Genomic DNA, 57,671 nt, shown 5'->3' with positions numbered 1-57,671 from the left:
ACAACCCGCTGCTGGTGGGGGAATCTGGCGTGGGTAAAACCGCGATTGCCGAAGGCCTTGCCTGGCGCATTGTGCAGGGCGACGTACCGGAAGTGATTGCCGACTGCACCATCTACTCGCTGGACATCGGCTCGCTGCTGGCGGGCACCAAATACCGTGGTGATTTTGAAAAACGCTTCAAGGCGCTGTTAAAACAGCTGGAGCAGGACACCAACAGTATCCTGTTTATCGATGAAATCCACACCATCATCGGCGCGGGTGCGGCCTCCGGTGGCCAGGTGGATGCGGCTAACCTGATCAAACCGCTGCTCTCCAGCGGCAAGATCCGCGTGATTGGCTCCACCACCTACCAGGAGTTCAGCAACATCTTTGAGAAAGACCGTGCGCTGGCGCGCCGCTTCCAGAAAATCGACGTGACCGAACCGTCCGTCGAGGAAACGGTGCAGATCATCAACGGCCTGAAGCCGAAGTACGAAGCGCACCACGACGTGCGTTACACCGCGAAAGCGGTGCGTGCGGCGGTGGAGTTGGCGGTGAAATACATCAACGACCGTCATCTGCCGGATAAGGCGATTGACGTGATTGATGAGGCAGGGGCGCGTGCGCGCCTGATGCCGGCCAGCAAGCGTAAGAAAACCGTTAACGTGGCGGATATTGAGTCCGTGGTGGCCCGCATCGCGCGTATCCCTGAGAAGAGCGTTTCTCAGAGCGACCGCGACACGCTGCGCACCCTCGGCAACCGCCTGAAAATGCTGGTCTTTGGTCAGGATAAAGCCATTGAGGCCTTAACCGAAGCGATCAAGATGGCCCGCGCAGGACTGGGGCATGAGCACAAGCCTGTCGGTTCCTTCCTGTTTGCCGGCCCGACCGGCGTGGGGAAAACCGAGGTAACGGTTCAGCTCTCCAAAGCGCTGGGCATTGAGCTGCTGCGCTTTGATATGTCCGAGTATATGGAGCGTCACACCGTCAGTCGTTTGATTGGTGCGCCTCCGGGCTACGTGGGCTTTGACCAGGGCGGCCTGCTCACCGACGCGGTGATCAAGCATCCGCACGCGGTCCTGCTGCTCGATGAAATCGAGAAAGCGCACCCGGACGTGTTCAACATCCTGCTGCAGGTGATGGACAACGGGACGCTGACCGACAACAACGGGCGCAAGGCGGACTTCCGCAACGTGGTGCTGGTGATGACCACCAACGCCGGGGTACGTGAAACCGAGCGTAAATCCATCGGCCTGATCCACCAGGACAACAGCACCGATGCGATGGAGGAGATCAAGAAGATCTTCACGCCGGAGTTCCGTAACCGTCTGGACAACATTATCTGGTTCGATCACCTCTCTACCGAGGTGATCCATCAGGTGGTGGACAAGTTCATCGTCGAGTTGCAGGTTCAGCTGGATCAGAAAGGCGTGTCGCTGGAAGTAAGCCAGGAGGCCCGCAACTGGCTGGCCGAGAAAGGCTACGACCGTGCGATGGGGGCCCGTCCGATGGCGCGCGTGATTCAGGACAACCTGAAGAAACCGCTGGCGAACGAGCTGCTGTTTGGCTCGCTGGTGGACGGCGGCCAGGTGACCGTGGCGCTGGACCAGGCGAAGAACGAACTGACGTACGATTTCCAGAGTGCAGCGAAGCACAAGCCGGAAGCGGCTCACTGATTTCTTACGTAGGTCTTAAAAACCGGGCAATAGCCCGGTTTTTTTATGCCTGCCTTTAGCCCTCTCCCTGTGGAAGAGGGCTGGGATGAGGCCACCAGGTTGCCAAAAAATACATCCCCCGGCATAGCCAAATTAAAGCCACAAATAAAAAAGGCCGGGTTTAACCCGACCTTTTAAATATTCATCTGCCATTACAGGCGAAAACAATTAGCGACTACGGAAGACAATGCGGCCTTTGCTCAGGTCGTACGGGGTCAGTTCAACAGTCACTTTGTCGCCCGTCAAAATGCGGATGTAGTTTTTGCGCATTTTACCGGAGATGTGCGCAGTTACCACGTGACCGTTTTCCAGCTCTACGCGAAACATGGTATTAGGTAACGTATCAAGTACGGTACCCTGCATTTCAATATTGTCTTCTTTGGCCATCTAATCCTCTGGGGTATCACTACCAAGTTTTGAACCGGCAAGATAATGCCGAAATTCATCAATTAAGTAAAGAATTGCGCGTTTGAAACGCAGCAAAACAGTTTCGGCGCATTGCCCAAGCGTCACGGTACAACCGAACAGGAAGCGCATTCGTAAAGGGGAGACAACAGGATAAACGTCAGGACGTTATCTGAAGCGAAGGTCCCAAACGGCGGCGGGGCAACAGGCAGAAGCTACTCTGCGGCATAATTATAACACCCTCACAAAAAATATGCGGAAAACATTTAGGCATTGGGCATAAAGAGCGTTCTCGGTATCCAGAAGTCGCGCGGGAGCTTTTCCTGACGACTGGCATCCAGATGCTCGATGTACTGGCGTCGCGGTATCTCAACGGCGCCGAGGGAAGCCGTGTGCTCATTGAGCACCTGACAATCGATCAGGCGTCCGCCGCGCTGGGCAAACGCCTGGCAGAAGACCAGCAGCGCCGTTTTCGAGGCGTTAACCGCGCGGGAGAACATCGACTCACCACAAAACAGCGTCCCCTGCGCCACGCCATACATGCCGCCGACCAGTGCTCCGCCGTCCCACACCTCAATGGAGTGCGCGTAGCCAAGCTCGTGAAGCTGGTGGTAAGCGGTAATGATATCGCGGGTTATCCATGTTCCCTCAAACCGGTCTTCGGCACAGCCTTCAATGACCTGACCAAAGGCGTGGTTCAGGGTGACGCGGTACGGTGATTTTGCATGGAAACGCTTCATGCTGCGGCTCAGGTGAAACTGCTCTGGCCACAGCACGGCACGCGGATCGGGAGACCACCATAAAATCGGGTCGCCGGGAGAAAACCAGGGGAAGATGCCGCGCTGGTACGCCATCAACAGCCGCGCAGGGCTGAGGTCACCACCAAGGGCCAGCAGCCCATTGGGTTCACGCAGCGCCCCTTCTGGAGAAGGGAACGCGATGTTATGACGAGAAAGCTGGACCAGGCGCATGACAGCAAAACTCCAGTACGCGAGTGAGGACGCTACAAATATAGTCTACAGACGCTGTTTAAACTGGAAGTAGCGACCCTGTTTCGCCAACAGCTCTGCGTGACTACCTTGCTCAATAATGTGTCCGTTGTCCATCACAATTATCCGATCAAAACTCGCCAGTCCGCGCAGGCGGTGCGTAACCATCAGGACGGTTTTACCGGTCATGACATTGGCCAGCAAATCAAGGATTTGGCTCTCGGTCGTGGCATCCAGCCCTTCGGTAGGTTCGTCAAGCAGCATCAGCGGCGCATCGTGCAGCAGCGCGCGCGCAATCGCCAGACGGCGCAGCTCTCCGCCGGAAAGCTGACGACCGCCTTCACCGAGCCAGCTGTTCAGTCCATCGCCCTCAAGCAGCTTATGCAGACCGACCTGTTCCAGCACGGCGCGAAGCGCATCATCAGAGGCCTCTGGCGCAGCCAGCAGCAGGTTATCGCGCAGGGTGGCGCTAAACAGATGCACCCGCTGCGGAACGACGCTGACGGTTTTGCGCAGGGCCTGCTCGCTGAAATCGGTCAGCAACGTATTATTAAAACAAATCTGACCGCGCTGCGGGTCCCAGGCGCGGGTCAACAGCTGCAGCAGCGTCGATTTACCGCAGCCGGTACGGCCGAGGATCGCAATCCGCTGGCCGGCATTCACAGAAAGGGTGATACCGTCCAGCGCGTTCTGCGCCTGTTTGTCATAGCTGAAGGTGACATCTTCAAGCGTCAGCGCAACCTGCTCAGGGACAACGGTCTGCCCGGCACTGAACGTGACTTCAGGCTCCTGCTCGGCAATCTGGGTGATGCGCAGGGCAGAGGCGATGACCTGTCCCAGATGCTGGAAGGCACCCGTCACCGGAGCCAGCGCTTCAAACGCGGCCAGCGCACAGAAAACGAAAAGGGCAATAAGCGGACCCGGCTGTGTGTTTCCCCCAATATCGCCGGAAGCCAGCCACAGCATGGCTATTACCGCCACGCCGCCGATCAGCATCATCAGCGCCTGAGAGAAGGCCGTCAGCTCCGACTGACGGCGCTGGGCCTCATGCCAGTTCAGCTCCGTACTTTCCATCCGCGCGCGGTAGCGCTTGCTGGCACCAAAAATGGTCAGCTCTGCCTGCCCCTGAAGCCAGGCGGTCAGCTGCTGGCGGTAGTCCCCGCGCAGACGCGTCAGGTTTTCCCCGGTGGATTTCCCGGCGCGGTAAAACAGCGGCGGCAGAACGATAAGCGTCAGCAGCATGATCCCGCCCAGCGTCAGCGCAACGGGAACATCCAGAACAGACAGCCCCAGCGTGACCACCACAATCACCACAAACGCGCCCACGATAGGGGAAATCACGCGCAGGTAAAGGTGATCCAGCGTGTCAACGTCCGCCACCACGCGGTTAAGCAACTCGCCCTGACGAAAACGCGCCAGCCCGGCAGGGGAGAGGGGCAGCAGTTTGCTGAAGGTATAGATACGCAGGTGCTGCAGCACGCGGAAAGTGGCGTCGTGGCTGACCAGCCGTTCGAAATAGCGTCCGGCAGTACGGGTGATGGCGGTACCGCGAACCCCGGCAGCCGGAAGCATATAGTTGAAGCTGTATAATCCGGCGAACCCCGCGACGGCCGAGGCCGACAGGAACCAGCCGGAAAGCGTGAGCAGGCCGATGCTGGCGAGCAGCGTGACAATCGCCAGCACAATCCCCAGCGTCAGCATCCATTTGTGGCGTTTATAAAGCGCAAGATAAGGCAGCAGAGCGCGCATCAGATATCCTCCTGACGGTTCGCCAGCAGGGTCGCAAATGGCCCCTGGGCGGCAACGAGAGAGGCGTAGTCGCCTTGCTCAACAATACGGCCGTTTTCCATGACCCAGATCTGGTCCCAGTCGGCAATCCCTTCCAGCTGGTGGGTGACCATCAGGGTGGTTTGCTGCAGGGCGGCGGCGTTAAGCGCTTCCATTACGCGCTGCTCGCTGTGTGCGTCAAGGCTGGCTGCGGGCTCGTCCAGCAGCATAAGCTGGCATGGGTTAAGCAGCGCGCGGGCAACGGCCACACGCTGCGCCTGCCCGACCGACAGCCCGGCGGACTGGTCGCCGACAACGGTATCCACTCCTTGCGGCAGCAGCGGCAGAAATTCGCTGACCCAGGCGCGGTCGAGAACCGATTGCAGCTCATCTTCTCGCGCGTCCGGGCGCGCCAGAAGCACGTTTTCACGCAGCGTCGCGGCGGGAAGCTGCGGGTTTTGGCCTACCCAACTGAGCTGTTTACGCCAGGCGTCAGGATCGAGGTTGCGCAGTTCGGTTTTGTTGATCCGCAGTGAACCCGTGTAGGCCATAAAACCGGATAGCGCGTTCAGCAGAGAACTTTTCCCGGAACCGCTGATGCCGACAAGCACCACGCGTTGTCCGGCAGGTAAGGTAAAGTTCAGCGGACCGGCGAGCACTTTGCCTTCGGGCGACAGAATGGAAAAGTCCTGTGCTTCAATGGTCACGGGGTCTTTAGCATTCAGCGTTACGTCACCGCGCTCCGGGTGGGCCAGCGGCGTTTCCAGGAACGTTTTCAGGCTATCGGCGGCGCCAACCGCCTGGGCTTTGGCGTGATAGAAGGTCCCCAGATCGCGAAGCGGCTGGAAAAACTCCGGCGCCAGGATCAGCGCCAGGAACCCGGCGGAAAGGGTCACCGCCGTGCCGTAATGGCCGAAATCCAGCGCGCCGAGGTAGGAGAAGCCGAAGTAGACCGCCACGAGGGCAATCGACAGTGAGGTGAAGAATTCCAGTACGCCGGAGGACAGGAAGGCGAGGCGTAACACTTCCATGGTGCGCTGACGGAAGTCCTGCGACGCCAGGCGAATATTTTCGGTTTCCGCTTCACCGCGGCCAAAAATGCGCAACGTCTCCATGCCGCGAAGGCGATCGAGGAAATGACCGCTCAAGCGACCCAATGCCAGGAAGTTTCGGCGGTTGGCATCCGCTGCCCCCATCCCGACCAGCGCCATAAAAAGCGGGATCAGCGGGGCGGTGCCCATAAGAATCAGCGCTGCCATCCAGTTCACCGGGAAAATGGCGATCACGATCAGCAGCGGAACGAAGACGGCAAGGGCCATCTGCGGCAGATAGCGCGCGTAGTAGTCATGCATATCGTCAATCTGCTCAAGGATCAGCGTCGCCCAGCTACCGGCCGGTTTACCCTGGATCCACGCGGGCCCGGCTTCCTGAAGCCTGTCGAGGACCTGACGGCGGATCTCATAGCGGATATGCTGCCCCGCGTGGAAGCCGACGCGCTCACGCAGCCACACCACCCAGGCGCGCAGGATAAAAATCAGGATCAGGACAATAAAGGGCAGCAGGAGCGCTTCGCGGGGAATGTTCTCCATGATCATGTGATTAAGAATGCGGGCCAGCAGCCATGCCTGGGCAACAATCAACAGACCGCTGATGAAACCCAAAATACGGGAAATCGTAAGCCAGCGGCGGGAAAGAACGCTTTGCTGTTTCAGCCAGCGTGTTAACTCTTGTTGACGGGTTTTTTCCATTGCGTACTTTGCAGGTGACGTTATTAGAAGTTGGGCAGCGCAATGTTACAACGGGGAGACAATAAAGGCGACTTATCGCCGCCTTTATTTACGTTTGTTACTGACTTGTAAAGATTATTTACCTTGTTCAGCCAGTCCATCGAGGTAGCGTTCAGCGTCCAGCGCGGCCATACAGCCGGTGCCCGCAGAGGTGATCGCCTGACGGTAAATGTGGTCCATTACGTCGCCGGCCGCGAATACGCCCGGGATGCTGGTTTGAGTCGCATTACCGTGAATGCCGGACTGCACTTTGATGTAGCCGTTTTCCAGCTCCAGCTGGCCTTCGAAGATCGCGGTGTTCGGGCTGTGGCCGATAGCCACGAACAGACCCGCCACTTCCAGCGTTTCGACGTTATCGGTGTTCTGGGTATCACGGATACGCAGACCGGCAACGCCCATCTGGTCGCCCGTCACCTCTTCCAGGGTGCGGTTGGTGTGCAGCACGATGTTGCCGCTTGCCACTTTGTCCATCAGGCGTTTGATCAGGATCTTCTCCGCGCGGAAGGTCTCGCGACGGTGGATCAGGTGCACTTCAGAGGCAATGTTGGCCAGATAAAGCGCTTCTTCCACCGCGGTGTTACCGCCGCCGATAACCGCGACTTTCTGGTTGCGATAGAAGAAACCGTCGCAGGTGGCGCAGGCAGAAACCCCGCGGCCTTTGAACGCTTCTTCGGATGGCAGACCGAGATAACGGGCAGAGGCGCCGGTAGCGATGATCAGCGCGTCACAGGTGTATTCACCGCTGTCACCCGTCAGGCGGAACGGACGGTTCTGCAGGTCGACCTTGTTGATGTGATCGAACAGAATTTCGGTTTCGAATTTAGCGGCATGCTCGTGCATGCGCTCCATCAGCAGCGGCCCGGTCAGGTCGTTCGGGTCCCCTGGCCAGTTTTCCACTTCGGTGGTGGTGGTCAGCTGACCGCCTTTTTCCATGCCGGTGATGAGTACCGGGTGCAGGTTAGCGCGTGCAGCGTAGACCGCCGCGGTATATCCCGCAGGTCCAGAACCAAGGATTAGCAGCTTACTGTGTTTGGCCGTGCCCATGAGATCCCCATTGTTGTTGGCAGACATTTGGCTGGATTGTAGGGAATTTGTTGCCGTAAAAAAAGAGCGCAGCAATTTTGATATCAATCTGTGTAATAGCCGTGGACGATGAATCGCGCGCGATAACATCACGCTTTCTTAAGAAAACCGGTCGTTTATAAGGCAATAAAATGAGGATTAATACCCTGTCGTGTTGAATATCCGGCATGTTGTACTAAAAAACGATGTTTTGCTTTGACAATCCCCTGCGCTTTTGCGAAAACATTCAAGGAAGAAAAAAAACCGCGTTAACCGTATGCCGCATAGGCATGCACGTAAATGCCATTTTTACCGGGTCAGTGAAATCTACGCATGGCGTGGACAGACGCCATACGTGATGTCGGTGACAGCCTTCGGGCAACGGTCTTCTTACCAACAGAACCCGAATCCGCATCGCGTCTAATACAAAACCAGGCGATGTGATGACTAACGGGTACAGGCTCTGAACAGTGATGTGCACAGGGTCCAGGCAGGAGTAGGGAAGGAATACAGAGAGACAATAATAATGGTAGATAGCAAGAAGCGCCCTGGCAAAGATCTCGACCGTATCGATCGTAACATTCTGAATGAATTGCAAAAGGATGGGCGTATTTCCAACGTCGAGCTTTCAAAACGTGTGGGACTTTCCCCGACGCCGTGCCTTGAGCGTGTGCGCCGACTGGAAAGACAGGGTTTTATTCAGGGCTATACGGCTCTGCTGAACCCGCATTATCTGGATGCCTCACTTCTGGTATTTGTTGAGATTACTCTGAATCGTGGTGCGCCGGATGTGTTTGAGCAATTTAACGCCGCTGTACAAAAACTTGAAGAAATTCAAGAGTGTCATCTGGTGTCCGGTGATTTCGACTACCTGTTGAAAACCCGTGTGCCTGATATGTCCGCCTACCGTAAGCTGCTGGGGGAAACCCTGTTGCGTCTGCCGGGCGTGAACGACACCCGTACTTATGTGGTAATGGAAGAGGTCAAACAGAGCAATCGTCTGGTTATTAAGACGCGCTAACACGGAACAGGTGCAAAATCAGCGTAGTTTGATTACACTCCTGTTAATCCATACAGCAACAGTGCCGGGGAGTCCCGGCGCTGTTGTCCGTTTTAGCAAACAGGCAGGATATGCCTGATACCTGGAGAGCCTTTCTTGAGCCAGGAATACACTGAAGACAAAGAAGTCACACTATCGAAGCTAAGCAGCGGACGTCGTCTCCTCGAGGCTTTGCTGATTGTTATTGCCCTTTTTGCCGTCTGGCTGATGGCAGCCTTACTCAGTTTCAACCCCTCTGATCCCAGCTGGTCACAAACTGCATGGCATGAGCCTATCCATAATTTAGGCGGTGTCCCCGGTGCCTGGCTTGCGGACACGCTGTTTTTCATTTTCGGTGTGATGGCCTACACCCTTCCCGTCATTATCATTGGCGGATGCTGGTTTGCGTGGCGTCATCGTCAGAACGATGATTACATCGACTATTTCGCCGTCTCGCTGCGCCTGATTGGCGCGCTGGCGCTGATCCTTACCTCCTGCGGGCTGGCAGCGATCAATGCGGATGATATCTGGTACTTCGCCTCTGGCGGGGTAATCGGCAGCTTATTAAGTTCCGCACTTCAGCCGATGCTGCACAGCAGCGGCGGCACGCTGGCGCTGCTGTGCATCTGGGCCGCCGGGCTGACGCTGTTTACCGGCTGGTCCTGGGTGAGCATTGCCGAGAAAATTGGCAGCTTTATCCTCACCATTCTGACCTTCGCCAGTAACCGTACCCGTCGTGACGATACGTGGGTGGATGAAGACGAATACGAAGATGAAGAGGAAGACGATGCGCCTGTGCAGCGTCGCGAGTCTCGTCGTGCCCGAATTCTGCGCGGTGCGCTGGCGCGTCGCCAGCGTGTGGCTGAGAAATTTGCCAACCCGCTGGGCCGTAAAACCGATGCGGCGCTCTTCTCCGGTAAACGCATGGATGAAGACGAGCAGGTTGAGTACCGTGCAGCAGGGACCGCCGTCGATCCTGATGATGTGCTTTTTTCCGGTAGCCGTGCCACGCCGGGTGACTTCGACGAATACGATCCACTGTTGAACGGCCACTCGGTTACCGAGCCGGTTGCGGCTGCCGCCGCCGCGACGACCGCTGCGCAGGCTTATGCCGCGCCTGTCGACGCCGTGATGCCATCCGCGCCGGTCCCGCCGCCGGAATCCGTTATTCAGCAACCTCAGGTTGACTGGCAGACTGCGCCGGGTGTTCACACGCCGGAGCCCGTTATTGCGCCTGAACCTGAAAGCTACATCCCCGTGCAGCAGGAACAGTGGCAGCAGCCTTATCAGCCGCCGCAGCCTGAGTATGCACCGCAGCAATATCAGCAGCCAGTGTCCCAGCCTTATCAGGAGTACGTGCCTGAACCCGTTGAACCTGTGCAGCCTTACGTGGCACCGCAGCCTGAACCTGAGCCTGAAATCGTGGAAGAGGTGAAGCCTGCGCGTCCACCGCTGTACTATTTCGAAGAAGTCGAAGAGCGCCGTGCGCGTGAACGCGAACAGCTGGCCGCCTGGTATCAGCCTGTGCCTGAACCGGTGCAGGAGCCAGTTACGAAGGCGCCTTCTGTTTCTGTTCCGCCGGTCGACCCGACGCCTGCTGTAGCACCCGTAGCGGAAGGCGTTAAGCAGGCTACTGCGGCCGCAGCAGCGGCGGCACCGGTCTTTAGCCTGGCAACAGGGGGCGCACCGCGTCCTCAGGTGAAAGAGGGGATTGGTCCGCAACTGCCTCGTCCTAACCGCGTCCGCGTGCCAACCCGCCGTGAGCTTGCTTCTTATGGCATCAAGCTGCCTTCCCAGCGCATGGCTGAAGAAAAAGCGCGCGAGTCTGAGTACGACGATGATGCTGATGAAATGCAGCAGGACGAGCTGGCCCGCCAGTTCGCTGCGCAGCAGAATCAGCGCTACGGTCAAGACTATCAGCACGACGAACCTGCGCTGGAAGACGAAGATGATGCGGCAGAAGCCGAATTAGCGCGCCAGTTTGCGGCAACGCAGCAGCAGCGTTACTCCGGTGAACAGCCGGCAGGGGCAAATCCGTTCTCGCTGTCGGACTTTGAATTCTCGCCGATGAAAGATCTGGTGGATGATGGCCCAAGCGAGCCTTTATTTACCCCGAGCGTGATGCCGGAAGCTGAGCCTGTGCGCCAGCCGTCACCATCGACCTACGCACAGCAACCTGTTCAACAGCCGTATGTGCAACCACAGCAGCCGCAGCAACAGCAGTTCCAGCAGCCTGCGCCACAGCCGCAGGAGAGCCTGATTCACCCGCTGCTGATGCGTAACGGTGACAGCCGTCCGCTGCAGCGTCCAAGCACGCCGCTGCCGTCGCTGGACCTGCTGACGCCGCCGCCAGCAGAAGTCGAGCCGGTTGATACGTTTGCGCTGGAGCAGATGGCCCGTCTGGTTGAAGCCCGTCTGGCTGACTTCCGTATCAAGGCGGACGTGGTGAACTACTCGCCGGGTCCTGTGATCACCCGTTTTGAACTGAACCTGGCGCCGGGCGTAAAAGCCGCGCGTATTTCCAACCTGTCCCGCGACCTGGCGCGTTCGCTGTCAACCGTTGCGGTGCGCGTGGTGGAAGTGATACCGGGCAAACCGTACGTTGGTCTTGAACTGCCGAACAAGAAACGTCAGACCGTCTACCTGCGTGAAGTGCTGGATAACACCAAGTTCCGTGATAATCCATCCCCACTGACCGTGGTGCTGGGTAAAGATATCGCTGGCGATCCGGTTGTGGCAGACCTCGCAAAAATGCCTCACCTGCTGGTCGCGGGTACCACCGGTTCCGGTAAGTCCGTCGGTGTGAACGCCATGATCCTCAGCATGCTCTATAAAGCGCAGCCGGAAGATGTGCGTTTCATCATGATCGACCCGAAAATGCTCGAACTGTCGGTCTATGAAGGTATCCCACATCTGCTGACTGAAGTGGTCACCGACATGAAGGACGCCGCCAACGCTCTGCGCTGGAGCGTGAATGAGATGGAACGCCGCTACAAGCTGATGTCTGCGCTGGGCGTGCGTAACCTGGCCGGCTATAACGAGAAAATCGCCGAAGCGGCGCGCATGGGCCGTCCGATTCCGGATCCGTACTGGAAGCCGGGTGACAGCATGGATGCCCAGCATCCGGTGCTGGAAAAACTGCCTTATATCGTGGTGCTGGTCGACGAATTCGCTGACCTGATGATGACCGTCGGTAAGAAAGTGGAAGAGCTGATTGCCCGTCTGGCGCAGAAAGCGCGTGCGGCCGGTATTCACCTTGTGCTGGCGACCCAGCGTCCTTCCGTGGACGTTATCACCGGTCTGATTAAAGCGAACATTCCGACGCGTATCGCCTTTACCGTATCAAGTAAAATTGACTCCCGTACCATTCTTGACCAGGGCGGTGCAGAGTCGCTGCTGGGAATGGGTGACATGCTCTATTCCGGGCCGAACTCCACCTCTCCGGTGCGTGTTCACGGCGCGTTCGTGCGCGACCAGGAAGTGCACGCGGTCGTGCAGGACTGGAAAGCGCGCGGTCGTCCGCAATACGTCGATGGCATCACCAGCGATACGGAAAGCGAAGGCGGCGGCGGTGGCTTTGACGGCGGTGAAGAGCTGGATCCGTTATTCGATCAGGCGGTGAATTTCGTTACCGAAAAACGTAAAGCGTCTATCTCTGGCGTACAGCGTCAGTTCCGCATCGGCTATAACCGCGCTGCGCGCATTATCGAGCAGATGGAAGCGCAGGGCATTGTGAGCGAGCAGGGGCATAACGGTAACCGCGAGGTGCTGGCTCCGCCACCGTTTGATTAACCTTCCGCGATTGCAAAGAAGGGTAAATCAGCCAAAATTAAGCATTTTCTTCTGTCGCCTGCCTCCGGGCAGGTCCAGAATAGAAGTCGGAAACCCCATATCGGGAAGACGTATTTTAAGGAATAACAATGAAAAAAATCGCCATCGCCTGTGCATTACTCACCAGTTTTGTTGCCAGCAGCGTCTGGGCGGATGCAGCCAGCGACCTTAAAAGCCGACTGGATAAAGTAAGCAGCTTCCACGCCAGCTTTACGCAGAAAGTGACGGACGGCAGCGGCAACGCGGTGCAGGAAGGTCAGGGGGACTTGTGGGTAAAACGGCCAAATCTGTTTAACTGGCACATGACCCAGCCGGATGAAAGCATCCTGGTGTCTGACGGCAAAACCTTATGGTTCTTCAACCCGTTCGTTGAGCAGGCTACTGCAACCTGGCTGAAGGATGCCACCAGCAACACGCCGTTTATGCTGATTGCCCGTAACCAGGCCAGCGACTGGCAGCAGTACAATATTAAACAGACGGGTGACGAGTTTGTCCTGACGCCGAAAGGCAGCAACGGCAACCTGAAGCAGTTCACCATCAATGTCAGCACCAACGGTACCATTAATCAGTTCGGCGCGGTTGAGCAGGACGATCAGCGCAGCAGCTATCAGCTCAAATCTCAGCAGAACGGCGCCGTTGATGCATCGAAGTTCACCTTTACCCCGCCGAAGGGCGTAACGGTGGACGACCAACGCAATAAGTAAGAGGCGTGAGTGGGCAATCTGTCGCTCGATTTTTCAGATAACGCGTTTCAACCTCTGGCCGCCCGTATGCGGCCAGAAAATTTAGCGCAGTACATCGGTCAGCAGCACCTGCTGGCTGCCGGTAAGCCCTTGCCGCGCGCCATTGAGGCGGGGCATTTGCACTCCATGATCCTCTGGGGCCCCCCAGGCACCGGCAAGACTACGCTTGCAGAAGTGATTGCCCGTTATGCCAACGCGGACGTTGAGCGTATCTCAGCGGTGACGTCCGGCGTGAAGGAGATCCGTGAGGCTATCGAGCGTGCGCGTCAGAACCGCAACGCCGGACGCCGCACCATTCTTTTTGTCGACGAAGTCCATCGCTTCAACAAGAGCCAGCAGGATGCCTTCCTGCCGCATATTGAAGACGGCACGATCTTCTTCATTGGGGCGACCACCGAAAACCCGTCGTTTGAGCTGAACTCGGCGCTGCTTTCCCGTGCGCGCGTTTATCTGCTCAAATCGCTGACGACCGAGGATATCGAAAAGGTTCTCACTCAGGCGATGGACGACAAATCGCGCGGCTACGGCGGACAGGATATCGTTCTGCCTGACGAGACGCGTCGTGCGATTGCCGAGCTGGTTAACGGCGATGCGCGTCGGGCGCTGAACACGCTGGAAATGATGGCCGACATGGCCGAGGTCGACGATGCCGGCAAGCGGGTGCTAAAACCGGAACTGCTCACCGAAATTGCCGGGGAACGCAGCGCGCGTTTCGATAATAAAGGCGACCGTTTTTACGATTTGATTTCGGCGCTGCATAAGTCCGTGCGCGGCAGCGCGCCGGATGCGGCGCTGTACTGGTATGCGCGTATTATCACTGCGGGCGGCGATCCGCTATACGTCGCGCGCCGCTGTCTGGCGATTGCCTCAGAAGATGTCGGCAATGCCGATCCTCGCGCTATGCAGGTCGCACTGTCGGCCTGGGACTGTTTCACCCGGGTTGGACCCGCAGAAGGTGAGCGCGCCATTGCGCAGGCGATTGTCTATCTGGCCTGTGCGCCGAAAAGCAATGCGGTTTATACCGCCTTCAAGGCAGCGATGTCTGATGCGCGTGAGCGTCCGGACTACGATGTGCCGGTTCACCTGCGTAACGCGCCGACCAAACTGATGAAAGAGATGGGGTATGGGCAGGAATACCGCTACGCTCATGATGAACCCAATGCCTACGCTGCCGGGGAGGAATATTTCCCGCAGGAGATGGCACAAACGCGCTATTATCACCCCACAAACAGAGGTCTTGAAGGCAAGATTGGTGAAAAGCTCACCTGGCTCGCCGGACAGGATCAAAATAGCCCTATAAAACGCTACCGTTAGTTCAATCGTTGCGGTAATGTTGGCAATTGTATCCTTGTGACCGCAGGCTGTGGTCACATTTCCTATTTTAATTCGATAAGCACAGGATAAGCATGCTCGATCCCAATCTGCTGCGTAATGAGCCAGACGCAGTCGCTGAAAAACTGGCACGCCGGGGCTTTAAGCTGGATGTAGATAAGCTGCGCGCTCTTGAAGAGCGTCGTAAAGTACTGCAGGTACAAACTGAAAATCTGCAGGCAGAGCGTAATTCTCGATCGAAATCCATCGGCCAGGCGAAAGCGCGCGGGGAAGATATTGAGCCATTACGCCTGGAAGTGAACAAGCTGGGTGAAGAACTGGATCAGGCGAAAGCTGAACTGGATGTTCTTCAGGCCGAAATTCGTGATATTGCCCTGGCTATCCCGAATATTCCTGACGACAGCGTGCCTGTCGGCAAAGATGAAAACGACAACGTTGAAGTGAAACGCTGGGGTACGCCTCGTGAGTTTGACTTCGAGGTGCGCGATCACGTGACGCTGGGCGAAATGCACGCGGGCCTGGATTTTGCGGCTGCTGTTAAGCTGACCGGCTCTCGCTTCGTGGTAATGAAAGGCCAGATTGCCCATCTGCACCGTGCGCTGGCGCAGTTCATGCTGGATCTGCACACCGAGCAGCATGGCTACAGCGAAACCTATGTGCCGTATCTGGTCAACCACGATACGCTGTACGGTACGGGCCAGCTGCCGAAATTTGCCGGCGACCTGTTCCATACCCGTCCGCTGGACGAGGAAGCAGACAGCAGCAACTACGCGCTGATCCCAACCGCGGAAGTGCCGCTGACTAACCTCGTGCGTGATGAGATCATTGACGAAGACGACCTGCCAATCAAACTGACGGCGCACTCTCCGTGCTTCCGTTCTGAAGCAGGATCTTACGGTCGCGACACGCGCGGTCTGATCCGTATGCACCAGTTCGACAAAGTTGAGATGGTGCAGATCGTCCGTCCTGAAGAATCCATGGACGCGCTGGAAGAGATGACCGGCCACGCTGAAAAAGTGCTGGAGCTGCTGGGTCTGCCATACCGTCGTATGGCGCTGTGCACCGGTGATATGGGCTTTGGTGCCTGCAAAACCTTCGATCTGGAAGTGTGGGTACCTGCGCAGAACACCTACCGTGAGATCTCCTCCTGCTCTAACGTCTGGGATTTCCAGGCGCGCCGCATGCAGGCACGTTGCCGCAGCAAATCTGATAAGAAAACCCGTCTGGTGCATACCCTGAACGGTTCTGGCCTGGCTGTGGGCCGTACCCTGGTTGCCGTGCTGGAAAACTATCAGCAGGCAGACGGTCGTATCGAGATCCCTGAAGTGCTGCGTCCATACATGAAAGGCCAGCAGTACATCGGCTAATAATTTGTCTTAAAACAAAAAAGCGCCTCAGGGCGCTTTTTTTATGCCTTTGGTTTGATACGACGCAATAACCTCTCCCTCTAAAGTAGTAATACTCCTTCGAATGAAAGCCAGCATAAAAAGCTGATAACGATAATATTCGTTATATATAAAACTACATAGCGGTTTGCGCCGCCTCTCTTTTTTTTGTGAGCAACCAAAGTGAGTCTCTATGAAAATCAACGCGCCTGAAGCATTAATGGCTGCCGAGGTCACTCGCCGTGGGTTGATGAAAACCACGGCAATAGGCGGCCTGGCGGTAGCCAGTAGTGCCTTCACGCTCCCTTTTACCCGACTGGCGTCGGCGGCAGATGCTCTGTCTCCGGCCACTTCGCCGGAAAAAGAGGTGTGGAGTGCCTGTACCGTTAACTGCGGTAGCCGTTGTCCGCTGCGTATGCATGTGGTGGATGGCGAAATTAAATATGTCGAAACCGACAATACCGGGGACGATAACTACGAAGGGTTACATCAGGTGCGTGCGTGTTTGCGTGGTCGCTCCATGCGTCGCCGCGTCTATAATCCGGACCGCCTGAAATATCCGATGAAGCGTGTCGGTAAGCGTGGGGAAGGGAAGTTCGAGCGGATTAGCTGGGATGAGGCCTACAACATCATCGCCACCAATATGCAGCGCCTTATTAAAGAGTACGGCAACGAATCCATCTACCTGAACTACGGTACAGGGACGCTCGGCGGCACGCTGACCCGCTCCTGGCCACCGGGAAAAACGCTGGTGGCGCGCCTGATGAACTGCTGCGGCGGTTATCTCAATCACTATGGTGACTACTCTTCTGCGCAGATCGCGGCTGGCCTGAACTACACCTACGGCGGCTGGGCGGACGGCAACAGCCCGTCAGATATCGAAAACAGTAAGCTGGTCGTGCTGTTCGGTAACAACCCGGGTGAAACCCGCATGAGCGGTGGTGGAGTAACCTACTACCTCGAACAGGCTCGCGCCAAATCCAATGCCCGCATGATCATCATCGATCCGCGCTATACCGACACCGGTGCCGGACGTGAAGACGAGTGGATTCCAATACGTCCGGGTACCGATGCGGCCCTGGTCTCAGCGCTGGCGTGGGTGATGATCACCGAGAACCTCGTCGATCAGCCTTTCCTGGATAAATACTGCGTCGGCTATGACGAGAAAACCCTGCCAGCCAGCGCACCGGCAAACGGACATTACAAAGCTTACATTCTCGGTCAGGGTAGCGACGGCGTGGCAAAAACGCCGGAGTGGGCGTCCACCATCACCGGCATCCCGGCAGAGCGTATCGTTCAGCTGGCGCGTGAGATTGGCTCTGCCAAACCAGCCTACATTAGCCAGGGCTGGGGCCCGCAGCGTCATGCGAACGGTGAAATTGCGACCCGTGCCATTTCCATGCTCTCCATTCTGACCGGCAACGTCGGTATTCACGGCGGTAACACCGGCGCGCGTGAAGGCTCATATGAAGTGCCGTTTGAACGTATGCCAACGCTGGATAACCCGGTTCAGACCAGCATCTCCATGTTTATGTGGACCGATGCGATTGAACGTGGCCCGGAAATGACCGCCCTGCGCGACGGCGTGCGCGGTAAGGACAAGCTGGACGTGCCGATCAAGATGATCTGGAACTATGCCGGTAACTGTCTCATCAACCAGCACTCTGAAATCAACCGCACCCATGAAATCCTGCAGGACGACAAGAAGTGCGAGATGATTGTGGTGATCGACTGCCACATGACCTCCTCGGCAAAATATGCCGATATCCTGCTGCCGGACTGCACCGCCTCTGAGCAGATGGATTTCGCGCTGGACGCCTCCTGCGGCAACATGTCCTACGTGATCTTTACCGACCAGGCGATTAAACCGCGCTTCGAGTGCAAAACCATTTATGAGATGACCTCTGAGCTGGCGAAACGTCTAGGCGTTGAGCAGCAGTTCACCGAGGGGCGTACTCAGGAAGGGTGGATGCGCCATCTGCATGAACTCTCCCGTAAGGCGATTCCTGACCTCCCTGACTTTGATACCTTCCGCAAGCAGGGGATGTACAAACAGCGCGATCCGGAAGGACACCACGTGGCGTACAAAGCGTTCCGTGAAGATCCGCAGGCGAACCCGCTGACCACGCCGTCGGGCAAAATCGAAATCTATTCCGAAGCGCTGGCAAACATCGCCTCCACCTGGGAGCTGCCGGAAGGGGATGTTATCGATCCGCTGCCGATCTACACGCCGGGCTTTGAAAACTATAACGATCCGCTGACGGCGAAATTCCCGCTGCAGCTGACCGGCTTCCACTACAAAGCGCGTGTTCACTCTACCTACGGTAACGTCGACGTGCTGAAGGCCGCCTGCCGCCAGGAGATGTGGATTAACCCGATGGACGCGAAAGCGCGCGGCATCAGCAATGGCGATCGCGTGCGCATCTTCAACGGTCGCGGCGAGGTGCATATTGAAGCCAAAGTCACCCCGCGCATGATGCCCGGCGTGGTGGCGTTAGGGGAAGGGGCCTGGTACAGCCCGGATGCCAACCGCATCGACCAGGCAGGCAGTATTAACGTACTGACCACACAGCGTCCGTCGCCGCTGGCGAAGGGTAACCCATCCCACACTAACCTTGTCCAGGTTGAAAAGGTTTAAGGAGTAACCGATGACAACTCAGTATGGATTTTTTATTGATTCCAGCCGTTGTACCGGGTGCAAAACCTGCGAGCTGGCCTGCAAAGATTACAAAGACCTGACGCCGGACGTGAGCTTCCGTCGCATCTACGAATACGCCGGGGGCGACTGGCAGGAAGATAACGGCGTCTGGCATCAGAACGTCTTTGCGTATTACCTGTCAATTGCCTGTAACCACTGTGAAGATCCCGCTTGTACAAAAGTCTGCCCGAGCGGGGCGATGCACAAGCGCGAAGACGGTTTTGTGGTGGTGGATGAAGATGTATGCATTGGCTGTCGCTACTGCCATATGGCCTGTCCGTACGGCGCGCCGCAGTACAACGCCGCTAAAGGCCACATGACCAAATGCGACGGCTGCCACACCCGCGTAGCGGATGGCAAAAAGCCGATTTGCGTTGAGTCCTGTCCGCTGCGCGCGCTGGACTTTGGCCCTATTGAAGAGCTGCGTCAAAAACACGGTCAGCTTGCCGCCGTGGCACCGCTGCCGTCTGCGCACTTCACGAAGCCGAGTATTGTGATTAAACCTAACGCCAACAGCCGTCCTACAGGTGACACCACCGGCTACCTGGCAAATCCGAAGGAGGTGTGAGATGGGAAGTGGATGGCATGAATGGCCGCTGATGATCTTCACGGTCTTTGGTCAGTGCGTAGCGGGCGGCTTCATTGTGCTCGCGCTGGCGTTGTTGAAAGGTCGTCTCAATGCTGAACAGCAGCAGCGCCTGGTGTTGAGTATGTTTGGCCTGTGGGTGCTGATGGGGATCGGCTTTATCGCCTCTACGCTGCACCTGGGTTCGCCGATGCGCGCGTTTAACTCCCTGAACCGCGTGGGTGCCTCATCCCTCAGTAACGAGATCGCCAGTGGCGCAATTTTCTTTGCCGTCGGTGGGCTGGGCTGGCTGCTGGCCGCTATGAAGAAGTTGCCTGCGGGTCTGCGCAGCCTGTGGCTGATTGTGACCATGGTGCTGGGCGTGGTGTTCGTGTGGATGATGATACGTGTCTATAACACCATCGATACCGTCCCCACCTGGTACAGCGTCTGGACGCCAATGAGCTTCTTCCTGACGATGTTTATTGGCGGGCCGCTGCTGGGCTACCTGCTGCTGCGCGTGGCGGGTGTCGACGGATGGGCAATGCGTCTGCTGCCCACTGTTTCGCTGCTGGCGCTGGTAGTGAGTGCGATAGTCGCCCTGATGCAGGGTTCTGAACTGGCAACCATTCACAGCTCTATTCAGCAGGCCTCTGCCCTGGTGCCGGACTACGGTGCGCTGATGGCCTGGCGTATCGTTCTGCTGGTCGCCGCGCTGGTATTCTGGATTGCCCCTCAGCTCAAAGGATATCAGCCGGCGCTGCCGCTGCTGTCACTGGCTTTTGTGCTGGTACTGGCGGGTGAACTGATTGGTCGCGGCGTGTTCTACGGGTTGCATATGACCGTTGGTATGGCTGTCGCCAGTTAACGTTGCATTTGGTTATATCAAGCCGGGCCAGAGTGCCCGGCTTTTTCTTTTTTCGATCATGAAATTTTTCGACTGTCGTTTTGTTTTAATTTTGCCCATTAATAAATGAAAACAGAGACATAATTAATATCTATAGCAGGCGTGGCATTAGCAGGATAAGTTTTTTAAATCGACAGGGAACATATTGTGCGAGGCGGCTAAATCAGTGGATTGACTTTGTTTTTGCCAGTGGCATGATGCGCACGAAATCTGAACTTCCTCGCGGTTTTTAATCCATGACCACCTATACCCGGCCAGTGCTGCTGTTGCTCTGTGGCCTGCTTTTGTTGACCCTGGCGATCGCAGTGTTAAATACGCTCGTCCCGCTGTGGCTCGCCCATGAAAACTTACCGACCTGGCAGGTGGGTATGGTCAGCTCATCCTTTTTTACCGGGAACCTGCTGGGTACGCTGGTGACCGGGAGCCTGATTAAGCGCTTTGGCTTTAACCGCAGCTATTATCTGGCCTCGCTGATTTTCGCCGCCGGATGTGCGGGGCTGGGCCTGATGGTCGGCTTCTGGAGCTGGATGGCATGGCGCTTTATCGCCGGTGTTGGCTGCGCGATGATTTGGGTGGTCGTTGAAAGTGCGCTGATGTGCAGCGGCACCTCCCGCAACCGCGGACGCCTGCTGGCTGCCTACATGATGATTTACTATGTCGGCACCGTGCTGGGACAACTGATGGTGAGCAAGCTGCCAACCGACCTGATGAGCGTTCTGCCGTGGGTAACGGGCATGGTGCTGGCCGCAATCCTGCCGCTGCTCTTTACGCGCATTGTGAACCAGAACAGTGAACACCAGGAAGCAACCCACGTCTGGCCCATGCTGAGGCTCCGTCAGGCGCGTCTGGGCGTTAACGGCTGCATTATCTCGGGGATTGTACTGGGCTCGCTCTATGGCCTGATGCCGCTCTATCTGAACCATCAGGGCGTCAGCGACTCCGGAATTGGCTTCTGGATGGCGGTGATGGTGAGTGCGGGTATTGTTGGACAATGGCCAATTGGCCGTCTGGCTGATCGCTTTGGCCGTCTGCTGGTGCTGCGCGTTCAGGTCTTCGTGGTGATCATGGGATGCCTCGCCATGCTCAGCAATGCCGCGATGGCACCCGCGCTGTTTATTCTTGGGGCGGCAGGTTTCACGCTTTATCCGGTCGCGATGGCGTGGGCCTGCGAGAAAGTTGAACATCACCAGCTCGTGGCAATGAACCAGGCGCTGTTACTGAGCTATACCATCGGCAGCTTATTAGGGCCGACGTTTACCGCGATGCTGATGCAAAATTATTCCGACAATTTACTGTTTATCATGATCGCCAGCGTGTCGTTTATTTATCTCTTAATGCTGCTGCGTAAAGCGGGCGAACATCCAACGCCGGTGGCACACGCCTGATTAAATAAAAGCCTGTCATCGACAGGCTTTTTTGTCCCTGTCACATATAAGACTTTTACGTATTGTTTGTTTTTCCCGCCTGGCGATAATTCAAATGAGTTCTACCACTAAAAGGCAACAATCATGTCTATACGTCGTTTTTCCACTACCGCACTTGCCGTAGTGTTGTCTTTAACGTTTGCAACGGCTCCGGTCATGGCTAATCCTGGCAACGGGAACGGCGGTGGTCACGGAAACGGTGGCGGACAAGGTAATGGCGGCAATCATGGTAACGGGAATTCTGGTAACTCCGGTAACCATGGTAATAAGCAAAATAGCGGACAGGATAACCCTGGAAAATCGGATAAGAACTTCAAAAACAGCAAAGATGTCGGTAATGACGTTGATGCTCGCGTGAGCTTCGATCATGTCCGTCATCTGGCCGTGAATTACGGCTTAACGGGCTATAAGTCACTGCCCCCGGGGATCGCAAAAAACCTGGCGCGCGGTAAACCACTGCCTCCGGGTATTGCGAAGAAGGCCGTTCCGGCCTCAATGCTGGACCAGCTTCCTTCCTATCCCGGCTACGAATGGCGCGTAGTGGGTGACGACCTGGTCTTAATTGCGCTGAGTACTGCGATTGTGACTTCCGTTATTAACGGCGTCTTTAAATAGAATAAAAAAGGCCCGGTTCTCACCGGGCCTTTTCTTTAATACATCACTTTGTGACCGTACTGTTCAAGAATACCTTTGACGCGTTCCATCGTCTCTTTTTTCGGCGGCTTCACGCCATCAAGCTTGTACTCTTCACCCATGGCCACCCATTTATGTTTACCCAGCTCATGATAGGGCAGAAGCTCGATTTTCTCGACGTTGCCCATGTCGCGGGTAAATTCTCCCAGGCGGTGCGCGGAGTCGTCGTCATCTGACCAGCCAGGAACAACCACGTAGCGGATCCAGGTTTTGATGCCCTTGTCGGCAATGTATTTGGCAAACTCCAGCGTGCGGTGGTTGGAGACGCCCACCAGATTCTGGTGGATCTCATCATTCATCTGTTTGAGATCGAGCATCACCAGATCGGTCACTTCGAGCAGTTCATCAATCACCGGATCGTAGCGACGTACAAAGCCGTTGGTGTCGAGGCAGGTATGAATGCCTTCTTTATGGCAGGCGCGGAACCAGTCGCGGACAAACTCAGCCTGAAGAATGGCTTCACCGCCGGACGCGGTCACACCGCCGCCGGAGGCGTTCATAAAGTGGCGATAGGTCACCACCTCTTTCATCAGATCGTCGACGGTGACTTCTTTACCGCCGTGCGTGTCCCAGGTGTCGCGGTTATGGCAGTACAGGCAGCGCATCAGGCAGCCCTGGAAAAAGGTGATAAAGCGGATACCCGGGCCATCGACGGTGCCACAGGATTCAAAGGAGTGAATACGACCAATAGTTGACATTGCGGTGATATCTCCATCATCGGCCCGTCCGGGGCCTGTGTATGCACAGCTCAAAGCCGGCTGTGTTAAGTCTGTTTTGGCTGTTATCCATTCAGTATAGATAGCGGACAAAAGAGACTGAGGTGGAGAGGGTGCTAAAAAGGCCCCACTGACGTGGAGCCTTTATTGTACGCTTGTTAACGCGTGATTTCAGTCAATTCCACTTACATGGACTGAGTGAAAGTACGGGTGATAACGTCCTGCTGCTGTTCTTTCGTCAGGGAGTTAAAACGTACTGCGTAGCCGGATACGCGGATGGTCAGCTGAGGATATTTCTCAGGATGTTCCATCGCGTCGAGCAGCATTTCACGGTTCATGACGTTCACGTTCAGGTGCTGACCACCTTCGATGGACGCTTCGTGGTGGAAGTAACCATCCATCAGACCCGCGAGGTTAGTTTTACGCACTTCGTCGTCTTTACCCAGCGCATTTGGCACGATAGAGAAGGTATAAGAGATACCATCTTTCGCGTAAGCAAACGGCAGTTTAGCGACGGAAGTCAGAGAGGCAACCGCACCTTTCTGGTCACGACCGTGCATTGGGTTTGCACCTGGGCCGAATGGCGCGCCAGCACGACGACCGTCTGGGGTGTTACCGGTTTTCTTACCATACACAACGTTAGAGGTGATGGTCAGAACAGACTGAGTCGGGATAGCGTTACGGTAGGTAGTCAGTTTCTGAATTTTCTTCATGAAACGTTCTACCAGGTCAACCGCCATGTCATCAACGCGAGAATCGTTGTTACCAAACTGCGGATATTCGCCTTCGATTTCGAAGTCGATAGCCAGACCGTCTTCGTCACGAATTGGTTTAACTTTCGCATATTTGATTGCAGACAGGGAGTCAGCAGCAACGGACAGACCTGCGATACCACACGCCATGGTGCGGATAACGTCACGGTCGTGCAGCGCCATCAGAGAGGCTTCGTAGCTGTACTTGTCGTGCATGTAGTGGATAACGTTCAGCGCAGTGACGTACTGTTTCGCCAGCCAGTCCATGAAGTGGTCCATGCGTTCCATGACTTCGTCATAGTTCAGCACATCGCCTTTGATCGGCTCAGACTTAGGACCAACCTGCATTTTCAGTTTTTCATCAACGCCGCCGTTGATTGCGTACAGCATGGTTTTCGCCAGGTTTGCACGCGCACCGAAGAACTGCATTTGCTTACCAACAACCATTGGGCTTACGCAGCAAGCGATAGCGTAATCGTCGTTGTTGAAGTCCGGACGCATCAGGTCATCGTTCTCGTACTGCAGAGAAGAGGTGTCGATGGATACTTTAGCGGCGAATTTCTTGAAGTTCAGAGGCAGTTTTTCAGACCACAGAACGGTGATGTTCGGCTCCGGAGAAGGACCCATGGTGTACAGGGTGTTCAGGAAGCGGAAGCTGTTTTTGGTCACCAGAGTACGGCCGTCAACGCCCATACCGCCGATGGATTCAGTTGCCCAGATTGGGTCACCGGAGAACAGCTCATCGTATTCAGGGGTACGCAGGAAGCGAACCATACGCAGTTTCATGACCAGGTGGTCAATCATTTCCTGAGCGTCTTGCTCGGTGATTTTGCCTGCTTTCAGGTCACGTTCGATATAGGCATCCAGGAAGGTGGATACGCGACCGAAGGACATTGCTGCGCCGTTCTGAGATTTAACTGCGGCCAGGTAGCCGAAGTAGGTCCACTGGATAGCTTCCTGAGCGTTGGTCGCAGGACCAGAGATATCGCAGCCGTATTTAGCAGCCATCTCTTTGATCTGACCCAGCGCGCGGTGCTGTTCAGCGATTTCTTCACGCAGACGGATAGTCGCTTCCAGGTTTACGCCGTTTTCCAGATCGGACTGCAGGGAAACAAACTGCGCGTACTTGTCTTTCATCAGGAAGTCGATACCGTACAGCGCAACGCGACGGTAGTCACCGATGATACGGCCACGGCCATATGCATCTGGCAGACCAGTCAGAACGCCAGATTTACGGCAGTTCAGAATGTCTTTGGTGTAAACATCGAATACGCCCTGGTTGTGGGTTTTGCGGTATTCGGTGAAGATTTTTTTCAGCATTGGGTCCAGCTCGCGGTTATACGCTTTGCAGGAACCTTCAACCATTTTAATACCACCGAACGGGATGATTGCGCGTTTCAGTGGTGCTTCAGTCTGCAGACCAACGATTTTCTCAAGGGCTTTGTTGATATAGCCAGCATCGTGAGAAGTGATGGTGGAAGCAACGGAGGTGTCAAAATCAACTGGCGCGTGAGTGCGGTTTTCCAGTTTAACGCCTTCCATTACGCTGTCCCACAGCTTGGTGGTCGCGTCAGTTGCGCCAGCCAGGAAGGATTCGTCACCTTCATACGGGGTATAGTTTTTCTGAATGAAGTCACGTACGTTTACTTCATTCTGCCAGTCACCTTTCGCAAAACCTTCCCAGGCTGTGGCTAACTTTTCATTAAGCTCGGACATGTAACACCTACCTTCTTAAGTGGATTTTTTATTTACTGCCTGAGAAAACCATCAATGATGATCGTCGCCACGCAGGTAAATGACCCAGTATGTCAACCCAACTAACAGACCCCCACCGATAATGTTCCCGATAGTGACAGGGATCAGGTTATCAGTAATGAAATTCATAATAGTCAGGTGAGAGAAACTTTCCGGGGATGAACCAACTGCGGTCCAGAACTCCGGGCTCGCAAAGTCGCGGATAACAATGCCCATTGGGATCATGAACATATTCGCGATACTGTGCTCAAAGCCGCTGGCAACGAACATCGCAACCGGCAGAACCATAATTAAGGCTTTGTCCATCAGGCTACGACCCGAGTAGCTCATCCATACAGCCAGGCAGACCATCAGGTTCGCGAGGATGCCGAGAGCAACGGCTTCGATAAATGTGTGGTGCATTTTGTGGTCGGCAGTTTGCAGGACGTTAAGGCCCCAGCCACCGTTGGCGGTCATGTACTCGCCAGAAAGCCACATCAACAAAACAAAGAGCAGACAGCCAACCAGGTTACTCACGTAAACATTAAGCCAGTTACGTGCCAGCTGACCCCAGGTAATTCTTCCGCTCGCCTTTGCCACGACAATCAGCACCGTTGAGGTGAAGAGGTCGGCGCCGCAAATAACGCAAAGAATCAGACCCAGTGAGAAACAAATGCCGCCAATCAGTTTGGCCATGCCGAAAGGCATTCCGGCAGTACCGGTAGTGGCGGTGATGTAGAAGACGAAAGCGATAGAGATGAACACACCAGCCGTGATCGCCAGATAGAACGTCTTCATCGGGTGTTTCGTTGCTTTATAGACACCTGCTTCTTCGGCAACTTTGGCCATCGCAGCAGGGAGTAAAAGATCAAAAGGGTTGTCAGCTTTCACACTAACTCTCTCTTTATTAAGTCGGCGACGAGATACTAACAAAGCATTATAGAAGAGAAATTGATATAGATCATATCTCGCCTGGCTTATAGGCCCGCAATGTGTATGGATTTACAGCAAATGCGGAGTAAGTATTTGATTATCCGTATAAAAATAAATTTTAAAAGTTATGAAAAGAGTTGAATTTTTTCGTTCGGCCACCTCTTTATCAGTTAATTAATATGGAGTATTAACCATAAAAAGTAACAGTAAAGCCCAGATCAATATTATTATATTTACCCGTGTTTAACTTTATTATTACAATCAACAATCATTGCCGAAGGAAATAAAAAAAGGGGCAATGAAATTGCCCCGTAATATAGCCCAGACGATTGAATACGCCTACTGCTGGTAATGTTATGTGCGCTTATTTTGACCAGTAAGCGGCTTTTGCTTTCTGCAGCTTTTCGTAGGCCTTCAGCAGTGACTGATGCGCCGGGAAGGCTTTCAGATCGCTATCAACGGCCTGCAGGCCATAGAACGGCGCTTCGCCGCTCAGGGCTGCGCTGGCTGCTTCAACGGCCTCAGCGCCGTACATACGCACGAAAGCATTCAGATATTGCAGCGGTTCGCGATCCTCTTCCTGTGCAAGCAGCAGCAGGGTTTGCAGGCAGCGGTAATAGTTGGTGCGCTCGGCAGAGAAGACCGACTGGTTGAACTCCATGGTCCACTCGGTCCAGGCCAGGGCCTGATCCAGATCGCCGCCCGCCAGGGCCAGCATCGCTTTCAACTCACCGATGCGCAGGGTGTACCAGCCGTTGTCTTTACCGGTCGCCAGGCCCAGGAGTTCGCGTACGCGGGTGAAATCATCATGGCCTTCTTCGTCCAGCTGGGCGATCAGGTTCAGATAATCCTCTTTCTCCCATTCGCTGCCTGGCAGAGCCAGCAGCGTTTCACGCAGATGCGCGCCCATGCTGTTGTTCGCCAGCCACAGGTCCTCCGCCGGATAGATATCAGACATGCCAGGCACGATGATGCGGCACGCGTAAACGCCCAGGTGCTCGTAATCGGCAATGTACACTTCCTGGTCTTCCGCGTTAAAGATCGCCATCAGCGTCGCGAACTCTTCTTCCGTGGTACCGGCAAAGCTCCAGTCCACGAACGGATAGTCCGCGTCCTGCTTGAACATATCCCAGGAAATTAAGCCGCTGGAATCGATGAAGTGGGTTTCGAGGTTGGTATGCTCGGCCACTTCTTCATCGTCAAACGTTGGCGGCGTAAACACGTCGAGATCTTTCAGGCTACGGCCCTGAAGCAGTTCGGTAACGGTACGCTCCAGCGCCACGCCGAAGTCCGGGTGCGCGCCGAAGGAGGCGAAGCAGGTGCCGTTGGTCGGGTTAAACAGCACGACGCAGATCACTGGATACTTGCCGCCCAGCGAGCCGTCATACGCAAAGATTGGGAAACCTTCTGCTTCCAGCTTGGCGATGGATTCCACCACGCCCGGATAGCGCGCCAGCACCTCTGCCGGAATTTCAGGCAGGCTGATGGATTCGGCAATAATGCGGTTTTTGATATGACGCTCGAAGACTTCAGACAGCCCCTGCACGCGCGCTTCATTGCGGGTGTTACCGGCGGACATGCCGTTAGACACATACAGGTTGCCGACGATGTTCATCGGGATATAGACGGTCTGCTCGTCAGACTGACGGGTAAACGGCAGGGCGCAAATACCGCGATCGTCGTTACCGGACTGCAGATCGATCAGCATGCTGGCGGTCAGTTCGTTTTCCGGATCGTAGAAGGCACGCAGGCGCGCGTCGAGAATTCCTTCCGGCAGTTCATCGTCTTCGGTCAGCGGGAACCATTTTTCGTTCGGATAGTGAACGAACGGGCCGTTGGCGATGGTTTCGCCCAGCCAGAAGTCAGCGAAGAAATAGTTGGTGGACAGACGCTCAAAATACTCACCCAGCGCGGAGGCCAGTGCCGCTTTTTTTGTCGCGCCTTTACCGTTGGTAAAGCACAGGGCACAGTCTTTATCGCGAATATGCACAGACCAGACATGAGGCACCGGATTGAGCCAGGAGGCTTCTTCGATGTTAAAACCCAGGTCGGTCAGTTTCTGCTGGAAGCGAGCGATGGAATCTTCCAGAGCGGCGTCTTTGCCGGGGATAAACGTTTGAGTCATGGCGTTCACTTTTATCGTACGTAAAGCGCGCAATGATACGGGTTTTGCGTGACGGGTGCTATCTCCGGCGAAAATAAAAGACTGGGCTATGCTTACTGTCAGTAACTCACTGTTAAGGCATAGAAAAATGAAAGCATTCGATCTCCAGCGGATGGCGTTTGATAAAGTCCCTCCTGAATTTTTAGGCGAAGTGGCGCTGCGTAGTCTGTATACCTTCGTTCTGGTCTTCCTGTTTCTTAAAATCACCGGTCGTCGCGGCGTGCGGCAGATGTCGCTTTTTGAAGTGTTGATCATCCTGACGCTGGGTTCCGCGGCGGGGGATGTCGCCTTCTATGATGATGTGCCGATGGTGCCGGTATTTATCGTTTTTGTCACACTGGCGCTGCTTTACCGCCTTGTCATGTGGCTGATGTCGAAAAGTGAAAAGCTGGAAGATCTGCTTGAAGGGAAGCCGGTCGTTATCGTCGAGGACGGTCAGCTGGCCTGGGAAAACGTTCAGAGCGCCAATATGACCGAGTTTGAGTTCTTTATGGAGCTACGCCTCAACAGCGTGGAACAGCTCGGGCAGGTGCGTCTGGCGATCATGGAGACCAACGGGCAGATCAGCGTCTATTACTATTCTGACGATGAGGTGAGGCCGGGACTGTGCATCCTGCCGGATATGCTGATCGAGCGTTTCAGAACCGTACCTGAGTCAGGCGAGTATGCCTGCGTGAGATGCAGCCATGTCGTCGCGATGCAGCCGGGGGATCGTCAATTATGCCCCCGCTGTGCAAATCCGGAATGGACGAAGGTTAGCCGGGCTAAACGCATCACCTGACAGCCATTTTGTCGGTTTTGTCCTGGCGAGGCGGCAGATTGTTTTGTGTGACGCGGGGCACATTTCACGGGTCATAAGTTTTAGACATTGCGGCGCGTGTCACTGAATGATAAAACCGATATCCACAGTTATAACTTATGGCTTTTAGCGTGGTGAGGGGAAATGGCTCAAGTCTTTAATTTCAGTTCAGGTCCGGCAATGTTACCGGCAGACGTGCTTAAACAGGCTCAACAGGAACTTTGTGACTGGAACGGTCTGGGAACGTCGGTGATGGAAATCAGCCACCGGGGTAAAGAGTTTATTCAGGTGGCGGAAGAGGCAGAAAAGGATTTTCGCGATCTGCTGAATATTCCCTCGAACTACAAAGTATTGTTCTGTCACGGCGGCGGGCGCGGCCAGTTTGCAGGCGTACCGCTAAACATCCTGGGCGATAAAACGACGGCAGACTACGTTGACGCAGGCTACTGGGCGGCCAGTGCGGTGAAAGAAGCGCACAAATACTGCACGCCGAATGTGATTGACGCCAAAGTGACCGTTGACGGCCTGCGCGCCGTGAAGCCAATGAGCGAATGGCAGCTTTCTGATAACGCAGCGTATTTGCACTACTGCCCGAACGAAACCATTGACGGGATTGCCATCGACGAGACGCCGAACTTCGGTAAAGACGTCGTGGTTGCCGCTGACTTCTCCTCCACCATTCTGTCTGCGCCAATTGACGTCAGCCGTTATGGCGTGATCTACGCGGGCGCGCAGAAAAATATCGGCCCTGCAGGCCTGACGATTGTTATCGTGCGTGAAGACCTGCTGGGTAAAGCACATACATCCTGCCCGTCGATTCTTGATTACACCGTGCTGAACGACAACGATTCTATGTTCAACACCCCACCGACGTTTGCCTGGTACCTCTCCGGCCTGGTCTTCAAATGGCTGAAGCAAAACGGCGGCGTGGCGCAGATGGACAAAGTGAATCAACAGAAAGCCGAACTGCTGTATGGCGTGATCGACAAGAGCGATTTCTACCGCAACGACGTGGCGAAAGCTAACCGTTCCCGCATGAACGTGCCGTTCCAGCTGGCGGATAGCAACCTGGATAAAGTGTTCCTGGAAGAGTCCTTCGCGGCCGGCCTGCACGCGCTGAAAGGTCACCGTGTCGTGGGCGGCATGCGTGCCTCCATCTATAACGCGATGCCGCTGGAAGGCGTTAAAGCGCTGACCGATTTCATGATCGACTTCGAACGTCGCCACGGTTAATCGCGCTGTTTTCACCCCCGTAGCCCTGCTGCGGGGTTTTTATTATGTTGAGTTGAGAGTTAAGTTTTCATGGAATCCCTGACGTTACAACCTATCGCGCGGGTAGATGGCACCATTAATCTGCCTGGTTCAAAAAGTGTCTCGAACCGCGCTCTGCTGCTGGCAGCACTGGCAAACGGCACCACCGTCCTTACAAACCTGCTGGACAGCGATGACGTGCGCCATATGCTCAATGCGCTGAAAGCGTTGGGCGTTCATTACACTCTCTCCGACGATCGTACCCGCTGCGAAGTGACCGGCAACGGCGGCGCGCTGCGCTCGGGTGAAGAGCTTGAGCTTTTTCTGGGCAACGCGGGTACCGCGATGCGCCCGCTGGCGGCGGCCCTGTGTCTGGGGCGCAACAACATTGTGCTGACCGGCGAGCCGCGCATGAAAGAGCGTCCGATTGGCCATCTGGTGGATGCCCTGCGTCAGGGCGGCGCGCAGATCGAGTATCTGGAGCAGGAAAATTATCCGCCACTGCGTCTGCGCGGGGGCTTTACCGGCGGTCACGTCGAGGTTGACGGCAGCGTCTCCAGCCAGTTCCTGACCGCACTGCTGATGACCGCGCCGCTGGCGCCGCAGGATACGGTTATCACGATTAAAGGCGAGCTGGTCTCCAAACCGTATATTGATATCACGCTGCACCTGATGAAAACCTTCGGCGTTGAGGTGGAAAACCAGTCTTATCAGCGTTTTGTCGTGCGTGGGGCGCAGCAGTACCAGTCTCCGGGCAGCTATCTTGTTGAAGGCGACGCCTCGTCGGCATCTTACTTCCTGGCTGCAGGCGCGATCAAAGGCGGTACCGTGAAGGTGACCGGTATTGGTCGCAACAGCGTGCAGGGTGACATTCGTTTTGCGGACGTGCTGGAAAAAATGGGCGCGGTTGTGACCTGGGGTGATGACTTCATCTCCTGTACCCACGGCGAGCTGAAGGCCATCGACATGGACATGAACCATATTCCGGATGCGGCGATGACCATTGCCACGGCGGCGCTGTTTGCAAAAGGCACCACCACGCTGCGTAACATCTACAACTGGCGCGTAAAAGAGACTGACCGTCTGTTTGCGATGGCGACCGAACTGCGTAAGGTCGGTGCTGAGGTGGAAGAGGGCGAAGACTACATTCGCGTCACGCCTCCTGCAAAACTGCAGGTTGCCGAGATCGGAACCTACAACGATCACCGTATGGCGATGTGCTTCTCGCTGGTGGCACTGTCCGACACGCCTGTGACCATTCTCGATCCGAAATGTACGGCGAAAACGTTCCCGGACTACTTTGAACAGCTGGCACGCATTAGCACGCTGGCCTGATGACTTTTGCCGCATCACCTGATGCGGCATTTCCTTACGCTTCCTGACGAACACTTCCGTTCATTTCTTCTACACTCTGCTTCAATCAATCCGTAATTTGCACGCAAAGGTAACAGTTGCGCACGTTGACGCGTATAATGCGCGGCGTTCATGTAAACGGTATGCCTTATTTAAGGAGAAAAAGATGACGGCAATTGCCCCGGTAATCACCATTGACGGGCCGAGTGGCGCAGGGAAAGGGACTCTGTGCAAAGCGATGGCGGAAGCATTGCAATGGCATCTTTTAGATTCGGGAGCAATCTATCGCGTGCTGGCCTTGGCTGCGCTGCATCATCATGTGGACGTGGCGTCAGAAGAAGCGCTGGTTCCGCTGGCTGCGCATCTTGATGTGCGTTTCGTGTCGACCAATGGCAACCTGGAAGTCATCCTTGAAGGGGAAGACGTGAGCGGGGAAATCCGTACTCAGGAAGTGGCAAATGCGGCCTCTCAGGTAGCGGCCTTCCCGCGCGTTCGTGAGGCGCTGTTACGTCGTCAGCGCGCGTTCCGTGAAGCACCGGGTTTGATCGCGGACGGACGCGATATGGGAACCGTGGTATTCCCTGATGCACCTGTGAAAATTTTCCTTGACGCCTCTTCGGAAGAACGCGCTCAACGCCGCATGCTTCAGTTGCAGGAAAAGGGGTTTAGTGTTAACTTTGATCGCCTTTTATCCGAGATAAAAGAGCGCGATGACCGCGATCGTAACCGCGCCGTCGCCCCACTTGTTCCAGCAGAAGATGCATTAGTTCTGGATTCAACCAGTTTAACTATTGAGCAAGTGATTGAAAAAGCGCTACAATATGCGCGCCAAAAACTGGCACTCGCGTAATCGCGACCGATTTAGCAGTACCCCCGCTGCAATGGATTGACGGCGGGTATGTGAAACAACCCCATCCGGCATGGAGCCAGGTGGACGTTAATATTAACCTGAAGATTAAACATGACTGAATCTTTTGCTCAACTGTTTGAAGAATCCTTAAAAGAAATCGAAACCCGCCCGGGTTCCATCGTTCGCGGTGTTGTTGTTGCTATCGACAAAGACGTAGTACTGGTTGACGCCGGTCTGAAATCTGAGTCCGCCATTCCGGCAGAGCAGTTCAAAAACGCCCAGGGCGAGCTGGAAATCCAGGTTGGCGACGAAGTTGACGTTGCTCTGGACGCAGTAGAAGACGGCTTCGGTGAAACCCTGCTTTCTCGTGAGAAAGCGAAACGTCACGAAGCATGGATCACGCTGGAAAAAGCTTACGAAGAAGCTGAAACTGTGGTCGGTGTTATCAACGGCAAAGTTAAAGGTGGCTTCACTGTTGAGCTGAATGGTATTCGTGCGTTCCTGCCAGGTTCTCTGGTAGACGTTCGTCCAGTTCGTGACACCCTGCACCTGGAAGGCAAAGAGCTTGAGTTCAAAGTAATCAAGCTGGACCAGAAGCGTAACAACGTTGTTGTTTCCCGTCGTGCCGTTATCGAATCCGAAAACAGCGCAGAACGCGATCAGCTGCTGGAAAACCTGCAGGAAGGCATGGAAGTCAAAGGTATCGTTAAGAACCTCACTGACTACGGCGCATTCGTTGACCTGGGCGGCGTTGATGGCCTGCTGCACATCACCGACATGGCGTGGAAACGCGTTAAGCACCCAAGCGAAATCGTGAACGTGGGCGACGAAATCACTGTTAAAGTGCTGAAGTTCGACCGCGAGCGTACTCGTGTATCCCTCGGCCTGAAACAGCTGGGCGAAGATCCATGGGTAGCTATCGCTAAGCGTTACCCAGAAGGGACTAAACTGACTGGTCGCGTAACCAACCTGACTGACTACGGCTGCTTCGTTGAAATCGAAGAAGGCGTTGAAGGTCTGGTGCACGTTTCCGAAATGGACTGGACCAACAAAAACATCCATCCATCCAAAGTTGTTAACGTTGGTGATGTAGTGGAAGTGATGGTTCTGGATATTGACGAAGAACGTCGTCGTATCTCCCTGGGCCTGAAGCAGTGCAAAAACAACCCATGGCAGCAGTTCGCGGAAACCCACAACAAGGGCGACCGTGTTGAAGGTAAAATCAAGTCTATCACTGACTTCGGTATCTTCATCGGCCTGGACGGCGGCATCGATGGCCTGGTTCACCTGTCTGACATCTCCTGGAACGTTGCAGGCGAAGAAGCAGTTCGTGAATACAAAAAAGGCGACGAAATCGCTGCAGTTGTTCTGCAGGTTGACGCAGAGCGTGAGCGTATCTCCCTGGGCGTTAAACAGCTCGCAGAAGATCCGTTCAACAACTGGGTTGCACTGAACAAGAAAGGCGCAATCGTAAACGGTAAAGTCACTGCAGTTGACGCGAAAGGTGCAACCGTAGAACTGGCTGACGGCGTTGAAGGTTACCTGCGCGCTTCTGAAGCTTCCCGTGACCGCGTTGAAGATGCCACTCTGGTTCTGAACGTAGGCGACGACGTTGAAGCTAAGTTCACCGGTGTTGACCGTAAGAACCGTGCAATCAGCCTGTCTGTTCGTGCTAAAGACGAAGCTGATGAGAAAGATGCAATCGCAACTGTTAACAAACAGGAAGATGCAAACTTCTCTAACAACGCAATGGCTGAAGCTTTCAAAGCAGCTAAAGGCGAGTAATATCAGGTTCTCAGCATCATTTGCGCTGTAACGCATTTACAGCGCGAAGGATGAGGAGCAAACTTGACAGATTACAGGATTCGTCCTGTAATCAATAACAAAGGGCGGCTACGGCCGCCCTTGTTTAATGAGCTGTTCAGCTAATTGGTTTGAAAGGAACCGGAGGAATCATGACCAAGTCAGAATTGATTGAAAGACTTGCCAGTCAGCAACCGCATATCCCTGCCAAGGCAGTGGAAGATGCCGTAAAAGAGATGCTGGAGCATATGGCCTCCACTCTTGCCCAGGGCGAGCGCATTGAAATCCGCGGTTTCGGTAGTTTTTCTCTGCACTATCGTGCTCCACGTACCGGGCGTAACCCGAAAACTGGCGATAAAGTCGAACTGGAAGGTAAGTACGTTCCACACTTTAAGCCGGGTAAAGAACTGCGCGATCGCGCCAATATTTACGGCAACTGAGTTTAGCCAGCCGGTTAAACTGGGTTCGAAAGAAAGCACCTGCGGGTGCTTTTTTTGTCGCTGTCGCTTTCTTTCTGAAGGTGCCCCGCATTTTCCGTTTCGTTTTCTGCAACCCGTTAAATACCTTGCTGCGCTTGCCGTAAATCGTATTCTTCACACCTGACGACCGCTCAGCCTGCTTGCATACTGCCACCCTGAAACAGGGAGGTAGCAATGGGAATTCCCGCGCTTAGCATCTGCGCCATTCTGGCGATAGTTCCGTTACTCTGGTTACCTGAACTGCCTTCCCCCAACACCGTGTGGGTAATGATGGCTGGCGGGCTAGCGCTTGCTGCATGGCAAAACAGTCGACTGAAGTATGCGGGTATGACGCTGTTATTTTGTGCCTGGGGCATTTTGGCCGCGCAGGAGAGCGTCTGGCCGATGCAGCATTTAACAACGGGGGCCGTGCAGGCTGAGATAGAGCTCACCGCGACTGATGGCGCCACTCAGCATCAGGGAAGCATTCTAAGCGTCAATGGCAAGCGCTGGTGGGCCTCTACCGGCGTAACGCTGTATGGCAATTATCTGCCGCAAAAGGCGTGTGCAGGGCAGCGCTGGAGCGTGACGCTCAGGCTCAGGCCTGCACACGGCGAACTCAACGACGGCGGTTATGATGCTCAGCGCAGCGCTTTTGCCCGACATCAAACGCTGAGCGGGCGCTTCACCCGTGCGGAGATCGTCGACGGGCGCTGCAGCCTGCGAGCGCAATATCTGATGTCGCTGCAAAACCGACTTTCAGCTTACCGATGGGGAGCGGTTATCCTGGGGCTTGGGATGGGAGAACGCCTGGAAGTACCCCGTGAAATAAAAGACCTGATGCGGGAAACCGGCACGCTGCATCTGATGGCGATTTCGGGTCTGCATATCGCGCTGGCAGCCTCTCTCGTCTGGTTACTTGCACGTGGATTCCAGTTTTTATTACCCAGCCACCGCGTCCACTGGCAAATGCCTCTCCTTGCCGGGTTGTTCTTTGCTGCTTTCTACGCCTGGCTTACCGGTCTGCAACCGCCTGCGCTGAGGACGATCATCGCCCTTGCGGTGCTTGCTATGTTGCGGATTACTGGCCGTCAGTGGTCTCCCTGGCAGGTTTGGAGCTGCTGCATCGCGGCGATACTGATTAACGATCCCCTGGCCGTACTTTCGCAGAGTCTGGTTCTGTCAGCCTTTGCCGTCGCCGCGCTGATTTTCTGGTTTCAGTGGCTGCCTCTTCCCGACTGGAATTGGACACGAAGGATGCGGCCGCTACTGAACCTGATTTATCTGCAGGTCGGGATGTTGCTGCTGCTCATGCCGTTACAGGTTCTGATTTTCCATGGCTTCAGCTTCTCCTCCCTGGTCGCGAATCTCTTTGCCGTTCCCCTGGTAACGTTTGTCTCCGTCCCGCTGATCCTGCTCGGTATGCTGCTCCATTTGCTACCGCTGGCTGCGGTAGAAAGTGCCATCTGGTTTGCCGCCGATAAGTCGCTTGCGGGACTCTTCTGGCTACTGATGCGCCTGCCAGATGGCTGGCAGAATGTCGATCAACGCTGGCAAATCATGGCATTACTGCCGTGGTTGAGTATTATTGCCTGGCGTTTTCGTGCCTGGAAAACCGTTCCTGCCGTTTGTCTTGCAGGCAGTGTCCTGCTGACATTTCCCCTCTGGCGAGCGGAAAAAAGCGAGAGCTGGACGCTGCATATGCTGGACGTGGGGCAGGGGCTGGCCATGGTCATTGAAAGGCAGGGAAAAGCCATTCTTTATGATACCGGGCTCGCCTGGCCGGACGGAGACAGCGCGCAGCGGTTAATTATTCCCTGGCTTCGCTGGCATCACCTACGGCCAGAAGGAGTGATTCTCAGTCATGAACACCTCGACCATGCAGGAGGCCTCGCGTCGTTGCAAAAAGCATGGCCGGATATATGGGTAAGAAGCCCGTTACGCAGGACGGGACACCGCCCTTGTTTTCGTGGGCAGAAATGGGAATGGCAGGGATTAACCTTCACCGTCCACTGGCCTCCTGAAAATTACCCGGCCCAGGGGAATAACCATTCCTGTGTGGTAAAGGTGGACGACGGGGAGCAAAGCGTTCTGCTAACAGGGGACATTGAAGTGCAGGCGGAACAGGCTATGCTTAGCCATTACTGGCGTCATCTGAGGGCCACGCTCATACAGGTCCCCCATCATGGCAGCAATACCTCGTCTTCATTGCCGCTGGTACAGCGGGTGGAAGGACAGATCGCCCTGGATTCTGCGGCCCGTTATAACGCATGGCACTTCCCGTCGGCAAAAGTCGTTCGACGTTATCGAAAAGAGGGATATATCTGGCACGATACCCCTCATTCAGGACAAATATCGGTGACATTCTCGCAACATCACTGGCAAATCCGGCGCTTGCGAGAGCAAATTTTACCACGTTGGTATCATCAGTGGTTTGGCGCGCCCGTCGATAACGGGTAGAATATGCGGCTATTTCAACAATGCTGGTTTTTTGAATGCATAACGACAAAGATCTCTCCACGTGGCAAACGTTCCGCCGACTCTGGCCGATGATTGCCCCTTTTAAAGCAGGCTTGATCGTGGCGGGTGTAGCGTTAATCCTCAACGCAGCCAGCGATACCTTTATGCTATCGCTTCTCAAACCGTTACTGGACGACGGTTTTGGTAAAACGGATCGCTCAGTGCTGCTATGGATGCCTCTGGTGGTTATCGGACTGATGATCTTACGCGGTATCACCAGCTATATCTCCAGCTACTGCATTTCCTGGGTATCCGGGAAAGTGGTGATGACCATGCGCCGTCGACTGTTCAGTCACATGATGGGCATGCCGGTTGCGTTCTTTGACAAGCAGTCAACCGGGACGCTGCTGTCGCGGATCACCTACGACTCCGAGCAGGTTGCCTCTTCCTCTTCCAGCGCGCTGATTACGGTTGTGCGCGAGGGCGCGTCGATTATCGGCCTGTTCGTGATGATGTTCTACTACAGCTGGCAGCTGTCGCTCATCCTTATCGTTCTGGCACCTGTGGTTTCTATTGCTATCCGCGTCGTCTCAAAACGCTTCCGTAATATCAGCAAGAATATGCAGAATACGATGGGGCAGGTGACTACCAGCGCAGAGCAGATGCTGAAAGGGCATAAAGAAGTGCTGATTTTTGGTGGTCAGGACGTTGAAACCAAACGCTTTGATAAAGTGAGCAACAAAATGCGTCTGCAGGGGATGAAAATGGTCTCGGCCTCTTCTATCTCCGACCCGATTATTCAGCTGATTGCCTCACTGGCGCTGGCGTTCGTTCTGTATGCGGCAAGCTTCCCGAGCGTCATGGAGACGCTGACGGCGGGTACCATCACCGTGGTCTTCTCCTCAATGATCGCCCTGATGCGTCCGCTGAAATCACTGACAAACGTCAACGCCCAGTTCCAGCGTGGGATGGCGGCCTGTCAGACCCTGTTCAGCATTCTGGATTCCGAGCAGGAAAAAGATGAAGGCAAACGCGTCATTGAGCGCGCGAACGGCGACGTTGAGTTCCGCAATGTGACCTTTACCTATCCTGGTCGTGAAACACCGGCTCTGCGCAATATCAACCTGACCATTCCGGCGGGGAAAACCGTTGCGCTGGTAGGCCGTTCCGGCTCGGGTAAATCGACCATTGCCAGCCTGATCACCCGTTTCTACGACATTGACGAAGGTGAAATTCTGTTAGACGGTCACGATCTGCGGGAGTATACCCTGCAGTCGCTCCGTAACCAGGTGGCGCTGGTCTCCCAGAACGTGCACCTGTTCAACGATACCGTGGCAAACAATATTGCTTATGCACGCACTGAAGAGTACAGCCGCGAGCAGATTGAGAACGCCGCACGTATGGCCTACGCGATGGACTTTATCAACAAGATGGATAACGGTCTGGATACCATCATCGGCGAGAACGGTGTACTGCTCTCTGGTGGGCAGCGTCAGCGTATTGCCATTGCCCGAGCGCTGCTGCGCGACAGCCCGATACTGATCCTGGACGAAGCGACCTCTGCGCTGGATACGGAATCTGAACGCGCGATTCAGTCGGCGCTGGATGAGCTGCAAAAGAACCGCACCTCGCTGGTGATTGCGCACCGTCTGTCGACTATCGAGCAGGCTGATGAAATCGTCGTGGTTGAGGATGGGGTCATTGTTGAACGAGGAAGCCATGCTGATCTGCTGGAACACCGCGGCGTTTACGCTCAGCTTCATAAGATGCAGTTCGGCGAATGATTGCACGCATCTGGTCCGGTGAATCCCCGCTGTGGCTGCTGCTTTTGCCGCTCTCCTGGCTCTACGGCCTGGTGAGCGGCATTATCCGTCTGCTTTATCGTCTTGGGGTGAAGCGGGCCTGGCGCGCGCCGGTGCCCGTTGTGGTCGTCGGTAATCTTACGGCGGGCGGCAACGGCAAAACGCCGGTGGTGATCTGGCTGGTGGAGCAGTTGCAAAAGCGCGGTATACGCCCGGGCGTGGTATCGCGGGGATATGGTGGTAAAGCGGCGCATTACCCGCTGTTGCTGACGGCGGAAACCACGACGGCTGAAGCGGGTGATGAACCGGTATTGATTTTCCAGCGTACTGGCGCCCCTGTTGCGGTCTCCCCGGTGCGCAGCGATGCCGTCCGGGCCCTGCTTGCCGAACATGCGGTACAGATCATTATCACTGACGATGGTCTGCAGCATTATGCCCTGGCGCGAGATAAAGAGATTGTGGTCATCGACGGGGTTCGCCGTTTTGGGAACGGCTGGTGGTTACCTGCCGGACCCATGCGCGAACGCGCTTCGCGTCTGAAGTCCGTTGATGCGGTGATCGTGAACGGTGGTGAGGCGAAAACGGGTGAAATCCCGATGCACCTGCAGCCGGGTCTGGCAATCAACCTGGTGACGGGTGAACGCCGGTCGGTTTCAGAGTTGCCTTCACTGGTAGCGATGGCGGGCATTGGTCATCCGCCGCGCTTCTTCGCGACGCTGGAACAGTGTGGTGCCCGGCTGAAAAAACGCGTTCCGCTGGCCGACCACCAGGCGCTGGTGGAAGGGCAGGTCGCTGCCCTGACCGTACCCGGGCAGTCGCTGATCATGACCGAAAAAGATGCGGTGAAATGCCGCGCCTTTGCGAAAGATAACTGGTGGTATCTGCCGGTTGACGCCGAACTCAGCGGTGAGCAGCCGGAACATTTGCTCAAGGAACTGATTGCGTTGGTGCACTAAAGGCTTACGCGGTTCTGGTGGCGCTTTGACTGACAGGAAAACGCATGTCTTTACCGCAACTCTCGCTCTCAGCCGCACGTAATCTCCACCTTGCCGCGCAGGGGCTGCTCAAAAAGCCCCGCCGCCGCGCGCAGCCTGCCGATATTCTCTCTACCGTACAGCGCATGTCGCTACTCCAGATCGACACCATTAATATTGTGGCACGTAGCCCTTACCTGGTGCTGTTCAGCCGCCTGGGGAGCTATCCTTCTCAGTGGCTGGATGAGGCGCTCAGCAAGGGGGAGTTGATGGAGTACTGGGCGCACGAAGCCTGCTTCCTTCCACGCAGCGATTTTGCCCTTGTGCGTCACCGTATGCTTGCGCCGGAAAAGATGGGCTGGAAATACCGACAGGCGTGGATGCAGGAACATGCGGCTGAAATAGAGCAGCTCATCGCGCATATTCAGGAAAACGGTCCTGTACGCTCCGCCGATTTTGAACACCCGCGCAAAGGTACAAGCGGCTGGTGGGAGTGGAAGCCGCACAAGCGTCATCTCGAAGGCCTGTTTACCTCAGGCAAAGTCATGGTGATTGAGCGGCGAAATTTTCAGCGTGTCTACGACCTCACGCATCGCGTGATGCCCCACTGGGACGACGAGCGCGACCTGCTTACCCAAGAGGCGGCTGAGGCCATTATGTTAGAAAACAGCGCCCGTAGTCTGGGGATTTTTCGCTCGCAATGGCTGGCAGATTATTATCGCCTGCGCCAGCCCGCGCTGAAACCGCTGCTGGACATGTGGCAACGCGAACAGCGCGTCATTCCCGTTACCGTGGAAACGCTGGGCGAAATGTGGCTACATGCGGATCTCCTCCCGCTATTGCCTCAGGCCCTGGAGGGGAAACTGCAGGCGACCCACAGCGCGGTATTGTCGCCTTTCGACCCGGTCGTCTGGGACAGAAAACGCGCCGAGCAGCTCTTTGATTTCAGCTACCGGCTGGAATGTTATACCCCGGCCCCAAAGCGCCAGTATGGCTACTTTGTTTTACCGCTCCTGCATAAGGGGCAGCTGGTCGGGCGCATGGATGCCAAAATGCACCGCAAGACCGGCACGCTTGAAATCATTGCGCTTTATTTGCAAGAGGGCGTCAGGGTGACGGCGAGCCTGGAAAAAGGGTTAACGTCCGCCATTAGCGAATTCGCGCGCTGGCAGGGGGCCGACGACGTGACGCTGGGCCGGGTACCTGACGGATTGTTTACATCCTGTCGAAGTGGCTGGGAAACAGGCACGCCCTGAAAAAGGAATGTGTTAAGCTTTAGCGATTACCCATACGGAGGAACTATGGATCACCGTTTACTTGAAATTATTGCCTGCCCGGTATGCAACGGCAAACTCTACTACAGCCAGGACAAACAAGAGCTCATTTGCAAGCTGGACAGCCTGGCTTTCCCGCTGCGCGACGGTATTCCTGTATTGCTGGAAAACGAAGCCCGTTCCCTGGTGGCAGAAGAGAGCAAACCATGAGTTTTGTTGTCATTATTCCTGCGCGTTATGCCTCAACGCGTCTGCCGGGTAAGCCGCTGGTGGATATCAACGGCAAGCCGATGATTGTGCATGTCCTTGAGCGTGCGCGTGAATCCGGTGCTGACCGCGTGATTGTTGCCACCGATCATCCGGATGTCGCTCGTGCTGTTGAGGCGGCAGGCGGTGAGGTATGCATGACCCGCGCCGATCACCAGTCCGGCACCGAGCGTCTGGCAGAAGTGGTTGAGAAATGCGGTTTCAGTGATGATACGGTTATCGTAAACGTGCAGGGTGACGAGCCGATGATCCCCGCTGTCATTATCCGTCAGGTGGCCGAAAACCTGGCGCAGCGTCAGGTCGGAATGGCCACGCTGGCGGTACCCATTCATCATGCAGAAGAAGCTTTCAACCCGAATGCGGTGAAGGTCGTCATGGATGCGGAAGGCTATGCGCTCTATTTCTCCCGTGCCACGATCCCGTGGGATCGCGATCGCTTTGCGCTTTCTAAAGAGACCATCGGTGATACCTTCCTGCGTCATATTGGGATCTACGGCTATCGCGCCGGCTTTATTCGCCGTTATGTGGCCTGGGCCCCGAGTCCGCTGGAGCATATCGAAATGCTGGAGCAGCTCCGCGTGCTCTGGTACGGCGAGAAAATTCACGTTGCCGTTGCTGAGGAAGTCCCCGGCACGGGCGTAGACACCCCTGAAGATCTTGAGCGCGTTCGCGCTGAATTGCGTTAATCTTACCGGCATCTCTCCGTTGGGAGAGATGCACTCTCCGGTTTATTTTTCACTTTCTTTTTCCTGATTGATCTCTTCCGGGTGACATCTTCATTAAGGACGCTCATTATAAAAGCAGTAGTCTTAATGGGGGTAATCTCATATGGAACAGCTGCGTGCCGAACTTAGCCATCTGCTGGGTGAAAAGTTAAGCCGGGTCGAATGCGTGAGTGAAAAAATCGATACCGCGCTCTGGTCGTTGTACGACAGTGAGGGTAACCCAATGCCGCTGATGGCACGGAGTTTCACGTCACCCGGCGTTGCCAGGCAGCTTGCATGGAAAATGTCGATGCTGGCGCGGGAGGGAACCGTGCGTATGCCGACGGTGTATGGCGTGATGACCCATGAGGAACACCCCGGCCCGGACGTACTGCTAATTGAACGTTTACGTGGTGTACCCGTGGAAGCGCCCGCGCGAACGCCGGAACGCTGGGAACAGCTGAAAGACCAGATTGTCGAGGCGCTGCTGGCGTGGCACCGTCAGGATAGCCGCGGACTTGTCGGGCCGGTCGACAGCACTCAGGAAAATCTCTGGCCGCTGTGGTATCGCCAGCGGGTTGAAGTGCTGTGGGGAACGCTTAACCAGTTCAACAATACCGGTTTAACCATGCAGGACAAACGTATTCTCTTTCGCACCCGGGAGTGTTTACCGGCGCTGTTCGAAGGTTTTAACGATAACTGCGTGCTGATCCACGGTAACTTCACCCTGCGCAGTATGCTGAAAGACCCCCGCAGCGATCAGCTTCTGGCGATGGTGGGGCCGGGGATCATGCTCTGGGCTCCGCGCGAATATGAGCTGTTCAGGCTCAGCGACAGCGGGGCGGCGGAAGGTTTACTGTGGCATTACCTTCAACGCGCCCCCGTTGCGGAAGCGTTTCTCTGGCGGCGCTGGCTCTACCTGCTCTGGGACGAAGTTGCGCAGCTGGTTAACACCGGACGCTTTAATCGCGCAAACTTCGATCTGGCGACTAAATCACTCTTGCCCTGGCTCGCCTGAGGAACCTTTCAGCCACTGCCAGAGGCGTCCGAGCGTCTCATAACCGACGCGATCGCTGTGCATCAGCCACACCGGGGAGGGGATTACCCGCTCCCACGGATTAAGCGGCGCGTCGATGGCCATCTGGTTCGCCGGTGCGGGAAGCGGGTGCAGGCCCTGTTTTTCAAAGAAAATCATCGCGCGCGGCAGGTGCGAGGCGGAGGTCACCAGTAAGAACGGGGCATCGCCAATCGCCTGCTTCACTGCGGCAGCTTCTTCTTCAGTATCTTTTGGGCTGTCCAACGTGATGATTGAGGAGCGCGGTACGCCGAGTGATTCCGCGACCCGGGCACCCGCTTCCGCCGTACTCACCGGGTTCGTTTTGGCCGCCGCGCCGGTAAAGATCATTTTTGATCCCGGATTCGCCAGCCAGAGGAGAATGCCTTCGTTTAGCCGCGGCAGGCTGTTGTTGATCAGGTTTGAGCTGGGGGCCCAGTCAGGATCCCAGGTATATCCGCCGCCCAGCACAACGATGTACGCCACTTTCTGATTTCCCTGCCATGTCGGGTACCTGTTTTCGATGGGGCGTAACAGACCATCAGCCACCGGCTGCAGGCTCAGCAGCAGCAGGACCAACCAGCCGAACGTGATCAGCGTTTTGCCACTCTTCTGAAAGCGACTGAACCACACCAGCGCCAGCCCCAGCGCGATGATGATGAGCAGCAGCGGAAGGGGAAGCATCATCCCTCCAATGTATTTCTTAAGGGTAAAAAGCATCCTTTTTGGTTCCTTTTTTGACCATATAGCAGGTGATTGACGGTGATATTACACCAGAGAGGTTCATTCTCCGCGCGGGTGTGACAAAATAGCGGTTTTGCAGTTAGCGAGTGGAACTCTCCCAATGCGGGATCGCAATTTTGATGACATCGCGGAAAAGTTTTCGCGCAACATTTATGGCACCACGAAAGGGCAGCTCCGTCAGACGATCCTCTGGCAGGATCTGGACACCATTCTGGCTACCTTTGGTGGTCAAACGTTGCGCGTGCTGGATGCCGGAGGCGGTGAAGGGCAGACGGCCATAAAAATGGCGGAACGCGGTCATCACGTCACGCTTTGCGATCTTTCTGCTGAAATGGTCGCCCGCGCGACGCGTGCGGCAGAAGAGAAAGGTGTGAGCGACAACATGCATTTTATACAATGCGCCGCTCAGGACATCGCACAGCATTTGGAAACCCAGGTTGATCTGATATTGTTTCATGCGGTGCTGGAGTGGGTTGCCGATCCGCTAAGCGTGTTACAAACCCTGTGGTCGATGTTGCGCCCGGGCGGCACGCTGTCGTTGATGTTCTACAATGCTAACGGCTTCCTGATGCACAACATGGTTGCGGGAAACTTCGACTATGTTCAGGTCGGGATGCCCAAAAAGAAAAAACGCACGCTTTCCCCGGACTATCCGCGCGATCCACAGCAGGTCTATGGCTGGCTGGAAGCGATTGGCTGGCAGATTGTCGGGAAGACGGGCGTCAGGGTGTTTCATGATTATCTGCGTGAAAAACACAAACAGCGTGACTGTTTTGACACCTTAACAGAATTGGAAACGCGGTATTGCCGCCAGGAGCCTTTTGTCAGCCTTGGCCGCTATATTCACGTCACCGCGCACAAGCCGCAGATGCAAGGATAACCTATGAGTGAATTTTCCCAGACAGTCCCCGAACTGGTTGCCTGGGCCAGGAAAAACGATTTCTCCATCTCGCTGCCGGTAGACAGACTCTCTTTCCTGCTGGCGGTTGCCACGCTGAACGGCGAGCGGCTGGATGGGGAAATGAGCGAGGGTGAACTGGTGGACGCGTTCCGCCATGTCAGTGATGCGTTTGAGCAAACCAGCGAAACCATTAGCGTGCGTGCCAACAACGCAATTAACGATATGGTGCGTCAACGTCTGCTGAACCGCTTTACCAGCGAGCAGGCGGAAGGAAACGCCATCTATCGCCTGACGCCACTGGGCATCGGCATCACCGATTACTACATTCGCCAGCGCGAATTTTCCACGCTGCGTCTGTCCATGCAGCTGTCGATCGTGGCCGGTGAGCTTAAGCGCGCCGCCGATGCGGCAGATGAAGACGGTGACGAATTCCACTGGCACCGAAACGTCTATGCACCGCTGAAATACTCGGTGGCGGAAATCTTCGACAGTATCGATCTGACCCAGCGCCTGATGGACGAACAGCAGCAGCAGGTCAAAGACGATATCGCACAGCTGCTGAATAAAGACTGGCGTGCAGCCATCTCCAGCTGTGAACTTCTGCTGTCAGAAACCTCCGGTACGCTGCGTGAGCTGCAGGATACGCTGGAAGCCGCAGGGGATAAGCTGCAGGCGAACCTGCTGCGCATCCAGGACGCGACGCTGGCGCACGACGATCTGCACTTTATCGACCGTCTGGTGTTCGACCTGCAGAGTAAACTGGACCGCATCATCAGCTGGGGCCAGCAGTCGATCGACCTGTGGATCGGCTACGACCGACACGTGCATAAATTTATCCGTACCGCGATCGATATGGATAAAAACCGCGTCTTTGCCCAGCGTCTGCGCCAGTCGGTGCAGACCTATTTCGATGCGCCGTGGGCGCTGACCTACGCCAATGCCGATCGTCTGCTGGATATGCGCGACGAAGAGATGGCATTGCGTGATGAAGAGGTAACCGGTGAACTGCCGCCGGATCTGGAATACGAAGAATTTAACGAAATTCGCGAACAGCTTGCGGCGATGATCGAAGAACAGCTCGCGGTCTACAAAACCAGACAAGCTCCGCTGGATCTGGGGCTCGTGGTGCGCGACTATCTGGCGCAATATCCTCGCGCGCGCCACTTCGACGTTGCCCGCATTGTGGTAGACCAGGCCGTTCGCCTGGGTATCGCGCAAGCCGATTTCACCGGACTGCCGCCGAAGTGGCAGCCAATTAACGATTACGGAGCCAAGGTACAGGCGCATGTCATTGACAAATATTGAACAAGTGATGCCGGTTAAGCTGGCACAGGCGCTGGCGAATCCGTTATTTCCGGCGCTGGACAGCCAGCTGCGTGCCGGTCGTCACATTGGCTTAGACGAGCTGGATAATCACGCCTTTTTGATGGACTTCCAGGAGTACCTGGAAGAGTTTTACGCCCGCTACAACGTGGAGCTTATCCGCGCGCCGGAAGGGTTTTTCTACCTGCGCCCGCGCTCCACGACGCTGATTCCGCGTTCCGTGCTCTCCGAGCTGGATATGATGGTCGGCAAAATTCTCTGCTACCTCTACCTCAGCCCGGAACGTCTGGCGAATGAAGGGATCTTCACCCAGCAGGAACTTTACGACGAGCTGTTGACGCTGGCAGATGAGAGCAAGCTGCTCAAGCTGGTGAACAACCGCTCCACGGGGTCGGATCTCGACCGTCAGAAACTACAGGAAAAAGTCCGCTCTTCCCTGAACCGTCTGCGTCGTCTGGGGATGGTCTGGTTTATGGGGCACGACAGCAGCAAATTCCGCATTACGGAATCTGTCTTCCGCTTCGGCGCCGACGTGCGTGCGGGCGATGACGCGCGTGAAGCGCAGCTTCGCATGATCCGCGACGGTGAAGCGATGCCGGTGGAAAACCATTTGCAGCTCAATGATGAGCATGAAGAGAATCTGCCGGATAGCGGGGAGGAAGAGTAATGATTGAACGCGGTAAATTTCGCTCACTGACGCTGATTAACTGGAACGGCTTCTTTGCCCGAACGTTCGATCTGGATGAGCTGGTGACGACGCTCTCCGGCGGTAACGGGGCGGGTAAATCCACCACCATGGCGGCGTTTGTCACGGCGCTGATCCCTGATCTGACGCTGCTTCACTTCCGTAACACCACCGAAGCGGGGGCCACAAGCGGTTCCCGTGATAAAGGTCTGCACGGGAAGCTGAAGGCCGGCGTCTGTTATTCGGTTCTGGACGTCATTAACTCCCGCCATCAGCGCGTGGTGGTGGGCGTGCGCCTGCAGCAGGTTGCCGGTCGCGACCGTAAAGTCGACATTAAACCGTTCGCCATCCAGGGGCTGCCAACGTCTGTACAGCCGACGGCGCTGCTGACGGAAACCCTGAACGAGCGCCAGGCGCGCGTGCTGACGCTGCAGGAGCTGAAAGATAAGCTCGAAGCGATCGAAGGCGTGCAGTTCAAGCAGTTCAACTCGATTACAGACTACCACTCGCTGATGTTCGATCTCGGCGTGGTGGCGCGTCGTCTGCGCACGGCATCAGACCGTAGCAAATACTACCGCCTGATCGAAGCGTCCCTGTACGGCGGTATCTCCAGCGCCATTACCCGTTCCCTGCGCGACTACCTGCTGCCGGAAAACAGCGGCGTGCGTAAGGCCTTCCAGGACATGGAGGCGGCGCTGCGTGAAAACCGCATGACGCTGGAAGCGATTCGCGTGACCCAGTCTGACCGCGATCTGTTTAAACACCTGATCAGCGAAGCCACTAACTACGTGGCGGCGGACTACATGCGCCACGCCAACGAGCGCCGCGTCCACCTCGATCAGGCATTAGAATACCGCCGCGAGCTGTTTACCTCCCGCAAACAGCTGGTGGCCGAGCAGTACAAGCACGTCGAAATGGCGCGCGAGCTCGGTGAGCACAACGGTGCTGAAGGTGACCTGGAAGCCGATTACCAGGCCGCCAGCGATCACCTGAACCTGGTGCAGACCGCGCTTCGTCAGCAGGAGAAAATCGAGCGCTATGAAGCGGACCTCGACGAGCTGCAAATTCGTCTTGAAGAGCAAAATGAAGTGGTGGCCGAAGCCGCCGAGATGCAGGAAGAGAACGAAGCCCGCGCCGAAGCGGCCGAGCTGGAAGTGGATGAGCTGAAAAGCCAGCTTGCCGATTATCAGCAGGCGCTGGACGTGCAGCAGACGCGCGCGATCCAGTACACCCAGGCACTGCAGGCATTACAGCGTGCGAAAGAGCTGTGCCATCTGCCAGACCTGACGCCGGAAAGCGCCGACGAGTGGCTGGATACCTTCCAGGCCAAAGAGCAGGAAGCCACTGAGAAACTGCTCTCCCTCGAACAGAAAATGAGCGTTGCGCAAACGGCGCACAGCCAGTTTGAGCAGGCCTATCAGCTGGTTGTGGCGATTAACGGCCCGCTGGCGCGTAACGAAGCCTGGGACGTTGCCCGCGAGCTGCTGCGCGACGGCGTGAACCAGCGCCATCTGGCTGAGCAGGTTCAGCCGCTGCGTATGCGTCTGAACGAGCTGGAACAGCGCCTGCGCGAGCAGCAGGAAGCCGAGCGTCTGCTGGCCGAGTTCTGCAAACGTCAGGGTAAACATTACGATTTCGACGAGCTTGAGGCCCTGCATCAGGAGCTGGAAGCGCGTATCGCTGCGCTTTCAGACACGGTCTCCAGCGCCAGCGAACAGCGTATGACCCTGCGCCAGGAGCTGGAACAGCTTCAGTCCCGTTCGCAAGCGCTTCTGCAGCGTGCCCCGGTCTGGCTGGCGGCCCAGAGCAGCCTTAACCAGCTCAGTGAGCAGTGCGGCGAGCAGTTCGAATCCAGCCAGGAAGTCACTGAATACCTGCAGCAGCTGCTGGAGCGCGAGCGCGAGGCGATTGTTGAGCGTGATGAAGTGGGCGCGCGCAAGCGTGACGTCGACGAAGAAATTGAGCGCTTAAGCCAGCCGGGCGGTGCGGAAGACCCGCGCCTCAATGCCCTGGCAGAGCGTTTTGGCGGCGTGCTGCTGTCTGAGATTTACGACGATGTAGGCCTGGACGATGCGCCTTACTTCTCGGCACTGTATGGCCCGTCGCGTAACGCGATCGTGGTGCCGGATCTGTCGCTGATTTCTGAGCAGCTTGCCGGTCTGGAAGATTGTCCGGAAGATCTCTACCTGATCGAAGGGGATCCGCAGTCGTTCGATGACAGCGTGTTCAGCGTCGACGAGCTGGAAAAAGCGGTGGTGGTCAAAATCGCCGACCGTCAGTGGCGCTATTCCCGCTTCCCGGAACTGCCGCTGTTTGGCCGCGCCGCGCGTGAAAGCCGCATCGAAAGCCTGCACGCCGAGCGTGAGACGCTGTCTGAACGTTTTGCGACGCTGTCGTTTGACGTGCAGAAAACCCAGCGTCTGCATCAGGCGTTTAGCCGCTTTATCGGCAGCCATCTGGCCGTGGCCTTCGAAGCCGACCCGGAAGCCGAAATTCGCAAACTCAATACCCGCCGTGGCGAGCTGGAACGGGCGATTGCCAGTCATGAAAGCGACAACCAGCAGAGTCGCGTCCAGTTCGAGCAGGCAAAAGAGGGCGTCGCGGCCCTTAACCGTATTCTGCCGCGCCTGAATCTGCTGGCGGATGACACGCTGGCCGACCGCGTGGATGAGATCCAGGAGCGTCTGGATGAAGCGCAGGAAGCCGCGCGCTTCGTGCAGCAGCATGGCAATCAACTGGCGAAGCTGGAGCCGGTTGTCTCTGTCCTGCAGAGCGACCCGGAACAGTTCGAGCAGTTAAAAGAAGACTATGCCTGGTCGCAGCAGGTGCAGCGCGAGGCGCGTCAGCAGGCGTTCGCCCTGACGGAGGTGGTGCAGCGTCGCGCCCACTTCGGCTACTCCGATTCGGCAGAAATGCTGAGCGGTAACAGCGATCTGAATGAAAAGCTGCGTCAGCGCCTTGAGCAGGCGGAAGCGGAGCGTACCCGCGCCCGCGAAGCGATGCGCAGCCACTCCACTCAGCTGAACCAGTACAACCAGGTGCTGGCCTCGCTGAAAAGCTCCTTCGACACCAAGAAAGAGCTGTTAAACGACCTGCAGAAAGAGCTTCAGGACATCGGCGTTCGTGCCGACAGCGGGGCGGAAGAGCGCGCGCGCATTCGTCGTGATGAGCTGCATGCTCAGCTCAGCAATAACCGCGCGCGTCGCAATCAGCTGGAAAAAGCGCTGACCTTCTGTGAAGCGGAGATGGATAACCTGACCCGTCGCCTGCGCAAGCTGGAGCGCGACTACCATGAAATGCGCGAGCAGGTCGTGACCGCCAAGGCAGGCTGGTGCGCGGTAATGCGCATGGTGAAAGACAATAACGTTGAGCGTCGTCTGCACCGTCGCGAGCTGGCGTATCTCTCTGCCGATGAGCTGCGTTCCATGTCGGATAAGGCGCTGGGTGCGTTGCGTCTGGCGGTGGCGGATAACGAACACCTGCGCGATGTCCTGCGTATGTCAGAGGATCCGAAACGCCCTGAACGTAAAATCCAGTTCTTCGTGGCGGTTTACCAGCACCTGCGCGAGCGTATTCGTCAGGACATTATCCGTACCGACGATCCGGTCGAAGCCATTGAGCAGATGGAAATCGAACTGGGGCGCCTGACGGAAGAGCTGACTTCTCGCGAGCAGAAGCTGGCGATCAGCTCCCGCAGCGTGGCGAATATCATCCGCAAAACCATTCAGCGCGAGCAGAACCGTATCCGCCAGCTGAACCAGGGTCTGCAGAGCGTGTCGTTTGGCCAGGTGAACAGCGTGCGCCTCAACGTCAACGTGCGTGAAGCCCACGCGACGCTGCTGGAAGTGCTGTCTGAGCAGCACGAGCAGCACCAGGATCTGTTCAACAGCAACCGTCTGACCTTCTCCGAAGCGCTGGCGAAGCTGTATCAGCGCCTGAACCCGCAGATTGATATGGGACAGCGTACGCCGCAAACCATCGGGGAAGAGCTGCTGGATTACCGTAACTACCTGGAAATGGAGGTAGAGGTAAACCGTGGTTCAGACGGCTGGCTGCGTGCGGAATCCGGGGCGCTCTCTACCGGTGAAGCGATCGGTACCGGGATGTCGATTCTGGTGATGGTGGTACAGAGCTGGGAAGACGAAGCGCGCCGCCTGCGCGGCAAAGACATCTCCCCATGCCGACTGCTGTTCCTGGATGAGGCGGCGCGTCTTGATGCGCGCTCCATTGCCACGCTGTTTGAGCTTTGCGAACGTCTCGATATGCAGCTCATCATTGCCGCACCGGAGAACATCAGCCCTGAAAAAGGGACAACCTACAAGCTGGTGCGTAAAGTGTTCCAGAACAGCGAACACGTCCACGTTGTGGGGCTGCGTGGCTTTGCACCGCAGCCGCCGGAGTCACTGCCGGAAACCACGGCGGACGCTTCCTGAAGTGTCTTCTGACCCGAAGCGGCGCTCTGGCGCCGCTTTTTTTTAAACTTAACTTGTGCTTAGGGCTGCGTTATCTTTAAACTTCTTTACATAAGGTAAGGCAACAGCTTAGCCGTCTACCTATAATGAAAGAAAGCCCCAACGTGATGGGCATGTCGTGAAAACAGGGGGCAAGGGATGTTGCTTAAGAAAAAATGTGGTCGTCAGCTGTCGGCGCTAAGTTTATGTCTGGCAGTGATGTTTGCTCCACTGTTAACCGCCCAGGCCGACGAGCCTGAAATTGTGCCGACTGACAGCTCGGCAACGACGGGCGCGCAGCCTACGTCGTTGTCCCAGCCGCTGGAACAGTCTCCGGCGACGGCGATCATGGCCGGTATCAAACCGCTGCCGGAAGGCATCGACGCCGAATCGCTCAGCCAGCAGCTGCAGTCGGGGCTGCCGTCAGGCTACACGCCTGTCTATCTCAATCAGCTCACGCTGCTTTATGCCGCCCGCGATATGAAACCGATGTGGGAAAACCGCGATGCCGTGCGCGCCTTTCAGCAGCAGCTGGCGGAGGTCGCAATTGCAGGGTTTCAGCCGCAGTTTACAAAGTGGGTTGAACTGTTAACCGATCCTGCCGTAACAGGGCAGGCGAGAGATGTGGTGCTTTCCGATGCCATGATGGGTTACCTGCAGTTCGTGGCGGGTATTCCGGTCAATGGCAACCGCTGGCTGTACAGCGATAAGCCGTATAAGCTCGCGACGCCAGCGCTGTCGGTGATTAACCAGTGGCAGTTAGCCCTGGATAATGGCGAGCTGCCGCGCTTTATTGCCAGCCTCGCACCGGCGCATCCACAATACGCCACGCTTCACCAGTCGCTCCTCACGCTGGTGGGCGACTCGCGCCCATGGCCGCAGATGCGCGGCGCCGCGACGCTGCGTCCGGGGCAGTGGAGTAGCGATGTGCCTGCCCTGCGCGAGATCCTGGCGCGTTCCGGTATTCTGGACGGCGGGCCACATATCGCCCTGCCAGGCGACGATCCGCAAAACGCGGCGGTCAGCCCGTCAGCGCCCGTGAAAGAGAAAAAAGCGATTGCCGTCAGCAATAAACCCGCAGCATACGATCGCGAGCTGGTTGCGGCAGTGAAGCAATTCCAGGCCGCTCAGGGACTGGGAGCCGATGGCGTCATTGGCCAGACGACGCGAGACTGGCTGAACGTATCGCCTGCGCAGCGGGCAGGGGTGCTGGCGCTCAATATCCAGCGTTTGCGCCTGCTGCCGGGAACCCTTTCTACCGGCATTATGGTTAACATTCCGGCGTATTCCCTGGTCTATTACCAGGACGGTAGCGAAAAACTGGCGTCGCGCGTGATTGTCGGGCGTCCGGACCGCAAAACACCGATGATGAGCAGCGCGCTCAATAACGTAGTCGTTAACCCGCCGTGGAACGTGCCACCGACGCTGGCGCGTAAAGACATTCTGCCGAAGGTCTGGAACGATCCGGGTTATCTGGAACGTCATGGCTATACGGTGATGCGTGGATGGAACAGTAAAGAGGCTATCGATCCTTATATGGTCGACTGGTCGACAATCACGGCGTCAAACCTGCCGTTCCGTTTCCAGCAGGCACCGGGGGCGCATAACTCTTTAGGGCGTTACAAATTCAATATGCCGAGTTCTGACGCTATCTATCTGCACGATACGCCGAACCACAACCTGTTCCAGAAAGATACGCGCGCGCTGAGTTCTGGCTGCGTGCGTGTGAACAAAGCCTCGGAGCTGGCCAATATGCTGCTGCAGGATGCGGGCTGGAACGATACGCGCATTTCGGATGCCCTGAAGCAGGGGGATACGCGTTACGTTAATATCCGACACAATATTCCGGTCAATCTTTACTATCTGACGGCGTTTGTGGGCGAAGACGGGCGGACTCAGTACCGTACAGATATTTACAATTATGATCTCACCGCGCGATCCGGCGCACAAATTTTGCCAAAAGCGGAACAATTAATCAGGTAAATGAAGCAGTTCGGGAAAAATGATTGTCGTAAGTTAGGGTGAATAAGGGGCTATATCGCTGCAAGCCGCGTGTTCACTGGGGTTGGGCGCCTTGACGTACCCGGTTTTGCCAGTTAAGGTGCCCTTCGTGCGCTAAGCATATTACGATTTCTTTTACCTGTAGACCTGATTATCATGGACAAATTTGACGCTAATCGCCGCAAACTGCTGGCGTTAGGTGGTGTTGCGCTTGGCGCAGCGGCCATCTTGCCGACGCCAGCATTTGCCACCCTCTCGACACCTCGTCCGCGAGTTTTAACGCTCAACAATCTTCATACCGGTGAGTCGTTAAAAGCGGAGTTCTTCGATGGCAGAGGCTATATTCAGGATGAATTAGCAAGACTTAACCATTTTTTCCGTGATTTCCGCGCGAATAAAATTAAAGCCATCGACCCTGGACTGTTTGATCAGCTTTACCGCCTTCAGGGCCTGCTGGGCACCAGCAAGCCGGTGCAGCTTATTTCTGGTTATCGCTCTGTTGATACCAATAATGAACTGCGCGCCCACAGTCGCGGGGTAGCGAAAAAAAGCTATCACACGAAGGGACAGGCAATGGATTTCCATATTGAGGGCGTTTCGTTAGCCAATATTCGCAAAGCTGCGTTATCTATGCGCGCAGGTGGTGTAGGATATTACCCCAGCAGCAACTTTGTGCATATTGATACCGGTCCGGTTCGGCACTGGTAATAACGAAACACAGGAGCAGTATGAACTATCGTATTATTCCGGTTACCGCGTTCTCCCAGAATTGTTCACTCATCTGGTGCGAACAGACTAAACTGGCCGCGCTTGTCGATCCCGGCGGTGACGCTGAGAAGATCAAGCAGGAAGTCGCCGACAGCGGCGTGACGCTTATGCAGATTTTACTGACGCATGGTCACCTCGACCATGTGGGCGCAGCGGCTGAACTGGCTGAACACTACGGCGTGCCGATTGTCGGTCCGGAAAAAGAAGATGAGTTCTGGCTACAGGGGTTACCCGCCCAAAGCCGCATGTTTGGCCTGGATGAGTGTCAGCCCCTGACGCCCGATCGCTGGCTGAACGAAGGAGAGCGCGTTAGCATAGGGAATGTGACTTTACAGGTGTTGCATTGTCCTGGGCATACGCCAGGCCATATCGTCTTCTTTGATGACCAGTCTCGTCTGCTGATTTCCGGCGATGTGATTTTCAAAGGTGGCGTAGGACGCAGCGATTTTCCGCGCGGCGATCACGGGCAGCTGATTCAGTCGATTAAACAGAAGTTATTGCCGCTGGGTGATGATGTGACGTTTATCCCTGGGCACGGTCCGATGTCGACGCTGGGCTATGAACGGCTCCATAATCCGTTCCTTCAGGATGAAATGCCTGTCTGGTAACCCGAATAAAAAAAGCCTGCATCATGCAGGCTTTTTTATGGGCGCAAATTACAGTACGGCGACAATCGCTTCGCACAGCGGCGCCATGTTGTCAGGCGTCATGCCTGCAACGTTCACGCGGCCAGACGCTACGGCGTACACGCCGAACTCTTCACGCAGACGCAGAACCTGCTCTTTGGTCAGGCCGCTGAACGAGAACATGCCGTTCTGTTTGATGATAAAGCTGAAGTCGCGGTCCGCGCCTTTCTCCGCCAGGGTGTTCACAAACAGCAGGCGCATGCGCTGAATACGCTGACGCATATCGTTCAGCTCTTGTTCCCAGATGGCGCGCAGCGCATCGTTGCTCAGGATAGTCGCAACAACAGAGGCACCGTGTGCCGGCGGGTTAGAGTAGTTAGCGCGGATAACGGACTTCATCTGGCTGAACGCGCGATCGACTGTCTCATCGTTAGCCGCAACCAGCGTACAGGCACCTACACGCTCATTGTACAGACCAAAGTTCTTGGAGTAGGAGCTTGCAACGATCAGCTCCTGATGCACCGCGGCGAATGCGCGCAGGCCTTCAGCATCTTCTTCCAGACCACGGGCGAAGCCCTGGTAGGCAAAGTCAAACAGCGGCAGCCAGCCTTTTTCTACGGACAGCTTCGCCAGGTGTTCCCACTGCTCAAGCGTTGGATCGATACCGGTTGGGTTGTGACAGCAGCCGTGGAACAGCACCACGTCACCCGCCTGCGCTTCGCTCAGGCTTGCCAGCAGGCCGTCAAAGTCCAGAGAGTGGTTTGCTGCGTCGTAGTAGGCGTATTCACGCACTTCCAGACCCGCAGAATTAAATACGCTCTTGTGGTTCGGCCAGCTTGGATTGCTTACCCAGACACGCTTCACAGAGGTGTTTTTCGCAAGGAAATCCGCCGCCACGCGCAGCGCGCCGGTACCGCCCGGGGTCTGTGCCGTACGGGCACGTTTGTCACTCACAATTGCACTGCCTTTACCGAACAGCAGCTCCTGGGTGCTGCGACCAAATTCAGGGATACCATCAATACCGAGGTAGTTTTTGGTGGTTTCGTTTTCCAGCAGATACTGCTCAGCTTTCTTAACGCTGGTCAGTACCGGAGTTTTGCCGGTTTCATCTTTATATACACCAATACCCAGGTTGATTTTGCCAGGGCGGTCGTCGGCACGAAACAGATCGGCCAGGCCCAGAATCGGGTCGGCAGGAGCGGCGGTAATGTTCTCAAACATGACGAAGTTCCATTGTGATTACAGAAGTGAAATCCGCTATCAGGTTAACGGTAGATTTACAAAATGCCAACCGTTTGCGACGAAAAGCGTGCGGCTTTTCAAAAGTCGCCATTATTTTCTGTCAGGCATAAAAAAACAGGGCCGAAGCCCTGTTCATTAAGCATATAACAAAGTGGTGTTCTGATTAGAACTGGTAAACGAGACCCAGTGCTACGATGTCATCGTTGCTGATGCCCAGTTTGTTGTCATCTTTCAGCTGGTTGATCTGGTAGTCAACATAGGTGGACATGTTTTTGTTGAAGTAGTAAGTCGCGCCAACTTCGATGTAGTTGATGAAATCTTCATCACCAATGCCTTCAACGTCTTTCGCTTTAGATTTGTAGTAAGCGATGGATGGACGCAGACCGAAGTCGAACTGATACTGAGCGACAACAGAGAAGTCCTGAGATTTGTTAGCGAAACCTTTGCTGCTCAAACGCGCGGCGTTGTGCATTTCGCCGTACAGTGCTGCCAGGTAGATGTTGTTTGCGTCATACTTCAGGCCAGTTGCCCACTGCTCAGCCTTATCGCCTTTACCCCAGGCCAGAGTCTGCTGGTTGTTGGTACGGTCAGCTGCGCCGTATGCACCCACAACGCCAAAGCCTTCGAAATCATAGCTGACTGAGGTTGCCCAGCCGTCACCGTTAGAACGTACTGCATCAGCACGGTCATTTTTGCCCAAGTACTGAACGCCAAAGTTCAGACCGTCAACCAGGCCGAAGAAGCCGCTGTTACGGTAAGTCGCCAGACCACCATTACGGCTGGAGAAGAAGTTATCGCTCTTGCCAGTGTCGCCACCGAATTCTGGCAGCATATCGGTGATGCCGATTGCATCATACACCAGGCCATAGTTACGACCGTAGTCGAAGGAGCCTGCATCACCGAATTTCAGACCTGCGAACGCCAGACGGGTTTTGTTACCGGTCTGAGCATCGGCGCCTTCAGAGTTGTTACCCTGGAAGTTGTATTCCCACTGGCCATAACCGGTCAGCTGGTCGTTAATTTTTGTTTCGCCTTTGAAGCCCAGACGAGCATAGGTCTGGTCGCCATCGTTGCTGTCATCATCAGAGAAGTAATGCAGACCAACCGCTTTCCCGTAAAGATCCAGTTTATTAGGGAAGTTGCGATTAAGTGGTCCGCAGCTCCCGATATGACGCCCCAAACCGTCCTTTATCGACGTCCTGTGGCTCAATTTTCCAATTTTCAGCCCAAAATCGTCTCTTCGTGGCTGATTTTGGCCCTG

The 57,671-nt window shown here is 55.8% G+C and carries 43 protein-coding genes (1 of these 43 running past the window's edge); 31 read left to right on the top strand and 12 right to left on the bottom strand.

Going from position 1 to position 57,671, the window contains the following annotated elements:
• Nucleotides 1-1,655, top strand: the 3' portion of a protein-coding gene (gene clpA / locus ACOTXT_RS13065; protein ID WP_014831269.1) for an ATP-dependent Clp protease ATP-binding subunit ClpA. Its footprint begins 625 nt before the window's first position; the window shows 1,655 of its 2,280 coding nt (coding positions 626-2,280); the start codon falls outside the window, past its left edge; the stop codon is at nt 1,653-1,655.
• Between the two features lie 207 nt (nt 1,656-1,862).
• On the opposite strand, the gene infA is transcribed toward clpA, so the two are convergent.
• The 5 genes from infA to trxB form a co-directional block, all read right to left on the bottom strand.
• A complete protein-coding gene (gene infA, locus ACOTXT_RS13060; protein WP_002211347.1) occupies nt 1,863-2,081 on the bottom strand; it encodes a translation initiation factor IF-1 in 219 nt (72 codons plus the stop codon).
• Between the two features lie 284 nt (nt 2,082-2,365).
• Nucleotides 2,366-3,070 (bottom strand): leucyl/phenylalanyl-tRNA--protein transferase, encoded by a 705-nt coding sequence (aat, locus tag ACOTXT_RS13055; protein ID WP_008499991.1) that lies wholly within the window; start codon nt 3,068-3,070, stop codon nt 2,366-2,368.
• A gap of 45 nt (nt 3,071-3,115) precedes the next feature.
• Entirely contained in the window at nt 3,116-4,837 is a 1,722-nt protein-coding gene (cydC, locus tag ACOTXT_RS13050) for a heme ABC transporter ATP-binding protein/permease CydC (RefSeq protein WP_055321764.1), read from the bottom strand.
• Nucleotides 4,837-6,603: a heme ABC transporter permease/ATP-binding protein CydD gene (gene cydD / locus ACOTXT_RS13045; RefSeq protein WP_063929846.1), complete on the bottom strand. Its 1,767-nt coding sequence runs from the start codon at nt 6,601-6,603 to the stop codon at nt 4,837-4,839. Before cydD ends, cydC begins: the two co-directional genes overlap by 1 nt.
• Before the next feature lie 114 nt (nt 6,604-6,717).
• Nucleotides 6,718-7,686 (bottom strand): thioredoxin-disulfide reductase, encoded by a 969-nt coding sequence (trxB, locus tag ACOTXT_RS13040; protein WP_021240886.1) that lies wholly within the window; start codon nt 7,684-7,686, stop codon nt 6,718-6,720.
• 544 nt (nt 7,687-8,230) lie between these two features.
• Here trxB and lrp point away from each other — a divergent pair.
• From lrp to ACOTXT_RS12990, 10 genes are all read left to right on the top strand, one after another.
• Nucleotides 8,231-8,725, top strand: a complete 495-nt coding sequence (gene lrp / locus ACOTXT_RS13035; RefSeq protein ID WP_000228469.1) for a leucine-responsive transcriptional regulator Lrp — start codon at nt 8,231-8,233, stop codon at nt 8,723-8,725.
• 135 nt (nt 8,726-8,860) lie between these two features.
• Nucleotides 8,861-12,535, top strand: coding sequence for a DNA translocase FtsK 4TM domain-containing protein (locus tag ACOTXT_RS13030; protein ID WP_055321694.1), 3,675 nt, complete (start codon nt 8,861-8,863; stop codon nt 12,533-12,535).
• 128 nt (nt 12,536-12,663) lie between these two features.
• A complete protein-coding gene (gene lolA / locus ACOTXT_RS13025) occupies nt 12,664-13,278 on the top strand; it encodes an outer membrane lipoprotein chaperone LolA (protein ID WP_024907806.1) in 615 nt (204 codons plus the stop codon).
• A gap of 9 nt (nt 13,279-13,287) precedes the next feature.
• Nucleotides 13,288-14,631, top strand: coding sequence for a replication-associated recombination protein RarA (gene rarA, locus ACOTXT_RS13020; RefSeq protein ID WP_008499984.1), 1,344 nt, complete (start codon nt 13,288-13,290; stop codon nt 14,629-14,631).
• A 92-nt stretch (nt 14,632-14,723) separates the two neighbouring features.
• Nucleotides 14,724-16,016, top strand: a complete 1,293-nt coding sequence (gene serS / locus ACOTXT_RS13015) for a serine--tRNA ligase (RefSeq protein WP_008499983.1) — start codon at nt 14,724-14,726, stop codon at nt 16,014-16,016.
• Nucleotides 16,017-16,227: 211 nt separating this feature from the next.
• Nucleotides 16,228-18,672 carry a dimethylsulfoxide reductase subunit A gene (gene dmsA / locus ACOTXT_RS13010; RefSeq protein ID WP_055321695.1) on the top strand — a complete coding sequence of 815 codons (2,445 nt, stop codon included), beginning with the start codon at nt 16,228-16,230 and terminating at the stop codon, nt 18,670-18,672.
• Between the two features lie 10 nt (nt 18,673-18,682).
• On the top strand, nt 18,683-19,300 hold the full coding sequence (locus ACOTXT_RS13005; RefSeq protein ID WP_021240882.1) for a DMSO/selenate family reductase complex B subunit: 618 nt from the start codon (nt 18,683-18,685) through the stop codon (nt 19,298-19,300).
• Between the two features lies 1 nt (nt 19,301).
• Entirely contained in the window at nt 19,302-20,165 is an 864-nt protein-coding gene (locus tag ACOTXT_RS13000) for a dimethyl sulfoxide reductase anchor subunit family protein (protein WP_055321697.1), read from the top strand.
• Between the two features lie 275 nt (nt 20,166-20,440).
• Nucleotides 20,441-21,589: an MFS transporter gene (locus ACOTXT_RS12995; RefSeq protein ID WP_063418675.1), complete on the top strand. Its 1,149-nt coding sequence runs from the start codon at nt 20,441-20,443 to the stop codon at nt 21,587-21,589.
• Between the two features lie 123 nt (nt 21,590-21,712).
• The gene (locus ACOTXT_RS12990) at nt 21,713-22,243 is read left to right on the top strand and encodes an anti-virulence regulator CigR family protein (protein WP_023292887.1); all 531 of its coding nucleotides are present in this window, start codon (nt 21,713-21,715) and stop codon (nt 22,241-22,243) included.
• A 35-nt stretch (nt 22,244-22,278) separates the two neighbouring features.
• Here the strand turns inward: ACOTXT_RS12990 and pflA are convergent, their stop codons facing one another.
• The 4 genes from pflA to ycaO form a co-directional block, all read right to left on the bottom strand.
• Nucleotides 22,279-23,019: a pyruvate formate lyase 1-activating protein gene (gene pflA, locus ACOTXT_RS12985; RefSeq protein ID WP_008499976.1), complete on the bottom strand. Its 741-nt coding sequence runs from the start codon at nt 23,017-23,019 to the stop codon at nt 22,279-22,281.
• A 203-nt stretch (nt 23,020-23,222) separates the two neighbouring features.
• Nucleotides 23,223-25,505 (bottom strand): formate C-acetyltransferase, encoded by a 2,283-nt coding sequence (pflB, locus tag ACOTXT_RS12980; protein ID WP_008499975.1) that lies wholly within the window; start codon nt 25,503-25,505, stop codon nt 23,223-23,225.
• Nucleotides 25,506-25,556: 51 nt separating this feature from the next.
• Entirely contained in the window at nt 25,557-26,414 is an 858-nt protein-coding gene (gene focA, locus ACOTXT_RS12975; RefSeq protein ID WP_421625322.1) for a formate transporter FocA, read from the bottom strand.
• A 406-nt stretch (nt 26,415-26,820) separates the two neighbouring features.
• The gene (ycaO, locus tag ACOTXT_RS12970; protein WP_023292885.1) at nt 26,821-28,581 is read right to left on the bottom strand and encodes a 30S ribosomal protein S12 methylthiotransferase accessory factor YcaO; all 1,761 of its coding nucleotides are present in this window, start codon (nt 28,579-28,581) and stop codon (nt 26,821-26,823) included.
• A 127-nt stretch (nt 28,582-28,708) separates the two neighbouring features.
• On the opposite strand from ycaO, the gene ACOTXT_RS12965 reads away from it, so the two are divergent.
• The 13 genes from ACOTXT_RS12965 to ACOTXT_RS12905 all read left to right on the top strand — a co-directional run bounded on the left by ACOTXT_RS12965 (nt 28,709) and on the right by ACOTXT_RS12905 (nt 43,633).
• Entirely contained in the window at nt 28,709-29,401 is a 693-nt protein-coding gene (locus ACOTXT_RS12965) for a DUF421 domain-containing protein (RefSeq protein ID WP_021240878.1), read from the top strand.
• 162 nt (nt 29,402-29,563) lie between these two features.
• On the top strand, nt 29,564-30,652 hold the full coding sequence (gene serC, locus ACOTXT_RS12960; protein WP_021240877.1) for a 3-phosphoserine/phosphohydroxythreonine transaminase: 1,089 nt from the start codon (nt 29,564-29,566) through the stop codon (nt 30,650-30,652).
• A gap of 69 nt (nt 30,653-30,721) precedes the next feature.
• A complete protein-coding gene (gene aroA / locus ACOTXT_RS12955) occupies nt 30,722-32,005 on the top strand; it encodes a 3-phosphoshikimate 1-carboxyvinyltransferase (RefSeq protein WP_333164590.1) in 1,284 nt (427 codons plus the stop codon).
• A 184-nt stretch (nt 32,006-32,189) separates the two neighbouring features.
• A complete protein-coding gene (gene cmk / locus ACOTXT_RS12950) occupies nt 32,190-32,873 on the top strand; it encodes a (d)CMP kinase (protein ID WP_008499967.1) in 684 nt (227 codons plus the stop codon).
• A gap of 111 nt (nt 32,874-32,984) precedes the next feature.
• A complete protein-coding gene (rpsA, locus tag ACOTXT_RS12945; RefSeq protein WP_008499966.1) occupies nt 32,985-34,658 on the top strand; it encodes a 30S ribosomal protein S1 in 1,674 nt (557 codons plus the stop codon).
• A 170-nt stretch (nt 34,659-34,828) separates the two neighbouring features.
• Nucleotides 34,829-35,116 carry an integration host factor subunit beta gene (gene ihfB, locus ACOTXT_RS12940; protein WP_008499965.1) on the top strand — a complete coding sequence of 96 codons (288 nt, stop codon included), beginning with the start codon at nt 34,829-34,831 and terminating at the stop codon, nt 35,114-35,116.
• A 213-nt stretch (nt 35,117-35,329) separates the two neighbouring features.
• Complete coding sequence (locus tag ACOTXT_RS12935) at nt 35,330-37,594, top strand: ComEC family protein (RefSeq protein ID WP_333164592.1); 2,265 nt, start codon at nt 35,330-35,332, stop codon at nt 37,592-37,594.
• A gap of 35 nt (nt 37,595-37,629) precedes the next feature.
• Nucleotides 37,630-39,378 carry a lipid A ABC transporter ATP-binding protein/permease MsbA gene (msbA, locus tag ACOTXT_RS12930; protein WP_008499963.1) on the top strand — a complete coding sequence of 583 codons (1,749 nt, stop codon included), beginning with the start codon at nt 37,630-37,632 and terminating at the stop codon, nt 39,376-39,378.
• Nucleotides 39,375-40,352, top strand: a complete 978-nt coding sequence (gene lpxK, locus ACOTXT_RS12925) for a tetraacyldisaccharide 4'-kinase (RefSeq protein ID WP_333164596.1) — start codon at nt 39,375-39,377, stop codon at nt 40,350-40,352. Before msbA ends, lpxK begins: the two co-directional genes overlap by 4 nt.
• A gap of 44 nt (nt 40,353-40,396) precedes the next feature.
• Nucleotides 40,397-41,626, top strand: a complete 1,230-nt coding sequence (locus ACOTXT_RS12920) for a winged helix-turn-helix domain-containing protein (protein WP_025912939.1) — start codon at nt 40,397-40,399, stop codon at nt 41,624-41,626.
• 45 nt (nt 41,627-41,671) lie between these two features.
• Nucleotides 41,672-41,854 carry a protein YcaR gene (ycaR, locus tag ACOTXT_RS12915; RefSeq protein WP_006174474.1) on the top strand — a complete coding sequence of 61 codons (183 nt, stop codon included), beginning with the start codon at nt 41,672-41,674 and terminating at the stop codon, nt 41,852-41,854.
• Nucleotides 41,851-42,597 carry a 3-deoxy-manno-octulosonate cytidylyltransferase gene (kdsB, locus tag ACOTXT_RS12910; RefSeq protein WP_008499959.1) on the top strand — a complete coding sequence of 249 codons (747 nt, stop codon included), beginning with the start codon at nt 41,851-41,853 and terminating at the stop codon, nt 42,595-42,597. Before ycaR ends, kdsB begins: the two co-directional genes overlap by 4 nt.
• A 142-nt stretch (nt 42,598-42,739) precedes the next feature.
• The gene (locus ACOTXT_RS12905; protein ID WP_025912940.1) at nt 42,740-43,633 is read left to right on the top strand and encodes a YcbJ family phosphotransferase; all 894 of its coding nucleotides are present in this window, start codon (nt 42,740-42,742) and stop codon (nt 43,631-43,633) included.
• Here the strand turns inward: ACOTXT_RS12905 and elyC are convergent.
• A complete protein-coding gene (gene elyC / locus ACOTXT_RS12900; RefSeq protein WP_421625321.1) occupies nt 43,610-44,389 on the bottom strand; it encodes an envelope biogenesis factor ElyC in 780 nt (259 codons plus the stop codon). The two genes, ACOTXT_RS12905 and elyC, sit on opposite strands and share 24 nt — an antisense overlap.
• A 124-nt stretch (nt 44,390-44,513) precedes the next feature.
• Here elyC and cmoM point away from each other — a divergent pair, with 124 nt between their 5' ends.
• The 7 genes from cmoM (at nt 44,514) to ACOTXT_RS12865 (ending at nt 55,150) form a co-directional block, all read left to right on the top strand.
• Nucleotides 44,514-45,293 (top strand): tRNA uridine 5-oxyacetic acid(34) methyltransferase CmoM, encoded by a 780-nt coding sequence (gene cmoM, locus ACOTXT_RS12895; protein ID WP_008499956.1) that lies wholly within the window; start codon nt 44,514-44,516, stop codon nt 45,291-45,293.
• A gap of 3 nt (nt 45,294-45,296) precedes the next feature.
• The gene (gene mukF / locus ACOTXT_RS12890; RefSeq protein ID WP_008499955.1) at nt 45,297-46,619 is read left to right on the top strand and encodes a chromosome partition protein MukF; all 1,323 of its coding nucleotides are present in this window, start codon (nt 45,297-45,299) and stop codon (nt 46,617-46,619) included.
• Nucleotides 46,600-47,304 (top strand): chromosome partition protein MukE, encoded by a 705-nt coding sequence (gene mukE / locus ACOTXT_RS12885; RefSeq protein ID WP_008499954.1) that lies wholly within the window; start codon nt 46,600-46,602, stop codon nt 47,302-47,304. Before mukF ends, mukE begins: the two co-directional genes overlap by 20 nt.
• Nucleotides 47,304-51,755, top strand: a complete 4,452-nt coding sequence (gene mukB / locus ACOTXT_RS12880) for a chromosome partition protein MukB (protein ID WP_248248580.1) — start codon at nt 47,304-47,306, stop codon at nt 51,753-51,755. Before mukE ends, mukB begins: the two co-directional genes overlap by 1 nt.
• A 177-nt stretch (nt 51,756-51,932) precedes the next feature.
• Nucleotides 51,933-53,756, top strand: coding sequence for a L,D-transpeptidase (ldtD, locus tag ACOTXT_RS12875; protein ID WP_333164607.1), 1,824 nt, complete (start codon nt 51,933-51,935; stop codon nt 53,754-53,756).
• A 174-nt stretch (nt 53,757-53,930) separates the two neighbouring features.
• The gene (locus tag ACOTXT_RS12870) at nt 53,931-54,482 is read left to right on the top strand and encodes a YcbK family protein (protein ID WP_008499951.1); all 552 of its coding nucleotides are present in this window, start codon (nt 53,931-53,933) and stop codon (nt 54,480-54,482) included.
• A gap of 20 nt (nt 54,483-54,502) precedes the next feature.
• Nucleotides 54,503-55,150 (top strand): MBL fold metallo-hydrolase, encoded by a 648-nt coding sequence (locus ACOTXT_RS12865; RefSeq protein WP_008499950.1) that lies wholly within the window; start codon nt 54,503-54,505, stop codon nt 55,148-55,150.
• Between the two features lie 48 nt (nt 55,151-55,198).
• Here ACOTXT_RS12865 and ACOTXT_RS12860 read toward each other — a convergent pair whose 3' ends face one another.
• Complete coding sequence (locus tag ACOTXT_RS12860) at nt 55,199-56,389, bottom strand: amino acid aminotransferase (protein ID WP_333164610.1); 1,191 nt, start codon at nt 56,387-56,389, stop codon at nt 55,199-55,201.
• A gap of 184 nt (nt 56,390-56,573) precedes the next feature.
• Nucleotides 56,574-57,590 carry a porin OmpF gene (ompF, locus tag ACOTXT_RS12855; RefSeq protein ID WP_421625320.1) on the bottom strand — a complete coding sequence of 339 codons (1,017 nt, stop codon included), beginning with the start codon at nt 57,588-57,590 and terminating at the stop codon, nt 56,574-56,576.
• Between the last annotated feature and the right edge of the window lie 81 nt (nt 57,591-57,671).

It is taken from the genome of Enterobacter cloacae complex sp. IR5422, assembly GCF_049238165.1.
Taxonomy (GTDB): Bacteria; Pseudomonadota; Gammaproteobacteria; order Enterobacterales; family Enterobacteriaceae; genus Enterobacter; species Enterobacter roggenkampii.
This window is presented reverse-complemented; position numbering and strand designations above follow the sequence as displayed.

Bases quoted from the DNA above. Each gene is read 5' to 3' on its own strand.
- ACOTXT_RS12860 (WP_333164610.1), bottom strand. From the start codon at position 56,389: ATGTTTGAGAACATTACCGCCGCTCCTGCCGACCCGATTCTGGGCCTG.
- serC (WP_021240877.1), top strand. From the start codon at position 29,564: ATGGCTCAAGTCTTTAATTTCAGTTCAGGTCCGGCAATGTTACCGGCA.
- ACOTXT_RS12920 (WP_025912939.1), top strand. From the start codon at position 40,397: ATGTCTTTACCGCAACTCTCGCTCTCAGCCGCACGTAATCTCCACCTT.
- ACOTXT_RS12870 (WP_008499951.1), top strand. From the start codon at position 53,931: ATGGACAAATTTGACGCTAATCGCCGCAAACTGCTGGCGTTAGGTGGT.
- lpxK (WP_333164596.1), top strand. From the start codon at position 39,375: ATGATTGCACGCATCTGGTCCGGTGAATCCCCGCTGTGGCTGCTGCTT.
- ycaR (WP_006174474.1), top strand. From the start codon at position 41,672: ATGGATCACCGTTTACTTGAAATTATTGCCTGCCCGGTATGCAACGGC.
- ihfB (WP_008499965.1), top strand. From the start codon at position 34,829: ATGACCAAGTCAGAATTGATTGAAAGACTTGCCAGTCAGCAACCGCAT.
- ldtD (WP_333164607.1), top strand. From the start codon at position 51,933: ATGTTGCTTAAGAAAAAATGTGGTCGTCAGCTGTCGGCGCTAAGTTTA.
- elyC (WP_421625321.1), bottom strand. From the start codon at position 44,389: ATGCTTTTTACCCTTAAGAAATACATTGGAGGGATGATGCTTCCCCTT.
- serS (WP_008499983.1), top strand. From the start codon at position 14,724: ATGCTCGATCCCAATCTGCTGCGTAATGAGCCAGACGCAGTCGCTGAA.
- pflB (WP_008499975.1), bottom strand. From the start codon at position 25,505: ATGTCCGAGCTTAATGAAAAGTTAGCCACAGCCTGGGAAGGTTTTGCG.
- ycaO (WP_023292885.1), bottom strand. From the start codon at position 28,581: ATGACTCAAACGTTTATCCCCGGCAAAGACGCCGCTCTGGAAGATTCC.
- ACOTXT_RS13000 (WP_055321697.1), top strand. From the start codon at position 19,302: ATGGGAAGTGGATGGCATGAATGGCCGCTGATGATCTTCACGGTCTTT.
- ACOTXT_RS12965 (WP_021240878.1), top strand. From the start codon at position 28,709: ATGAAAGCATTCGATCTCCAGCGGATGGCGTTTGATAAAGTCCCTCCT.
- trxB (WP_021240886.1), bottom strand. From the start codon at position 7,686: ATGGGCACGGCCAAACACAGTAAGCTGCTAATCCTTGGTTCTGGACCT.
- infA (WP_002211347.1), bottom strand. From the start codon at position 2,081: ATGGCCAAAGAAGACAATATTGAAATGCAGGGTACCGTACTTGATACG.
- msbA (WP_008499963.1), top strand. From the start codon at position 37,630: ATGCATAACGACAAAGATCTCTCCACGTGGCAAACGTTCCGCCGACTC.
- ACOTXT_RS12995 (WP_063418675.1), top strand. From the start codon at position 20,441: ATGACCACCTATACCCGGCCAGTGCTGCTGTTGCTCTGTGGCCTGCTT.
- cydC (WP_055321764.1), bottom strand. From the start codon at position 4,837: ATGCGCGCTCTGCTGCCTTATCTTGCGCTTTATAAACGCCACAAATGG.
- aat (WP_008499991.1), bottom strand. From the start codon at position 3,070: ATGCGCCTGGTCCAGCTTTCTCGTCATAACATCGCGTTCCCTTCTCCA.
- lolA (WP_024907806.1), top strand. From the start codon at position 12,664: ATGAAAAAAATCGCCATCGCCTGTGCATTACTCACCAGTTTTGTTGCC.
- cmoM (WP_008499956.1), top strand. From the start codon at position 44,514: ATGCGGGATCGCAATTTTGATGACATCGCGGAAAAGTTTTCGCGCAAC.
- dmsA (WP_055321695.1), top strand. From the start codon at position 16,228: ATGAAAATCAACGCGCCTGAAGCATTAATGGCTGCCGAGGTCACTCGC.
- ACOTXT_RS12905 (WP_025912940.1), top strand. From the start codon at position 42,740: ATGGAACAGCTGCGTGCCGAACTTAGCCATCTGCTGGGTGAAAAGTTA.
- pflA (WP_008499976.1), bottom strand. From the start codon at position 23,019: ATGTCAACTATTGGTCGTATTCACTCCTTTGAATCCTGTGGCACCGTC.
- rpsA (WP_008499966.1), top strand. From the start codon at position 32,985: ATGACTGAATCTTTTGCTCAACTGTTTGAAGAATCCTTAAAAGAAATC.
- ACOTXT_RS12935 (WP_333164592.1), top strand. From the start codon at position 35,330: ATGGGAATTCCCGCGCTTAGCATCTGCGCCATTCTGGCGATAGTTCCG.
- ACOTXT_RS12990 (WP_023292887.1), top strand. From the start codon at position 21,713: ATGTCTATACGTCGTTTTTCCACTACCGCACTTGCCGTAGTGTTGTCT.
- ACOTXT_RS13005 (WP_021240882.1), top strand. From the start codon at position 18,683: ATGACAACTCAGTATGGATTTTTTATTGATTCCAGCCGTTGTACCGGG.
- kdsB (WP_008499959.1), top strand. From the start codon at position 41,851: ATGAGTTTTGTTGTCATTATTCCTGCGCGTTATGCCTCAACGCGTCTG.
- ACOTXT_RS12865 (WP_008499950.1), top strand. From the start codon at position 54,503: ATGAACTATCGTATTATTCCGGTTACCGCGTTCTCCCAGAATTGTTCA.
- mukE (WP_008499954.1), top strand. From the start codon at position 46,600: ATGTCATTGACAAATATTGAACAAGTGATGCCGGTTAAGCTGGCACAG.
- lrp (WP_000228469.1), top strand. From the start codon at position 8,231: ATGGTAGATAGCAAGAAGCGCCCTGGCAAAGATCTCGACCGTATCGAT.
- aroA (WP_333164590.1), top strand. From the start codon at position 30,722: ATGGAATCCCTGACGTTACAACCTATCGCGCGGGTAGATGGCACCATT.
- cydD (WP_063929846.1), bottom strand. From the start codon at position 6,603: ATGGAAAAAACCCGTCAACAAGAGTTAACACGCTGGCTGAAACAGCAA.
- cmk (WP_008499967.1), top strand. From the start codon at position 32,190: ATGACGGCAATTGCCCCGGTAATCACCATTGACGGGCCGAGTGGCGCA.
- mukF (WP_008499955.1), top strand. From the start codon at position 45,297: ATGAGTGAATTTTCCCAGACAGTCCCCGAACTGGTTGCCTGGGCCAGG.
- mukB (WP_248248580.1), top strand. From the start codon at position 47,304: ATGATTGAACGCGGTAAATTTCGCTCACTGACGCTGATTAACTGGAAC.